Below are 40966 nucleotides of genomic sequence, written 5' to 3'. Positions count from 1 at the left end.
GTAAAACGTGCTTTTTTCATAGAAATCTCCCCGATTCAGATTACGAGAAATTCTACTTATAAACACACCGTTTTTTCGGGGGGATTACCGTGAAACCTTATTTCAGTTTTGATTTTCTACAAACGGCCCCTTCAGGCCACGCTGTTGCTGGGGTGTTGCGGTCAGGCCCGAACTGAAAAGAATGAAATAGATTTCAGGTTTTTACAGTCAAAAAAGAGTATCGAAGGATCTGATAAAATTTTTAACCAACAGATAATTAAAGGAAAAATGTGTTTTTCATGAGGCGGGAAGGATAGTAAGTAGTAATTAGCCCGATGAAGAAAATGTAGGGATAACCCAGAGCTGGAGCGGCTTAGCTTGGAAAAACCTGTTACGGCTATACTGAAAAATGTTGCCGTGCTGTAGTGTATTTCTGGTGTTGATTTTTTAAACGAAATTTGATTTAGCACTCTTTCCTGCCTGATGGTTGCGCGCGATTTTAAAGCCTCCTAAATGAATTTTAATGCATGTGTTGGTAGCCACTTGCTTTTTGAATTCATCTCTCCTAGTTAATTGTTTAAAAATCAATTCGTTGCGTGTGTGTGGGGGCGGTGATGTTTGCTGGGTTTTATCTGGAAAGATGGTTCTAGGGCATGATTTAACAACAAAATTTGACGAAATATGTCATAATCTGGACATTGACTGTTGCATGATGCCATTTTAGGGTGTTGTATACAGTATCACGGAGGTCACATGCTCATAGAATTCTCATTAAAAAATTACAGATCAGTTGCTGAAACCCAAACCTTGTCTTTAGTTGCATCTAAAATTAAAGAGTTACATGAAAATGTTATTCAGCTTGATGAACCTAACAAGATTGAATTGCTAAGGTCAGCAGCAATTTATGGTGCCAACGCGGCTGGAAAGTCCAATTTTATGGACGGTATCGATACTATGGCCGGGCTTATAATTCATTCTGCTACTGGTCTCAAGGCTGGAGGGGTTCTTCCTGTAAATTCTTTCCAGTTAGATAATGCGTTTAGGAATGAACCCTCCGAGTTTGAAATTAGCTTCATTGCAGAGGGGATTCGTTACCAGTATGGCTTTACTGCAAGCAAAGAAAGAATTCACGAAGAGTGGCTGTATGCCTTCCCAAAAGGTAGACAGCAAAGATGGTTCGTTCGTGTATGGAATTCTGAATCTAATGATTATGATTGGGATATGGGGCCTTCATTATTAGGTGAGAAATTGACTTGGCAGAAGTCTACAAGGCCTAATGCATTATTCTTGTCTACGGCAGTTCAGTTAAATAGTAGTCAGTTAAAACCAGTATATGACTGGTTTAATCTTAAATTAAGAATGACTAATGTAGCTGGGTGGAATGATATATACAGCGCCAAGTTATGTCTGGCAGACAAAAAAAATGATATTTTAAAGTTTCTAAAGGCCGCTGATATCGACATTGACGATATTCACGTAACAAAAGAGAAATTTAGTCCAAATGACATACCCGATGATATGCCTGAATCATTGAGGGAAGTAATGATTAAAAATCTAAAAGATGAAGAGAGATATGAAATAAAAACTCTTCATAAAAATTCAGATGGAGAATTAATTCCTTTTGATTTCGATTCTGAATCAGACGGTACACGCAAACTCTTCAGCTTTGCAGGTCCTTGGATTGACTCCTTAAATAAAGGGAATGTGCTAGTTATTGATGAATTGCATGATAACTTACATCCTAAGTTAGTTAGTTTTTTAGTCGGACTTTTCAATAACCACGAAACTAATCCAAATAATGCTCAGTTAATATTCTCAACACACGAAACATCCATACTAAATCAGAATGTGTTTCGAAGAGATCAGATTTGGTTCTGTTCCAAAGACTCTATGAAGTCGACACAACTTTATCCCCTGACTGATTTCAGCCCAAGGAAAGGTAGGGATAATCTTGAGAGTTCTTATCTTGAGGGACGCTACGGAGCGCTACCATTCATTGGGAAGGTGGGATTTTGATATGGCCAAAAAAAAGTTGGTGTTTGCTAGGGAAGCTAAAGGCTTATCAAAATATAAGCGCAAAGGTATAAGTAGGTCTCCTTATTTGAAGGTTCTTATAGTCTGTGAAGGAAGTAAAACGGAACCGAATTATTTTGAAGAGATTCGCAATCATTATGAGTTAAATACTGCGAATGTCGAAATAACTGGAGAATGCGGCTCAAACCCTATGAGTGTGGTTTCTTGCGCCAGAGAATTGTACAAGAAGCACAAGGACATGCAGGTACCTTTTGACAAGGTTTATTGTGTGATTGATAGAGATGCACACGTAGACTATAACACTGCTAAAGAAACGGTACGGCAATTAACCCCTCATAACGTATACGAATTGATTGATTCTACCCCAAGTTTTGAGTTTTGGTTGCTTTTGCATCATGAGTATACGACGCAGTCTTTTGAGGCGTTAAAGGGAAATAGTGCAGGTAATCAAGTACTGGAACGTCTAAAAGTTCACATGCCACAGTATGGTAAAGGTTCAAAGGACATTTTTACTCAACTGTTCGGGTTGCTTCCAGATGCTATAAGGCACGCAGAAAGACTTGAAGTGGCGGCAGAAGCAAGTGGTTCTGAGAACCCACTGACTAAAGTTCATCGGTTGGTTGTCGCGTTACAGACTCTTAAGAAACCAGTTCAGACGACCTAACTTACCATCTTCATGAACGCTATGTGGACACTGGGATATGAGAAATGGTGGCTTTCTCATACCCCTTTCTTGCATGGTTTTCATGGCGAAGATTGCCTGTATTAATTTTGAAGTCCCATCTGATAGTTCACTTCAAGTATGCAGCTGTGCGCTGTCGTCACTACTCCATGCGACACTTTTGTGACATTTAGCTGACGTATACAAAAAAGCCACTCTTTCGAGTGGCTTAATTATATAATTTTAAAGCTAAAATTTGGTGGCCCCTGTTGGGTTTGAACCAACGACCAAGCGATTATGAGTCGCCTGCTCTAACCACTGAGCTAAGGGGCCGTGGCGGGGAATTATAATGGAACTTGGGGTGCCAATCCAGTAAATGCGCTACGGGTGCTGTTTTTATAAACAATGGCTAATCAATCCCTTATACTTTCCCCACTATCCATTCAACTGAGTCATACAATGGTCAGCGACATTCTTCAACCTGGACTGCGAGTCGTGTTCTGTGGAATCAATCCGGGCAAGTCCTCCGCCCATCTTGGGTTGCCTTTTGCCCATCCCGCCAACCGTTTCTGGAAAATTCTCCATCTGGCCGGATTTACTGACCGACAATTGAAGCCTGAAGAGGCACAGCAACTGCTGGATTACGGCTGTGGCGTGACCAAACTGGTCGAGAGACCGACGGTACAGGCGAATGAGGTCGCACTGCACGAACTGCGAGAGGGCGGCCGGGGACTGATTACCAAGATGCAGGACTATCAGCCAAGGGTGCTGGCTATTCTGGGCAAGCAGGCTTTTGAACAGGCGTTCAGTCAGCGCGGGGCGAAATGGGGCAAGCAGGAGGTGACGGTGGGAGATACTGAGGTGTGGATCTTGCCTAACCCGAGTGGGCTAAGCCGCATTACCCTGGAAAAGCTGGTTGAGGCGTATCGTGAACTCGATGAGGCGTTGGTCGCGAGAGGACGGTGAGACTGGTGGATTCGCCAACCAGTCTCAATCGCTCAGATTACAGCTGACTCGCCTGCGCGACCATGGCCTGGCCTAAGGTGCTTTCAATTTTGTAGCACAGCGTTTTCATGCGGGAGTCATAGACGCTCATCACCAGCTCGTTAATTTTAGGGTTGAGATCGTCTCTCACGGTGAGAAATTGACTGGTTTTACTGATTAGCTCACTCATTTCACTGCTGTATTTATTCCAGCTACGTTGATCGTAGGATTGCAGAGCAGAGAGTTCTTTAGTGCAGGTTTCGTTTGCGGTCAGGCTGACGGTGTTTTCCACTGCGGCTGGCTGAGTAGCTTGTGGAGCGGCTGTTTCAGCGGGTAATGGGGTAACCAGCGATTTTTGCCCGGTCTGTGATTTGTTGACACATCCGGCCAACACGAGGCATAGCACCAAAAAGCCTGCTCTTTTCATTTGCATGGGGTCCCAGAAACGTTATGAATCAGTGTGATATTTATTTGTTCAGATCCCTGAAAAATACCTGTGAAACATACTCATGACAACCTTATTTTACCGGAAACATTTGTTCGGTAGATAATTAGGCTCAGAACGCGGAAAAAAAAGACCGCACCCTGGGGTGCGGTCCTTATATGGCGAGACGACTGCGACGAATTAATCGTCCAGGAAACTACGCAGCACTTCAGAACGGCTCGGGTGGCGCAGTTTGCGCAGGGCCTTCGCTTCAATCTGACGGATACGTTCGCGGGTAACGTCGAACTGTTTACCCACTTCTTCCAGAGTATGGTCGGTATTCATGTCGATACCGAAACGCATACGCAGTACTTTCGCTTCACGCGCGGTGAGACCGGCCAGCACGTCGTGCGTTGCCGCACGCAGGCTTTCGGTGGTTGCAGAATCCAGCGGCAGCTCGAGGGTGGTATCCTCGATGAAATCACCCAGATGCGAATCTTCATCGTCACCGATCGGTGTTTCCATGGAAATAGGCTCTTTGGCGATTTTCAGCACTTTACGGATTTTGTCTTCCGGCATCAGCATGCGCTCGGCCAGCTCTTCCGGCGTCGGTTCACGACCCATTTCCTGCAGCATCTGGCGGGAGATACGGTTGAGTTTGTTGATAGTCTCAATCATATGCACCGGAATACGGATGGTGCGCGCCTGATCCGCGATGGAGCGGGTGATAGCCTGACGGATCCACCAGGTTGCATAGGTGGAGAACTTGTAACCACGGCGGTATTCGAACTTATCAACGGCTTTCATCAGGCCGATGTTGCCTTCCTGAATCAGGTCGAGGAACTGCAGACCACGGTTGGTGTATTTCTTAGCGATAGAAATAACCAGACGTAAGTTCGCTTCAACCATCTCTTTCTTCGCACGGCGGGCTTTCGCTTCACCAATGGACATGCGACGGTTGATATCTTTAACCTGCTCAATGGTCAGGCCGGTTTCTTCTTCAATCTGTTGCAGTTTCTGCAGGCCGCGCTGTACGTCGTCTTTCACGTCGTTCAGTTTTTCAGACCACGGCTTGTTCATTGCGACGGCAGCGTTGAACCAGGTTTCGCTGGTTTCGTTGCCGGTGAACAGGGTGATGAAGTTTTTCTTAGGCATTTTGCACTGTTCAACACACAGCTTCATGATGATACGTTCCTGAACGCGAACGCGCTCCATCATGGTACGCATGCTGTTGACCAGATAATCGAACTGTTTTGGCACCAGGCGGAACTGTTTGAAGACTTCAGACAGTTTCTGGATCTCTTCCTGAGCAGCAGCGTGGCTACGGCCTTTGGCTTTGATGGTGTCACGCGCCAGTTCATACTGGGTGCGCAGTTCGCCGAATTTTTCGCGAGCCAGTTCCGGATCGATGCTGTTATCGTCGTCGCTGGAATCGTCGTCTTCTTCTTCGTCTTCCTCTTCGTCGTCGTCCATCTCTTCCTGAGAGAGTTCAGAACCGACGTGAGTGGCGGTTGGGGCCAGATCTTCTTCAGCGTTTGGATCAACGAAGCCGGTAATTAAATCGGACAGGCGAGCTTCCGCCGCTTCAACGCGATCGTACTGCTCAAGCAGATAGGTGATGGCTTCCGGGTATTCCGCAACGGAGCACTGAACCTGGTTGATGCCGTCTTCAATACGCTTAGCGATGTCGATTTCGCCTTCGCGAGTCAGCAGTTCAACGGTACCCATTTCGCGCATGTACATGCGCACCGGGTCGGTGGTACGCCCGATTTCAGATTCGACGCTGGACAGCACCTGTGCGGCAGCTTCTTCCGCATCTTCGTCGGTGTTGTTTGAGTTTTCAGCCAGCAGGAGATCATCGGCATCAGGTGCTTCTTCCATCACCTGAATGCCCATGTCATTGATCATTTGGATGATGTCTTCGATCTGATCGGAGTCGACGATATCTTCCGGCAGATGGTCATTGACCTCGGCATAGGTCAGATAGCCTTGCTCCTTGCCCTTGGTAACAAGAAGTTTGAGCTGTGACTGCGGGTTTTGCTCCATAAGACGGTATCCACACTTAATTCATTGATTGGTGTCGGTCGGCGAGAACAAGTTACCGACATTTAAAGCGAGGGCCTGCTTATATTATTGCCGCTGCGCCTCGGTGCGGCCTTCGGGATCGTCCCGATTGATATTCGGCACTTAAGCCGTTGAATTCATTTTTTTGCCAGTTCCTGGTTCAGTGTCCAGAGCTCCCGGCGTTCTTCACTGCTTAACCCGTGTGTGCGGTCGCGAGCTATCAACTCTTCTTGCCGCAGGACCAGCAGTGAATCAAACATATGGTTTAACGAGTCGGTGAACGTTTTCTCAGCGATTTCCTTATCTGCTATATCGTCCCACATCGACAGTTTTTCAAGGGTAGCGACTTCATTTGTGCCGCGATACTGCTCGAGCAGCTGGCCGGTTGTCAGTCCCGGCTGTGACAAACAAGTGTTGACCAGTTCAGAAAATAAGCCAAGTCCCGGCATTTTTTTCGGATCCAGCCCCGTTAGCGGCGGCACGATGGCGGCCAGCTCCGGGTTTTGCACCAGTAATCCTATCAGTATACGCATGGTCGTGCGTTTTAGCTGTGGAGCAGGGCGGGCTGTGCCACTTTCTGCCTGTTTTGGCATTAAGCGTTCAAGCTGGGCGTCTTCCAGAATCCCAAGCTTTTTCCCTAACTCCTGACGCAAATAAATGCGCAGCGTTTCACCCGGAACCTGTGTAATCAGCGGCAGCGCCAGCGTACTGAGCTGCGCGCGCCCGTCCGGGGTACTCAAATCTACCTGCGGCATCAGGCTGTTAAACAAAAACGTGGAGAGCGGCTGAGCCTGCTCCATCCGCGCTTCGAACGCCGCTTTACCCTCTTTACGCACCAGTGTATCCGGGTCTTCGCCATCAGGCAGAAACATAAAGCGCAGCTGGCGACCGTCGCTCATATACGGCAGCGCGGTTTCGAGCGCGCGCCATGCGGCTTCGCGTCCGGCGCGGTCGCCGTCATAACAGCAGATGACGTTATTGGTCACCCGAAACAGCAGCTGGATGTGATCGGCTGTGGTCGAGGTGCCGAGCGACGCCACGGCATAGTTAATGTCGTATTGCGCCAGCGCGACGACGTCCATATAGCCTTCGACCACTAACAGACGTTGCGGTTCAGACTCGGTTTGCTGCGCTTCATAAAGGCCATACAGCTGGCGGCCTTTATGGAAAATATCGGTTTCCGGGGAGTTGAGGTATTTCGGCAGGGCATCGCCCAGCACACGACCACCAAAACCAATCACCCGGCCACGTTTATCGCGGATTGGGAACATTACCCGTTCGCGGAAACGATCGTAACTGCGGCCCTTATCGTTGGTCACCAACATTCCGGCATCGGTCAGCGATTGCTGATTTTCACGATTATTGCCAAAACGTTTTAAGACGTTATCCCAGCCTGGCGGCGCATAGCCCATGCCAAATCGGGCGATGACTTCGCTGCTTAAACCGCGCTTCGTCAAATACTGACGCGCAGGCTCGGCGGTGGGTTGATTCAGGGATTGTTGATAAAACGCGCTCAGACCTTCCATTAACTGATAGAGACTTTGCCGCTGATGGCGTTCTATCTGGGTCGGGCCAGAGCCTGCTTCGTACGGGACTTCAAGGTTGTGCATAGCCGCCAGTTCTTCGACGGTTTCAACGAACTCGAGCTTGTCGTAGTTCATCAAAAAGTCGACGGCGTTTCCATGCGCACCACAGCCGAAGCAATGGTAAAACTGTTTCTCACCGTTGACGGTGAACGACGGCGTTTTTTCGTTATGGAAGGGACAGCACGCGTGAAAATTTTTGCCCTGCTTTTTTAGCTTTACCCGGGCATCGATCAAATCGACGATGTCGGTTCTCGCCAGCAGGTCATTGATAAAGACACGTGGGATACGTCCAGCCATAAGCCTCGCATTTCATACGCGTCATCCTTCATACAACTGAATGCTTTAGCGTATGCTGATGTATAAACGAAAATAAGCCGCGCATTCCTTCCGGAAGCACGGCCTTTACAGCTTGAACTCAGTCTGGATTGAGAGCGTGCGCTCTCAACAGATTAGTACAGACGAGTGCGGCGTGCGTTTTCGCGAGCCAGTTTCTTCGCGTGACGTTTCACAGCAGAAGCTTTAGCGCGCTTACGTTCGGTAGTCGGTTTTTCATAGAACTCACGACGACGAACTTCGGCCAGAACACCCGCTTTTTCACAGGAACGCTTGAAGCGACGCAGTGCTACGTCGAACGGCTCGTTTTCACGTACTTTAATTACCGGCATGTAACTCTCACCTTTGATAAATTCGGTTTGCCGCTGGCATCAACGCCAGCTTATTTCAAAATGGTGCGGAATTTTACTGCAACTACCGCTGCTTTGTAAAGCACCAATGCCGTTTTTGAACGGGACTTTTGTAAGGGGGGTGAGTATACACGAACTCGCCCCCCAGGGTATACATCGACCCGCATTCGCCCTACACTGCGCGGTATTGAAATGAGGTAAAACCAACCATGCGTGTACTGGGAATCGAAACATCCTGCGATGAAACCGGCATCGCCATTTATGACGATGTGCAAGGGCTGTTAGCCAACCAATTGTATAGTCAGGTGAAACTGCACGCTGACTACGGCGGCGTGGTGCCGGAGCTGGCCTCCCGCGATCACGTGCGTAAAACGGTGCCCCTGATTCAGGCGGCATTAAAAGAAGCTAGTCTGACGGCAAAAGATATTGATGCAGTGGCCTACACCGCCGGTCCCGGTCTTGTGGGCGCGCTGTTAGTCGGCGCGACCGTGGGACGTGCATTGGCATTTGCGTGGAACGTGCCGGCCATTCCGGTTCATCATATGGAAGGCCATCTGCTGGCACCGATGCTGGAAGATAATCCGCCGGAGTATCCGTTCGTGGCGCTGCTGGTGTCCGGTGGGCACACGCAGCTGATCAGCGTCACCGGTATCGGTGAGTATGAACTGCTCGGTGAATCGATTGACGATGCCGCCGGTGAAGCGTTCGACAAAACGGCCAAGCTGCTGGGGCTCGATTATCCCGGCGGGCCGATGCTGTCGAAAATGGCGGCACAGGGCACCGAAGGGCGCTTTGTGTTCCCGCGTCCGATGACCGACCGTCCGGGGCTGGATTTCAGCTTCTCGGGCCTGAAAACCTTCGCGGCCAACACCATTCGTTCTAACGGGGATGACGACCAGACTCGCGCCGATATCGCCCGCGCGTTCGAAGACGCGGTGGTGGATACGCTGATGATCAAATGCCGTCGGGCGCTGGACCAAACCGGCTTTAAGCGTCTGGTGATGGCTGGGGGCGTGAGCGCCAACCGCACGCTGCGCGCAAAGCTTGCCGAGATGATGCACAAGCGTAAAGGCGAAGTGTTCTACGCCCGTCCAGAGTTTTGTACCGATAACGGCGCGATGATTGCCTACGCTGGCATGGTGCGTCTGAAAACCGGTGAAAATGCGGGCCTCGGCGTGACCGTACGTCCTCGCTGGCCGCTGGCTGAACTGCCTGCCGCGTAATCGTAATGCCCGGTGGCAGCGACGCCTTACCGGGCAAAATTAAACCATTACGCCTTCAACATTCCTTTATCTTCCAAAAACGCAATAATCGTTGCCAGGCCGTCGCCCGCTTTCAGGTTGGTGAAGGTCCACGGACGTTCGCCGCGCATCCGGTTGGTATCGCGTGCCATCACCTCAAGCGACGCGCCGACGTACGGAGCGAGGTCGGTTTTGTTGATCACCAGGAAATCGGATTTGGTGATCCCGGGCCCGCCTTTACGGGGGATCTTTTCCCCTTCGGCCACGTCGATCACGTAAATCGTCAGATCGGCCAGCTCCGGGCTGAAGGTAGCACTCAGGTTATCCCCGCCGCTTTCGACGAAGATCACATCCAGATTGCCGAATTTCTCGCTTAATGCTTCCACCGCCGCAAGGTTCATCGACGCGTCTTCACGAATGGCGGTATGCGGGCAGCCGCCGGTTTCAACCCCAACGATGCGCTCCGGCTCCAGCGCGCCCGCTTCGGTCAGAATACGCTGATCTTCTTTGGTGTAGATATCGTTGGTGACAACCGCCAGATGGTAAGTGTCGCGCATTGCCTTACACAACGCTTCCAGCAGGGCGGTTTTGCCAGACCCGACCGGGCCGCCGACACCAACGCGCAGCGGATGTTTGTAACTTGCCATACCTTCTCCTCAGGAACGGAATAACCGGGAATATTGCGTTTCGTGCCGCGCCGAGGCGATAGCCGCCAGCGGCGTCGCGGAACCGATAAATTCATCGGGGCAGTTCAGCCCCCGTTCAACGCCTGCGGCGTACTGCTCGCACAGCGTCATGATTAACTTCTGCGCCGCCTGTTGACCAAACGGCACCAGCTTCACGCCCGCCATTACCGAACTTTCAATCCAGCTGTAGCCGAGCGTCAGCGCCAGTTCGTGCAGGTCGATGTGCCAGCGCACCCCAAGCCACGCCATACCGCACAGCTGGCTCTGGCTAAATAGCGGTCGCCATTCGTTCGGGCAGTCCGGCTGCCAGTCATACAGCAGGCGGGTAAACGCCAGGCCGCGATTGCGCTCTTCTTCCCGCAGCTCCCGCGTTTCACGACAGGCCAGTAGCCAGGCGCTCCAGCGCTGGGCAGCGGCATAATCCTCCTGCGCAAAAGCGTGATACAGCCGGGCGAACAGCGGCAGGTCGACGTGGAAAAAACTGTGCTCCATCTGCTGCGTTTGCCAGCGGGCGAAGGCGGCGGTGTCTTTGAGCCAGCCCGCTTCCACCGCCCATTCCAGCCCTTGCGACCAGCTGTAGCCGCCAACCGGCAGGTTGCTGCTGGCCAGTTGGAATAAACGTAATCGCTGGGTAATGTCACTCATCAGTGGCTGTGCGAATGTGAGTGGCCGTGATGATGATGCCCCTGTGCTTCACTGGTATAGGCCCCGGCTTCTGGCTCAAACGGCAGGCTGGCAAACGTCACTTGCAGGCCAAACTGGCGCAGCATATCGTCCAGCACGTGATCGTGGTGGTAGCGCAGTTCGCCGGGCATGATTTGCAGCGGCACATGGCGGTTGCCGAGGTGATAGCAGGCTTTAGCGAGCTGGAACGGATCGGCACAACGCACCACCGACACGCCCTCATCGGCGGCGATCACTGTAATACATTCGCTGCCATCTTCGTTCGCCAGGATATCGCCGCCGCGCAGCAGCAGGCCGCGAGGCAGCATCAGCCCGGCTTCGCGTCCGTCGCTCAGCAGCACTTTGGCGCGGCTTTTCACCCGCACGTCAATCGGTAGTGTGACGCTGGCGGTCGGTTGATGCGCGTGGTCAACGCGCTGAGTCAGGTACAGCATCGTGGCTCCTTAAAACAGAAAATAGCGTTGCGCCATCGGCAGGACGTCAGCCGGTTCGCTGGTGATCAGTTTGCCGTCGACCCGGACTTCATAAGTCTGGGCGTCGACGGTGATATTTGGCTGCAGGCTGTTGTGGATCATGTCGGCCTTTTTCACCGTTCGGCAGCCTTTCGCTACCGCGGTCTGGCTCTTTAAGCCCAGCACCTGTGGCACATTGTTATCGACTGCTGCCTGGGATAAAAATGTCAGGCGGCAGTGGTGGCGTGCCGCGCCAAGCGCGCCAAACATCGGCCGGTAATGCACCGGTTGCGGGGTCGGGATGGAAGCATTGATATCGCCCATCGGGGCCATGGCTATCATGCCGCCTTTGACGATCGCGGCAGGTTTCACACCAAAAAAGGCCGGTGACCACAGCACCAGGTCCGCCATTTTTCCCGCTTCGACAGAGCCAACCTCATGGGCGATGCCGTGGGTCAACGCCGGGTTGATGGTGTATTTGGCGATGTAACGCTTCACGCGGACGTTGTCGTTATCGCCCTGTTCCTCAGCCAGCGCGCCGCGCTGCACCTTCATGCGGTGCGCCACCTGCCAGGTGCGTACAATCACTTCACCGACGCGGCCCATGGCCTGCGAGTCCGACGAGGTCAGGGAAAATGCGCCGATATCATGCAGCACGTCTTCGGCGGCGATGGTTTCCCGGCGAATGCGCGACTCGGCAAACGCCACATCTTCGGCGATATCCGGCGACAGGTGATGGCAAACCATCAGCATATCGAGGTGTTCGTCGATGGTGTTCACGGTATAGGGCAACGTCGGATTGGTTGAAGAGGGCAGAATATTTGGGTGCGCACAGGCGGTGATGATATCCGGGGCATGGCCACCGCCCGCACCTTCGGTGTGGAAGGTGTGGATGGTGCGGTCACCGATCGCCGCCAGCGTGTCCTCAACAAAACCCGATTCGTTAAGGGTATCGCTGTGCAGCGCCACCTGAATGTCCATCTCTTCGGCGACGGTTAACGCGCAGTCGATTGCGGCGGGGGTCGCGCCCCAGTCTTCGTGAATTTTCAGGCCAATCACCCCGGCGGCCACCTGTTCGCGCAGGGTGTCGGGGTTGGAGCCGTTGCCTTTGCCCAGCAGGCCGATGTTCACCGGCAGGCTATCGATGGCCTGTAGCATCCGGCTGATGTACCACAGCCCCGGCGTACAGGTGGTCGCGTTGGTGCCTGCCGCCGGGCCAGTGCCCCCGCCAATCATGGTGGTGACGCCGGAGACCAGCGCTTCTTCCGCCTGCTGCGGGCAAATCCAGTGAATGTGAGTATCAACGCCGCCTGCGGTGACTATCTTACCTTCGGCGGCGATCACTTCGGTGCCGACGCCAATCGGGATCGTGACGTTAGGCTGAATATCCGGGTTACCGGCTTTACCGACCGCGAAGATCCGCCCGTCTTTCACGCCGATATCCGCTTTGACTATCCCCCAGTGATCGACGATCAGCGCGTTAGTCAGGACCAGATCTACGCAGTTGTCGCTCAGCATTTGCCCCTGGCCCATGCCGTCGCGGATAACCTTCCCGCCGCCGAATTTGACCTCTTCTCCGTAGGTGGTGAAATCGTCTTCCACTTCAATCCACAGCTCGGTGTCGGCGAGCCGCACTTTGTCGCCAGTGGTCGGGCCGAACATGTCGGCATAGGCCTGACGCGATATCTCACTCATGGTTTCGCCTCCAGCTCACCCATCACCTCTGCACGGAAACCGAAAATGCGTTTATCGCCCGCCACCGCCACCAGTTCGACTTCACGCTTTTGCCCTGGCTCGAAGCGCACGGCGGTGCCCGCCGCAATGTTCAGGCGAAAGCCTTTACACGGCTCTCTGTCGAATTTCAGTGCCGGGTTCACTTCATAAAAGTGATAGTGCGATCCGACCTGAATTGGGCGATCGCCATGATTTTCGACCACCGTTTTGCGCGTTTTGCGGCCCACGTTGAGGGCGATGTTACCGTTCTGGATTTTATATTCACCGGGGATCATGGTGGCGTCCTCAGAGTATCGGGTTATGCACGGTGACGAGTTTGGAGCCATCCGGGAAGGTAGCCTCGACCTGAATATCGGGGATCATCTCCGGCACGCCTTCCATCACCTGTTCGCGGGTCAGCACATGGCGACCGTCTTCCATCAGCGAGGCCACGCTTTTGCCGTCGCGCGCGCCCTCCATGATGAAGGCGCTGATTAAGGCCACCGATTCGGGATAATTGAGCTTCACCCCACGGGCGAGGCGGCGCTCTGCCACCAGGGCAGCGGTAAACAACAGCAGCTTGTCTTTTTCTCTGGGCGTCAGTTCCATAGCGTTCTCTCAGGTCAGCCAGATTCGGGGGAGCAAAGGGGATTTATTCAGCAGCTGCGGGCGCAGCGCCTGCCAGATGTCGCGCATCGCACGCTGGCAAATCAGGTTGTCGTGCGACAAAAAGCGCACCGTCAGCAGGCCGTCGGTCAGCGTCGCCCCGGCAAAGGTGTCGAGTGGGGTAAGTTGGTCGCGCACTGCGTCGAGCATCGTTTCATCCCCGGGATAAAACAGTAGGCTGCCGACCCACGGCTGTTCAGCCACGCCGCTCAGGTTGCCGTCGCGCAGATGCAGACGTTCAATCAGCAGCGGGGTGCCGTCTTTCCAGACCTCTAACCGATTGCTGATTTCGCCGTGGCTGAACGTTTCGCCCATTACTGGGCGGCCCAGACAAAAAAGCTCCCACGCCAGCAGGCGCGCGCCTTCCTGCAAATGGAATACGCTGTGCAATGCGGCGTTGGCGCCGGGAAAGAAGATGGTGTCCTGCGGCAGCCATTCGAGAATGGCGTTTGGCGCGAGGTCGAAACGCTGGCTCAGGCGCGCCTGCGGCCCGTGGCTGCGGTAAAATTTACTGGCACCGGGCATGGTAATCAGCGTGTGGCTGTCGGCGTCGAGGATAACGGAGATATCAAGTTCATCACCGCCGACAATACCGCCGGGCGGATGTAACAGGTACAGATGACAGGTGTCGCCTTCGGGGTAAAAGGGACGTTGAACGGTCAAGGGACCAGAATGGCGAGCGGAAGCCAGAACCGTTTTTACCGGCGTGCGGCGGAACAGCAGGGCCAGCGTGGCGTGCCAGCCTTTTTTTTCACTCTCCGGTTCTGCGCCAGACAACGCGGCACCTCTGCAATAGCGTGATTAATCAGACGCTAATGAGTATGGATCACTCTGCAAAGTTCGCGGTCATAGGAAAGGCTTATGATGCTATTCCTGCGGTTTTTTCTTTTTTCGCAGGCGCGACCAGATTTTGGTTTCCTGACGACGCCATAAGCGCTGGATATTATCGTGGTGGCGCAGCAGGATCAGACAGGAAAGCATCGACACCGGGAAGGTGTACTGCGGTTTGAACCACCAGACGTAAAACGGTGCCACCAGCGCGCTGACAATCGCGCCCAGCGACGAATAGCCGCTCAGCAGAATGGTTAGCAGCCAGGTGCCGGCCATCACGCCGGTGAGGTCGAGGCCAATCGGTGCAATCGCCCCGAATGCCGTCGCCACGCCTTTGCCGCCGCGAAAACCAAAGAAGACGGGCCAGATATGGCCGATGCAGGCGGCGATCCCGACGAGGCCGAGCCAGAAGGGAGTGAACCCCAACGCCCAGGCACCCCAGGTCGGCAACATGCCTTTAAGGATGTCGAAGATCAGTACAGCTACGGCTGCTCCCTTGCCGCCAATTCGTAAAACGTTGGTCGCTCCGGGGTTACCGGAACCGCTCATGCGTGGGTCAGGCAGACCCGCAATGCGGCAGACCAGAATGGCGCTGGAAATTGAGCCGCAAAGGTAGGCGAGGATAACCATTCCAGGCTCGATTGCACTCATAACGCTGTTCCGTTTTGAAAATGTATCGGTATTCTCTTCATCTGTGGATAATACGCATATTTTGCCGGAAGTGGTATCCGGCACGGGCAAAAAGCAGGCAGGTCGTGATGGATATTGTATTTATAGAGCAACTTTCGGTAATCACCACTATTGGTGTTTACGACTGGGAACAGACCATCGAGCAGAAGCTGGTGTTCGATATCGAAATGGCGTGGGACAACCGAAAATCCGCCGCCAGCGACAACGTTGAGGACTGCCTCAGCTATGCCGACATCAGCGAGGCGGTCATCGCCCACGTTGAAGGCGGGCGTTTTGCGCTGGTGGAGCGGGTAGCTGAAGAAGTCGCTGACATTTTGCTGGCGCGGTTTAACTCGCCGTGGGTGCGTATCAAACTCAGCAAACCGGGGGCGGTCGCGCGTGCAGCGAACGTTGGCGTCATCATCGAGCGTGGCGCTAATCCGAAAGCGTAAGAATAAATTCATTTTAGTTAAACAAAGTGCCGATAGTTATGTCTTAAAGCTGGATTCTTGTTACAGCTTCTTTTTTCTTGATTATTTAAGGGTTTATTGATGAGCGATATGCACTCGCTACTGGTAGCGGCCATTCTGGGTGTTGTCGAAGGACTGACTGAGTTTTTACCCGTTTCCAGTACCGGCCACATGATTATCGTCGGCCACCTGCTGGGTTTTGAAGGCGAAAAGGCCAATACCTTTGAGGTGGTTATCCAGTTAGGATCGATCCTCGCGGTGGTGGTGATGTTCTGGCGCCGTCTGTTTGGTCTGATCGGCATTCACTTTGGTCGGCCTCCGGTACATGAAGGTGAGGGCTCCGGTCGACTGACGCTGATCCACGTGCTGCTGGCCATGATCCCGGCGGTGGTGCTGGGGCTGGTGTTACACGATGCCATCAAAGCGCTGTTCAATCCGGTGAACGTGATGTACGCGCTGATTGTCGGCGGTGTGCTGCTGATTGCGGCTGAAGTCTTTAAACCGAAACAGCCGCGCACCGTGGGTCTGGACGATATGACCTACCGTCAGGCGTTTCTGGTTGGCTGTTTCCAGTGTCTGGCGTTGTGGCCAGGTTTTTCACGATCCGGTTCGACCATCGCGGGTGGAATGCTGCTCGGGATTAGTCGTTACGCTGCGGCAGAGTTTTCCTTCCTGCTGGCGGTGCCGATGATGATGGGGGCCACGGCGCTCGATATTTATAAGAGCATCGGATTCCTGACGACCTCGGATATTCCGATGTTTGCCGTCGGTTTCGTGACCGCGTTTATCGTGGCACTGATTGCAATTAAAACTTTCCTGCACATCATTAAGCGTATTACGTTTATTCCGTTTGCTATCTATCGCTTTATCGTGGCGGCAGCGGTTTATGCGGTGTTTATGTAACATATAAACTCTGATGATAAATAAAGAAAAGCTTCGTTTCGGCGAGGCTTTTTTATTTTATATATCATTCGTGTGAATGAATGAGCGGTAACACATAAATTTGAATACATTATTTTTTCTAACGTATACTAATTGAGTTATTAATTCGAATTATGTAATTAAGTTCTGAGCCTAACCCATAAATGATACCTTGGCGTGTGTTTTCTTTATGCACTCTTTGTTAACAATGAATTTATGGATAAATTCGGAGCCTTTTTATGCGCTTGAACAAATTAACCACGGCGATTCTTTTTTCCGCCGTCGGATTCCCTATGCTATCGTCAGCTGCGAACGTCACGGCAAACGATCAGACAAATAGCTTCTCAGGCCTCGATTACTCGATGATGATCACCAAAGATGGTGGACATACCTGGACCGCTTATACCGATGCATCACAAAATAACTTTCCGGGTACCGTTTTAGCCGAAATCGCGCCGAAGCAAGAACTGGCGATTATCTCCGAAGATTACGATCCGAACCGCACCTACCGTGGCGGTGAGACGGTGCGCTTCCTCGGCTATTACTGGACCGCGCAGTGGTGGGTTGATCAGGGCATCAGCCCGGGCACCGATCCGGTTTGGAAATCGGGTGATGCTATCAACATCAAACCTTATGCCACCTTCCAGTTCACGCCGTACACCGGCCAGGACGCCATCGATCTGCAGACCCGTGAAAAGGCCCGAGTGGCCGCGCAGCGTAAAGTCATTGGCTATTTCCCAGAATGGGGCGTGTATGAAGCGCATAACTTCTTTACCCCCGATAAAGTGGACTACGCTGGCCTGAGCCATCTGAACTACGGTTTTGCGGTAGTGAAAGACGGTGTCGTGACCATGCATGACACCGACAAAGCACCGGGTCTTATCAAAGATCTGGAAGTGCGCACCGATAAGGCCAACGTGGCGCATATGATTTCTGTCGGTGGCTGGAATAACTCTCAGGAAGGCGTCTTTGAAGCGGCAACCGCCACCGATGCAGGCCTCGAGCGACTGGCCAACAGCATGGTTAGCTACATGGCGAAGTGGCATTTTGATGGCCTCGATATTGACTGGGAATACCCGGATACCGAAGCTGAGAAAGCCCAGTTCACCAAGCTTATCCAGTCCCTGCGTACCAAGCTGGACGCGCAGGGCAAAAAAGATGATAAGTACTATCAGCTCTCTGCAGCAGTCACCACCAACCACAACAACATTCAGTTCATCAACCCGGCTGTAACTGCTCCGTTGCTGGATAGTGTGAACGTGATGGCGTATGACATCCACGGGGCATTCGATCCGTTAACCGGTCATAACGCACCGCTGTTCGAAAACAGCCATGATGAAGATAAAGATCTGAACGTGGCCGACACCATGACCGCCTACGTCGAAACCTGGAAAGTACCGAAAGCCAAACTGATGATGGGTATCCCCTATTACGGTCGCGGCTGGGGCCATGTTCCGGGAACAGAACTCATTCCTGGTTTGCCGGGCATGTTTAACACCGGTGCGGCAACAGTGAAAGGCGCATGGGATGATGCTCAAGACATGACTGGCACCAACCCGTGGTATGTGCTGAAAGATAAACTGAACAGCGGGGAATATACGCGCTACTGGGACTCTGAGTCACACGTTCCTTATCTCTACAGCAAAACCAAGCAAGAATTCCTGACCTATGACGATCCCCAGTCTATTCAGGAAAAAGTGGATTATATCAACGCACAAGGCTTTGGCGGCGCTATCCTCTGGGATATCAGCGGAGATACTCCTGAGCATGAACTGGGCCATATCGTTGATGATATTCTGACCACCCCAATGCCACAGCCTAATCCGGATCCTCAGCCCGATCCCGATCCGCAGCCACAGCCACAGCCACAGCCCGATCCAACCCCAGCTACTGGTGTTAAAGCCACGCTGTTCCAGAATACTGGATTTGCTGGTGATAGCCTGCAAGTCACTGAGGACATCGATTGCTTAGGCGGTATTAAGATGAATGGCGGTAAGAACGCCAATGACGAAGCCTCCTCTGTATCGCTTGAAGATGGTTCTTTGGGTATCAATTTATTCAAAGAATGTCATTTCGCTGGAGATAAGGTGACGTATCTCGCTGATGCAACGTCCCTGAGCAGCGGCTTTAACGATATGGTCTCTTCTGTTCAGATGATTAAAGCGATTGGCTATAAAGACACGGGTTACGCTAGCTCGTCATTAAACATTGTCGGCGATATGGAATGGCTCGGCGATGACCTTAGTTTCAATGATGTCATGTCCTCTATTAAAGTTGCTGAGGGTTATACCGTTCGACTGTATAGCGATCGTAACTTTGCAGGGTCATCTGTTGATGTGAAAGCCGGTCAAAATATTACCGATCTTAATTCACTGAGTTTTAATAACAAAGTTTCGTCATTAAAAATCATCACCAATGTTGAGCCAGAACCGCAGCCAGAGCCAGAGCCAGAACCAACGCCTGCTATCGATGCTAAAGCCACGCTGTTCCAGAACACGGGTTTTGCTGGTGATAGTCTGCAAGTGACTGAGGACATCGATTGCTTAAACGGTATGAAGATGATTGGCGGCAAGAACGCCAATGACGAAGCGTCCTCCGTATCGCTTGGAGAAGGTTCTTTGGGTATTAATTTATACAAAGAGTGTCATTTTGCCGGAGATATGGTGTCGTACACCGCTGATGCAACGTCCCTAAGCAGCGGTTTCAACGATAGAGTCTCTTCTGTTCAGATGATTAAAGCGATTGGTTATAAAGACAACGGTTATCGTAGCTCATTCTTAAACATTGTCGGTGATATGGAATGGCTCGGAGACGACCTTCATTTCAATGATGTCATGTCCTCGATCAAGGTGGCTGAAGGTTATACTGTCCGCCTGTATGCCGATAGTAAGTTTAAAGGGTCTTATGTTGATGTGACCGCGGGTCAAAATATTACCGACCTTAATTCAGTGAAATTTGATAACAAAGTCTCTTCATTAAAAGTTTTCGCCAATGATGAGCCAGAACCGCAGCCAGCCCCGCAACCGGAACCAACGCCGGTGAGCGGTATTAAAGCAGCCACACTGTTCCAGAGCTCTGGCGCTACTGGTGATAGCCTGGATATCACTGGGGACATCGATTGCTTAAAAGGTGTCAAGATGAAAAACGGTTTTGAAGCCGATAACGAAGTGTCGGCCGTAATAGTGCCAGAAAGTTCGTTGGGAATACGTTTATACAAAGACTGTCAGTTCAAAGGCGATTCGTACATCTATAAATATCATAAATCTCAACCTAAATATGATATGACCCGGTCAGGTATCGACATGAACAAAGCAGCATCATCTGTTCGGGTAGTTAAAGCGAGTGCATATGATGCAACCTATTATACTGGCACCTCGTTAGACATTATGGGTGATACGCCATGGCTCAATGGCGGTTATCAATATTGGGAATATATGCCTAGTTTCGACGGTAAGATGACCTCAATAAAGGTTGCTGAGGGTTATACCGCTCGCGTATATGCTGATCGAGACTATCAGGGGGCTTATATTGATGTGAAGTCAGGTGAACAGATTCCCGATCTTAAAAAACTGTCATTTGATAACAAAGCCTCTTCGATAAAATTCTTTATCGATCAAGCCAAGTAATCTTCCATGAACGGCTTTTGACCGCATCATATTAAGTCAAAGGTAGATCTTAAATCGCCTTTATCCCTGTGGGTAAAGGCGATTTTTTTATGCATTAACGTTCACGCTGCTGGTCGCCATTCAACCCTTTCTCCTGTTTCCAGGCATTCACGGCGGCAACACGTCGTCGCGTCAGCTCTTCCCGCACGTCAGGGCCTTTAAATCCGGCCTCAATCACCGGTTTGGTCGGTACGGATTTTGCCACTTCCCACGCTTCCCGCAATAAACGCCCCTGCAGATAATCGCAGGCTTCAAATCCTGTGCGCCCGCGCACGTCGGCTTCACTGGTTAACGCGATTTGCTCCACGCGCTGCGGTTTACGCCAGGCATCGATGCTGTCGAACAGCTTTACAATGGTGGCGGGTTTCAGCATCGGGAAGGTGTGGATGAGGTCATGGAACTCCGCCACCAGTTTCGCCAAATCCCGCATCTCGTTGGGCACGCGCAGTCGCGCGCAAAGCCCTTCCACCAATTTCACGCCCGCCAGTCCGTGTCCGTGATGGCGGGGCCACAGCGCTTTCGGCGTCAGGCCTTTACCTAAATCGTGGCACAGCGTGGCGAAACGCACGTCGATGGCAGGGGTTAACATTGCCGCCATGCTCAGGGTCATCAACGTATGTACGCCGGTGTCGATTTCAGGGTGCCATTTAGCCGGGGCTGGCACGCCGTACAGGGCGTCAATTTCCGGGAACAATACCTTCAGGGCACCGCAGTCACGCAGGGTCTGGAAGAAAACCTGTGGATTGCGGGTGCTGAGCGCACTTTCCGTTTCCTTCCACACACGCTCGGGCGTGAGGTGTTCCAGCTCGCCAGCGTCGGTCATCGCCCGCATCAGCGCCATCGTCTCATCGGCAATGCGGAAGCTTAAATGGGCATAGCGGGCGGCAAAGCGGGCGACGCGCAGCACGCGCAGCGGATCTTCGCTAAACGCGGGCGAGACGTGGCGCAGCACGCGATTTTTCACATCCTGCTGGCCGTGATACGGGTCGATAATCTGGCCGTTATCATCCTGCGCGAGGGCGTTAACCGTCAGGTCACGACGCAACAAATCTTGTTCAAGGGTGACGTCAGGAGCCGCATAACAGGTAAAGCCGGTGTAGCCCGAGCCGGATTTCCGTTCGGTGCGCGCGAGGGCATATTCTTCGTGGGTTTTGGGGTGGAGAAAAACAGGAAAATCGCGACCTACCTGCTGGTAGCCCGCGTCGAGCATTTGCTGCGGTGTGGCGCCGACAACGACCCAATCTTTGTCTTTGACCGGCAGGCCTAACAACGCATCGCGAACTGCACCACCGACCAGATATGTCTTCACGCCAACTCTCTCCTCACTCTGTTTATCTGATGATAATACGGAAGTGTAGAAGAGATGGCTAATCGGGCGGTGGTGAAGCCGTTAGTTCATCCAGCGATCGTTGCGTTTACGGCTCGGTACCAGACGTGGCAGAACCAGACCGAGGATCAAGCCCACGCCCAGCACGCCGCCGCCATACATAAACCACTGCATGATGATGGTACGCTGTTTGTCATCCAGCTGCAGATTGGCGGCACTCACCTTTTTCTGCGCCACGATGAGCTCGTTCTTCAGCTTCTGATTTTCATCTTTCAGACCGTTAATCACGCTGTCGCTCTGGGCGACTTTTTTCTGCATATCTGCAGTGCGCTGATTCCAGGTGGTATCAATATTGTTCAGCTTATCCGTCAGCGTTTTGACCTGATTTTCGAGGTCAGGCACGCGCGTTTTAAAGCTTGGCTCGCTTTTCAGCTCTTTCAACGGGATCCACGCGGTGCGGCCGTTACTGTCGCGAACTTGTCCGTACTGGGTGGCGTCGTTGGTCTGTAACAGGGTGACGGCTTCACCCGCGGTGACGGTACCTGCGAGGCGATAGTTATCGCCAGGACCGCTGCGTACCCAGGTGTTCAGCTCGTCAGAGACGTAACGTGTTTCTTCAGCGTGAACCACTGCTGAAGCGCTAAGTGCAAATAAAGTTAATCCAATCAAGCGTAATTTAGGCATCAGGTCATCGTTATTGTCATAAAGTGAATCGATAGTAATGGCATCAGTCTGACGATGCCAGGCATTCTGCCGCAATCAGAATCCTCCAGGAGGACGTTGCATGGCAAAGTAGCGCGAAATACACTCTACTGACAAAAAAGATGCGCGGAAGTTCGGCGTAACGTTCAATCCAGGCAACGCAACCATAAGAAATCAGTCATGGATCAGGAAATCGAATTGAAGTTCATCGTTGAGCAGCACGGCGTCGACACCCTGCGCCAGCAGCTTAACGCTCTCTCTGCGGAACATATTCCGGCCTCTCAACTGCTGAATATCTACTACGAAACCGCCGACAACTGGCTTCGTCGTCACGACATGGGCCTGCGTATTCGCGGCCACAACGGTCGCTTTGAAATGACGATGAAAATTGCCGGGAAAGTGGTGGGCGGGCTACATCAGCGCCCTGAATACAATATTGATATTGATAAAGCCGAACTGGCGCTGGAAAAACTGCCCGCCGAAGTCTGGCCGGAAGGCAAACTGCCGCCCGCGCTGGCCTCTGAGGTGCAACCGCTATTCAGCACCGATTTTTACCGGGAAAAGTGGCTGGTCAACCATAACCAGAGCCGGATCGAGCTGGCGCTGGATTTAGGTGAGGTCAAAGCCGGGGGGCATCAGGAGCCAATTTGCGAGCTGGAACTGGAACTGCTGCACGGCCAGGTTGACGATATTCTGGAATTGGCCGAACAGCTGCTGACGGCGGGCGTGCTGCGTCAGGGAAGTCTGAGTAAAGCGGCGCGTGGCTATCATCTGGCGGCGGGTAACGCAGAACGTAGCGTGAAAAAAGCGGCATTTACCGGCAACGATAACGCCAGTCTCGAAGCGGCGCTGGCGCACTGGCAGTATCACGAAGAGCTGTGGCTGCGCGGAAATGATGCCGCGAAAGCCGAAGTGCTGAAAGCGGTGGCCTTTATTCACACCAGCCTGCAACGCGAACACGAGATGGCAGCCGTTCAGATGGCGCAGATTGGCGAGGCGATTTCTGCGGCCACCCGCGCCAAAGAGGCGGCGTTCAAACCGCACATTGCGCAGGCAAAACTGATGCTGACGGCCTTTTTGGTCACCGGACGATAGAGAGCAGGAGAGGGCGTCATGACACCGTTTTCTTTGCAGTTACAACAGCACTGGCAGACGGTAGTCGACCGCCTGCCGCCCGATTTCCCGTCCGCATCGCTTAGCCCACAGGCGCAGGCGGCGATGACCTTCAGCGATTTCATTAGCCAAAGTCTGGCCGCGCATCCCGACTGGCTGAGCGAACTGGAAACGAACCCGCCTAAGGCCGATGAATGGCAGCATTACGCCGCCTGGTTGCAGGCGGCGCTGGCCGATGTCCGCGATGAAAATAGCCTGATGCGTGAATTACGCTTGTTCCGCCGCCGGGTAATGGTGCGCATTGCCTGGGCGCAGGCGCTGTCGCAGGTTTCCACCGAAAGCAGTTTGCAGCAGTTGAGCCATTTGGCGGAAACGCTGATTGTCGCCACTCGCGACTGGCTGTATGACGCCTGCTGTCGGGAATGGGGTACGCCATGCAACGCCGAGGGCAAACCGCAGCCGCTGCTGATTTTAGGCATGGGCAAACTCGGTGGCGGCGAGCTGAATTTCTCCTCTGATATCGATCTGATTTTTGCCTGGCCGGAACACGGTTCGACCCAGGGCGGCCGACGTGAACTCGACAACGCCCAGTTCTTCACCCGGATGGGGCAACGGCTGATCAAAGCGCTGGACCAGCCGACGATGGACGGTTTTGTCTATCGCGTCGACATGCGTCTGCGCCCGTTTGGCGAAAGCGGCCCGCTGGTACTGAGCTTCGCCGCGCTGGAAGATTATTACCAGGAGCAGGGCCGCGACTGGGAACGCTACGCGATGGTGAAGGCGCGGATCATGGGCGATCGCGAAGGCGTCTATGTCGACGAGCTACGCGCCACGCTGCGCCCGTTCGTGTTCCGTCGCTATATCGATTTCAGCGTGATCCAGTCGCTGCGTAACATGAAGGGCATGATTGCCCGCGAAGTACGTCGCCGGGGCCTGAAAGACAATATCAAGCTCGGGGCGGGCGGCATTCGTGAAATTGAATTTATCGTACAGGTCTTCCAGCTGATCCGCGGCGGGCGCGAGCCCACTTTGCAGGGGCGTTCGTTGCTGCCGACGCTGGACGCCATTGATGCGCTGCATCTGCTGCCGGAAGGCGAGGCGCAACAACTGCACGATGCCTATCTGTTTTTACGCCGTCTGGAAAACCTGCTGCAAAGCATCAACGATGAACAGACACAAACCCTGCCGCAGGACGATCTCAACCGCGCACGTTTAGCGTGGGGCATGGGTTTTGCCGAGTGGAACTCGTTGGCGCAGGCGCTGGAAGAACAGATGACCCGCGTGCGGCAGATTTTTAACGACCTGATTGGCGATGACGAAGAAACGTCAGCGGATGAACAGCTTTCTGAGCACTGGCGCGAGCTGTGGCAGGACGCGTTGCAGGAAGACGACACCCTGCCGGGGCTGGCGCATCTGAGCGACAGCGCCCGTCATCAGGTCCTGACGCTGGTGGCCGATTTCCGCAAAGAGCTCGACCGACGCACTATCGGGCCGCGTGGACGTCAGGTCCTGGATTCGTTAATGCCGCATTTGCTGAGCGATGTGTGCAGCCGGGAAGATGCCCCGGTGCCGCTGGCGCGCATTATTCCGCTACTGACCGGGATCGTGACGCGCACTACTTACCTTGAGCTGCTGAGTGAATTCCCCGGCGCGCTCAAGCATTTGATTCGCCTCTGCGCCGCCTCGCCGATGGTGGCCAACCAGCTGGCGCGCTATCCGCTGTTGCTGGATGAACTGCTCGACCCGAACACGCTGTACCAACCCACGGCGACCGACGCCTATCGCGACGAACTGCGCCAATATCTGTTGCGCGTGCCGGAAGAAGATGAAGAACAGCAGCTCGAAGCGCTGCGCCAGTTTAAGCAGGCACAGCTGCTGCGCGTCGCGGCGGCCGATATCGCCGGAACGCTACCGGTGATGAAAGTGAGCGATCACTTAACCTGGCTGGCGGAGGCGATGATCGACGCGGTGGTGCAGCAGGCGTGGACGCAAATGGTGGCCCGTTTTGGCCAGCCTCGCCATCTGGCGGAACGTCTGGGGCGCGGTTTCGCGGTGGTCGGTTATGGCAAACTCGGCGGTTGGGAGCTGGGCTACAGCTCTGACCTCGACCTCGTGTTCCTGCATGATTGTCCGCTCGACGTGATGACCGACGGCGAACGTGAAATTGATGGTCGCCAGTTCTATCTGCGCCTGGCACAGCGCATCATGCATCTGTTCAGCACCCGCACTTCTTCGGGCATTCTGTACGAAGTGGACGCTCGCTTACGTCCATCCGGCGCGGCGGGAATGCTCGTGACCACCACGGATTCGTTTGCCGATTATCAGCACAATGAAGCCTGGACCTGGGAGCATCAGGCCCTGGTGCGTGCCCGCGTGGTGTATGGCGATCCGCAGCTGCAGGCGCAGTTTGACGCTATCCGCCGCGATATTTTGACCACCTCCCGCGAAGGCGAGAAGCTGCAAACCGACGTGCGTGAAATGCGCGAGAAAATGCGCGCGCACCTCGGGGGGAAACACCGCGATCGCTTTGATATTAAAGCCGATGAGGGCGGTATTACCGATATCGAGTTTATTACGCAATATCTGGTGCTGCGCTTCGCCCACGACAAACCGAAGCTGACGCGCTGGTCGGATAACGTGCGTATCCTCGAACTGCTGGCGCAAAACGACATTATGGACGAACAGGAGGCGCTGGCGTTGAGTCGGGCCTACACCACGCTGCGCGATGCCTTGCATCACCTGGCGTTGCAGGAAGCGCCGGGCCACGTGGCACTGGAAGCTTTTGCGGCGGAACGTGAGCTGGTTACCGCCAGCTGGCGAAAGTGGCTGGTGCTGCCCTGAGATGGTATTATCGCGCGCAATTAATGAATCTTTCAGGAGTCTGGAATGAAAGTAACGCTGCCAGAGTTTGAACGTGCAGGTGTGATGGTTGTCGGTGATGTGATGCTGGACCGCTACTGGTACGGCCCAACGAGCCGCATCTCCCCGGAAGCCCCGGTCCCGGTGGTGAAAGTGGATACCATTGAAGAACGTCCTGGCGGCGCGGCTAACGTGGCAATGAACATTGCTTCTCTCGGCGCGCATTCGCGTCTGGTGGGCCTGACCGGCATCGACGATGCGGCGCGCGCGCTGAGCAAAGCGCTGGCCGATGTGAACGTCAAATGTGATTTCGTTTCCGTGCCGACGCATCCGACCATCACCAAGCTGCGCGTGCTGTCACGCAATCAGCAGCTGATCCGTCTGGACTTCGAAGAAGGCTTTGCCGGGGTTGATCCGCAGCCGATGCACGAGCGTATTCAGCAGGCGCTGGGCCACATTGGGGCGCTGGTGCTCTCTGATTACGCCAAGGGCGCGCTGGAAAGCGTGCAGGAGATGATTCAGCTGGCGCGTAAAGCGGGTGTTCCGGTGCTGATTGACCCGAAAGGCACCGAGTTTGAACGCTATCGCGGCGCGACGCTGCTGACGCCAAACCTGTCTGAATTTGAAGCCGTCGCCGGGAAGTGCAAAAGCGAAGCGGAAATCGTTGAGCGCGGCATGAAGGTGATTGCCGATTACGACCTGTCCGCGCTGCTGGTGACCCGTTCAGAACAGGGGATGACCCTGTTGCAACCGGGCAAAGCGCCGCTGCATATGCCAACCCAGGCGCAGGAAGTGTACGACGTGACCGGCGCCGGTGACACGGTGATTGGCGTGCTGGCGGCGACGCTCGCAGCGGGCAATTCACTTGAAGAAGCGTGCTTCTTTGCCAATGCCGCGGCGGGTGTCGTGGTCGGTAAACTCGGGACGTCGACCGTGTCGCCTATCGAGCTGGAAAACGCGGTACGCGGACGGGCAGATACCGGTTTCGGCGTGATGAGCGAAGCCGAGCTGAAGCAGGCGGTACTCGCGGCGCGTAAGCGGGGTGAGAAGGTGGTGATGACTAACGGGGTGTTCGACATTCTGCACGCGGGTCACGTCTCTTATCTGTCCAACGCGCGCAAGCTCGGCGATCGCCTGATTGTCGCGGTGAACAGCGATGCTTCGACAAAGCGCCTGAAAGGAGAAACCCGTCCGGTGAACCCGCTCGACCAGCGCATGATTGTGCTTGGTGCGCTGGAATCCGTCGACTGGGTGGTCTCGTTTGAAGAGGATACGCCGCAGCGTCTGATCGCCGGAATTCTGCCGGATCTGCTGGTAAAAGGTGGCGATTATAAGCCGGATCAAATTGCGGGTAGCGAGGAAGTCTGGGCCAACGGTGGGGAAGTGATGGTGCTGAACTTTGAAGATGGCTGTTCAACCACCAACATCATCAAGCGTATTCAGAAAGACAGCAGCAAGTAACGTAGCGACTGCCTGTTGTAAGCCCGGTACGCGCCAGCGCCACCGGGCAATTCTGTATTACTCGTCTACCGGCGGAATGGCAGGAGCAGGCGTGGCGGCAGTAGAGCGGCTTTCCAGGTCGCTGATTCGCTGTTCCAGCAGTGCCAGCTTTTCCCGGGTGCGCAGCAGCACCTGAGTCTGCACGTCGAACTCTTCGCGGCTGACCAGATCCAGACGCGTCAGCTGAGATTGCAGCACCTGGCGGATTTTCTTCTCAACGTCATCACCAAAATCACGCAGGCCTTTCGGCATTGACTCGTGAACCTGGCGGGCGATCTGTTCAATTTTCTTCGGATCAATCATTACGGTTTCCCTGATCTGGTCGGTTTTACAGCTTATTGTAGTGCCTTATGCCGGGCCTATAAACCAGAAATGTTTGAAGCTTATGCATTGCCGCCAATAATCATTAGCGTTATAGTTATCTCGCTTATTCTCAGGGCGGGGCGAAATTCCCCACCGGCGGTAAATCAACTCAGGTTGAAAGCCCGCGAGCGCTTCAGACGCCAGTCTGAAGGTCAGCAGATCCGGTGTAATTCCGGGGCCGACGGTTAGAGTCCGGATGGGAGAGAGTAACGATCCACGGGCACGGCCCGCTCACGTTATTTTTTTGCCGCTTTGTCGGTACTCCTAAGACTGCCCTGATTCTGGTAACCATAATTTTAATGAGGTCTTTTACCATGAATCAGACGCTACTTTCCTCTTTTGGTACTGCATTCGAACGCGTTGAACACGCGTTATCCGCGCTGCGCGAAGGTCGCGGAGTGATGGTGCTCGACGATGAAAACCGCGAAAACGAAGGCGATATGATCTTTGCCGCCGAAACCATGACCGTTGAGCAGATGGCACTGACCATTCGCCACGGCAGCGGCATCGTGTGCCTGTGCATCAACGAAGAACGCCGTAAGCAGCTCGACCTGCCGATGATGGTGGAAAACAACACCAGCGCCTTCGGCACCGGTTTTACCGTGACTATCGAAGCCGCACACGGCGTGACCACCGGCGTATCTGCCGCTGACCGCGTGACCACCGTCCGCGCCGCCATTGCCGATGGCGCGAAGCCGTCTGACCTGCATCGTCCGGGCCACGTGTTCCCACTGCGTGCGCAGGCGGGTGGCGTGCTGACGCGCGGCGGTCATACCGAAGCGACTATCGATCTGGTGACCCTGGCAGGCTTCAAACCTGCGGGCGTCCTGTGTGAGCTGACCAATGACGACGGCACCATGGCGCGTGCGCCGGAGTGCATCAAGTTTGCTCAGGAACACAACATGCCAGTCGTGACCATCGAAGACCTGGTGGAATACCGCCAAAAGCATGAGCGTAAGGCCAGCTAAGCTTGTCTGACGTGAAATGAACAACGCCGGGAGATTCCCGGCGTTTTGTTATCTGGCAGAGCGTAACCTCAAGCGAATCCCATCGACTGGAGCAGCACCAGGCTGAGCCCCATCACCGACATCCCGCACAGTACGCCGTAGCTTGGGTTGTTATGCGGATCGATCTCTTTTGCCAGCGGCATCAGTTCATCCACCGACAGCGCCACCATAATCCCGGCAACCGCCGCCATAATAGCCGCCATCACCACCGGGGACACCAGCGAGCCGAGAATTAGCCACGCCAGTACGCCACCAAGAATTTCGGCCATTCCGGAAATCCCGGCCCAGAAAATGGCTTTGCGTTTTGAGCCCGTCGCGGCATAGACCGGCCCGGCGACCGCCAGTCCTTCAGGAATATTGTGCAACGCCACCGCCAGCGCAATGCCAAACCCTAACTCCAGATTACTGCTGGCTGTCACGTAGGTGGCCACGCCTTCCGGGAAGTTGTGCAGGCTGATGCCGAGCGTCAGTAACATGGCGGTCCGGCGCAGGTTACGCGGCATCACCGCTTTATCACCCTGCATTAAATCTTGCGGGTGGGCGTGCGGTAACAGGCGATCGAGACCGAAATAGCCCAGCAGGCCGACCACAAACATGCCGTAGCCGAGAACCGGAGACATGCCTTCAGTGCCGAGGGCGGCAGGCAGCATCTCCATTAAGGAAATCAGCAGCATAATGCCCGCGGCAAAGCCCAGCGAGAACGCGAGCACGCGGTTGGAGGGCTTTTGGCCAATAACGCCGAGGACAGCCCCAATGAAGGTGGCCCCACCAGCGAGCAAGGTCAGGATCAAAGGTACTGACATGAAAACTCCTTCATGATAATGATTATCATTTATAGTAAAGATCTCTTTCCCCGAAAGCGAGAGGGGAAATCGCGCTTTTACGTGTCCTTACATTCAAATTTCCTGATGATCTTCATCACCGTTATCTGAGTTCTTCGGGTTCAGAAAGCGCGTAATGTAGAGCCATCAAATCGACTGTTCCTGTAAGGATATCACCATGTCTTCTTCCCGTATGCCAGCGCTGTTTTTAGGTCACGGTAGTCCGATGAACGTGCTGGAGGATAACGTGTACACCCGCGCCTGGCAGCAACTCGGGACCACGCTGCCGCGCCCGAAAGCGATCGTCGCGATTTCCGCGCACTGGTTTACTCGCGGGACGGGTGTGACGGCGATGGAAGCACCGAAAACGATCCACGACTTCGGTGGTTTTCCGCAGGCGTTGTACGACACGCATTATCCGGCGCCGGGTTCGCCTGAGCTGGCACAGCGTCTGGTTGAGCTGCTGGCCCCGGTGCCGGTTACGCTCGATAAAGAAGCCTGGGGTTTCGACCACGGCTCATGGGGCGTATTAATCAAGATGTACCCAGAGGCCGATATCCCGATGGTACAGCTCAGTATCGACAGCACCAAACCACCCGCCTGGCATATGGAAATGGGGCGCAAGCTGGCTTCGCTGCGTGATGAAGGCATCATGCTGGTGGCGAGCGGGAATGTGGTTCACAACCTGCGTACCGCGCGCTGGCATGGTGAAAATACGCCGTATCCGTGGGCGACATCATTCAACGAATTTGTGATAGAGAATCTTCGCTGGCAAGGGCCGACAGAGGATCACCCGCTGGTGAACTATCTTGATCACGAAGGCGGGGCGCTGTCTAACCCGACGGCGGATCACTATCTGCCGTTGTTGTATGTGTTAGGCGCATGGGATGGCAAAGAGCCGATTACGCTGCCGACCGATGGCATCGAAATGGGCAGTTTGAGCATGTTATCGGTACAGATAGGTTAAAACCTGGTGACGCTGACGCGTAGGCCCGGCGGAAAGGTGCCGCCGCCGGGCAAAAAATTACTCGACAAAGATATGCGGATAGAAACGTGACAGATCCTGGGTGATCAACGCCCGGTCTTCACGGATACCGATCCCGGCGGGTTGATCGTTGATCAACCAGCTGCCGATCAGCGTATAGCTGTCGCCAAACTTCGGCAGTTCATAGAACTGCTGGACGATCATCCCTTCTTCACCGTAAGGCCCTTCCACCGCTTCCAGCACTTTACCATTTTCAACGATCGACACATTGGCGCCTTCACGAGAGAAAATCGGCTTGATGACGTACTTATCCATTGGCGGATAGTTATCTTCGGCGAAATAAGCAGGCAGCAGATTCGGGTGATCCGGGAACATTTCCCACAGCATCGGCAGCAAGGCTTTGTTAGAGATAATGCTTTTCCACGCCGGTTCCAGCCAGCGCACGCCAGCATCTTCCAGCTTGGTGGAGAAAATCTCGCGCAGCATGTATTCCCACGGATACAGCTTGAACAGGTTGCCGATAACCTGATCCTGCAGATCGGTAAACTGTCCTTTTTCGCCAAGCCCGATATCTTCGATATACAAGAACTCGCTCGCCACACCCGCTTCATTGGCGCAGTCTTGCAGATACTGTACCGTGCCACGGTCTTCGGTTGTGTCGCGACAGCAGGCGAAATGCAGCAGGCCAAAACCGTGCTGTTCGCGCAGTTCAGCGAAGCGTTCAATCAGCTTTTCTTGCAGGCTGTTGAACTGATCGCTGCCTGCGGGCAGGTTGCCCGCGTTCTGCTGATCTTCGAGCCAGATCCACTGGAAAAACGCCGCTTCGTACAGTGAGGTTGGCGTATCGGCATTATTTTCCAGCAGCTTAGGGTCGCCTTTACCGTCCCACGCCAGATCGAGGCGCGAATAGAGCGAAGGCTGCTGAGTTTGCCATGACTGGCGCACGAAGCTCCAGGTGTGTTTTGGAATGCGGAATTTGGTCAACAGCTCATCGCTGGCGACCACGCGTTCAACCACCTTCAGGCACATCTGGTGCAGCTCAGCCGTCACCTCTTCCAGCTTTTCGACCTGGCCGAGGGTCAGTTTGTAATAGGCATCTTCACACCAGTACGGTTCGCCATACAGGGTGTGAAAATTGAAGCCATATTCAGTGGCTTTTTCGCGCCAGTCCGGGCGCTCAACGATACTGACTCTTTCCATGATAATCAGCCGCCCATAGAACGGGTTGACGTGCCAGCGGCACTGCGCTGCATGGTGGATTGTTTCGCGACCGATTCACCAAAGCCGCCGCGAGTCACGGTGCTGGTGGTGGCCGGTTTCGGTGCCATCGCGGTTTTCGGTACGGTGGTTGTACGGCCCGATTGGGCGGCGCCGTAACCTTTGCCGCTGGCGTCGGTGTATTGACCATACGCCGGGCTAGCTGGGTTTTTCGAGCTGAACAGCGGCTGCTGCTGGAAGCCCCCGCTCATCATACGGCCCATCATGTAGCCTGCCATCAACGGCATCCAGAAGCTGCCGCTGCTTTGCGCCTGCGCCTGGTTTTCCGGGGCCATGCCTGCCTGAGCAGGTGCCTGCTGGCACTGGCCTTCACCGAATTCGGCCACGCAGTCTTCACGGCTGGCGTATTTCGGCGCGGTGCGCTCGGCTTCTTTCAGAGCGTTGTTGTAGGAGGCGGTACATTCGGCGCTTTTGCCTGGGTTCGCGCTCGAACAGTCGTCGGCGTTTTGATACATCGACACCGTTTCGTCAGATTTTTCACAGCCGGAAAGCATAAATACGGCGGTGATCGCCAGCGCGACAGGCGTCAGATGGCGTGCGCCCCAGTTCTTGCGGAACGAAGCGTGATTAATTGTTTTTGTCCGTTTCATTATCTTTCATCCTGGACCCAGTGGTAGCGCTCAGGATAGTGGATGAGTGGTTGAAATTGAAGCGATGAGAGGCTTGTGAAGGGGATCTTTACGTTGCCTTACGTTAATTTGGCGGGGAAGAACGGGAAAGTGATTTAACCCCGGCGGAACGGTGCCGCCGGGGTTGCCCGAATCAGTTTTTGAACGGGTTGGAGCCGGTGCTGTTGGAGGTGGTACGCTGGCTGGCAGGCTGAGCCGCTGGAGCGGTGCTTGCGCTGTTACCGTTGTAGCCATCTGCGTTCGCATCCTGCTGGGCGTTCTCAGGGGCAACGGCTTCCGGAGAAGTGGAAACCCCTTTGCCGAGAGTGCCGTTCAGCGCCAGCAGATCGTTCTCGTTAAGCGTACCCAACGCTGATTTCACATTAAGCTGGTTAATCAGGTAGTTATAACGGGCGTTGGAGAGCTGCTGTTTGGCGTTATACAGCGTAGTGGTCGCATCCAACACATCAACGATGGTACGGGTACCGACCTGGTAGCCAGCTTCCATTGCGTCTAAAGAGCTCTGTGCAGAAACAACGGCCTGTTTGTAGGCGTTGATGCTGCTGATGGACGCATTGATGTTGTTAAAGGAAGAACGCACGGTCTGAACCACGTTGCGGTGCGCGCTTTCCAGCTGCTCGCTGGCGCCGACGAAGTTGTACTGCGCCTGTTTCACCTGCGAGGTCACTGAGCCACCGCTGTACAGCGGCAGATTGAAGTTCAGGCCAATCTGATTCTGACCGATATTACGATCGGTATACTGGCTACTGGTAGCGTTGCTGCCGTCATACTTCGTGTCAGACACGCCGGTAGACGCGGTCAGGCCCACGGTTGGCATGTGACCGGTTTGTGCATAACGGATTTGTTCACGCGCCAGGTCCTGGCTCAGACGTGCCTGTAACAGCGCCAGGTTGCGGCTTTCTGCTTCTTTCAGCAGCGCATTAACCGGCTGCGGCTTGTCCATTTTCAGACTGCTAACGTTCAGTGAAGCCAGTTCCGGATAGTAGTTACCGGTGACCTGACGCAGCTGTTCAACCGCGTTGTCGAGGTTGTTGCGGGCGGTCACTTCGTTCGCCAGCACGGTGTCGTACTGTGAACGGGCGTTTTGCACGTCAGTAATCGCCACCAGGCCCACATTGAAGCGCTGGGTGGTCTGATCTAACTGACGGTAAACCGCTTGTTTATTCGCTTCGGTGAAGGAGAGCGAGTCAATCGCGCTCAGAACATTAAAGTACGCCGTCGCGGTGTTCAGGATAAGCGTTTGCTGGTCAGTCTGATAAGTGACGTCCTGGATACCGGCGGTTTTTTCTTGCAGCGTCAGCGCGCGCCATTTTGACATATCAAAAATGGTCTGCGTTAAGGTTAACGCGGCGCTGGTCTCGTTAGAGTTGATACCGTTGTTATCACGGAAGCCGTTGTTGTAGGTATAATCTGCACCTAAACCGAGCTGTGGCAGTAATGGGCTGCGTGCTTCGTTAATTTTTTCGAATGCAGCATCACGATCGGCCGCGGACTTACGCAGGTCCGGGTTGCTCAAACGTGCCTGCTGATAAACCTGCAACAGGTTTTCCGCATGGCTTACTACGCTGAAGCCCGTCAGGCTCAAGCCGATAAGGATGGGGAGCAATTTCTTCATTTGCATTCCTTGTTGTGAAGCATTTAGCGCTGATCTAATTCAGAAAGATTCGTCGATTGTACCAGAGTCCGGACGCGTAAAAAGTTGGCGTATCGTGCCATCTGGCGTTAATTTGCACCAATCTACCACAGCGTAAGTAAAACAGTAGTCTCAGAGACCTGAAATCACTGTTTTCATCACCACGTAACACATCAGGACATCGACGATGACCCAAAAAAATCAATCTATCGTAACTTACGGCAAAAACGATGTAGAAATTATTGCACGGGAAACGCTTTACAGCGGTTTTTTTTCGATAGATCTGTACCGATTTCGTCACCGTTTATTCAACGGGGAAATGAGTGGAGAAGTCCGTCGTGAAATTTTTGAGCGCGGGCATGCAGCAGTCTTGCTACCCTTTGACCCAGTGCGTGATGAAGTGGTGCTGGTCGAACAGATTCGAATCGCCGCTTATGACGCAAGCGAAAGCCCGTGGCTGATGGAAATGGTCGCCGGGATGATAAAAGAAGGGGAAAGCCCGGAAGATGTCGCCCGTCGTGAAGCGGTGGAAGAAGCCGGTCTTGACGTTAGGCGCGTCAAACATATGCTGAGCTACCTGGCAAGCCCGGGCGGTACCAGCGAGCGTTTAACCATTCTGGTGGGCGAAGTGGACGCCTCGACCGCGCAAGGTATTCACGGTCTGGCGGATGAAAACGAAGACATTCGGGTTCATGTGGTAAGCAGGGAACAGGCATACCAGTGGGTAGAAGAGGGAAAAATCGATAACGCAGCCTCTGTCATCGCCCTGCAATGGCTGCAATTGCATTATCAGGCATTACGAAACGAGTGGACAAAATGAAGCGCTATACACCTGACTTCCCTGAAATGATGCGTCTGTGCGAAACCAATTTCGCGCAGCTGCGCCGACTGCTGCCAAAAACGGACGCACCCGGCGAAACGGTGAGCTATCAGGTGGCCAATGCGCAATACCGGTTAACGATAAGCGAATCAACCCGCTACACTACTCTGGTGGAAATTGAGCAGACCGTTCCGGCGGTGAGCTACTGGAGCCTGCCGTCAATGTCGGTGCGCCTTTACCATGATGCGATGGTAGCCGAAGTGTGTTCGACTCAGCAGATTTTCCGCTTCAAAGCACGGTATGATTATCCGAATAAAAAGTTGCATCAACGCGACGAAAAGCATCAAATTAACCAGTTTTTGGCCGATTGGCTAAGGTACTGTTTAGCACATGGAGCGATGGCGATTCCGGTTTACTAGCGTCGTGAAACCTAAGGACACCATTTGGAAAGCCTGTTAAATCTCTCTCTGGCTGGTGGGGCCAGGGTTAGAATCTTACAAATTACTGATACTCACCTGTTTGCTGAAAAACATGAGACGTTGTTAGGGGTGAACACCTGGGACAGCTACCAGGCCGTTCTGGCGGCCATCCGCGCCTCGCAGCGTGAGTGCGACCTTGTGGTCGCCACAGGGGATTTAGCACAGGATCATTCGTCTGCGGCCTATCAGCACTTTGCTGAAGGCATCGCGGGATTCGCCGCGCCCTGCGTCTGGTTACCCGGTAACCATGATTTCCAACCCGCCATGTACAGTGCCCTGCAAGACGCCGGCATTTCTCCCGCAAAACGTGTTTATGCGGGCGATCACTGGCAAATTCTGATGCTCGACAGCCAGGTATTCGGTGTTCCGCACGGTGAACTGAGCGATTTTCAGCTCGACTGGCTGGAGCAGCGCCTGACCGAATCCCCTGAGCGCAACACGTTATTGCTGTTGCATCATCATCCACATCCGTCGGGATGCAGCTGGCTGGATCAGCACAGTCTGCGAAACGCCGGGGCGCTCGATCGCGTTTTAATGCGTTTTCCACGGGTAAAAAATTTGCTCTGTGGCCATATCCACCAGGAAATGGACATCGAGTGGAACGGTCGCCGAATGATGGCCACGCCGTCTACCTGTGTGCAGTTCAAACCCCACAGTGCGAACTTTACACTTGATACCATTGCCCCAGGCTGGCGTTGGCTGGAACTGCATGCCGATGGCACGTTGACCACCGAGGTTTGCCGCCTGGATGGCGCGCAGTTCCGCCCGGACACTGCTTCAGAAGGATACTGATGTCTACGCTTCTCTATCTCCACGGGTTTAACAGCTCGCCGCGCTCGGCAAAAGCGACGACCATGAAGTCATGGCTCGCCGAGCACCATCCGGATATCGACATGGTGGTGCCACAGCTGCCTGCATTTCCGGCTGAGGCGGCTGAACTGCTGGAGAAACTGGTCCTGCAACACGGCGGGGAACCGCTCGGGATTGTGGGCTCGTCGCTGGGCGGTTACTACGCCACCTGGCTGTCACAATGCTTCATGCTGCCCGCTGTGGTTGTGAACCCGGCGGTGCGTCCGTTTGAGCTGCTCACGGGCTATCTGGGTCACAATGAGAATCCCTACACCGGGGAGCAATATGTGCTAGAGTCACGCCATATTTACGATCTGAAAGTGATGCAAATTGACCCGCTCGAAGCGCCGGATCTGCTCTGGCTGCTGCAACAGACGGGCGACGAAGTGCTTGATTATCGCCAGGCTGTGGACTACTACGCCTCCTGTCGTCAAACGGTCGAGGAGGGCGGCAATCATGCATTTACCGGCTTTGAAGATCATTTCACACAGATTATCGATTTTCTGGGGCTGCGTTAATCAGCCCTCAACACGCGTGAAAAAACCATGACCCAATCTTACAACGCTGATGCCATTGAGGTACTCACCGGGCTTGAGCCGGTTCGCCGCCGCCCGGGGATGTACACCGACACCACTCGTCCTAACCATTTAGGTCAGGAAGTTATTGATAACAGTGTGGATGAGGCACTGGCGGGCCACGCCAAGCGCGTGGAAGTTATCTTACATGCCGATCAGTCGTTAGAAGTTATCGACGACGGTCGCGGCATGCCGGTCGATATCCACCCGGAAGAGGGGGTTCCCGCCGTGGAACTGATCCTCTGCCGTCTGCATGCGGGCGGTAAATTTTCCAATAAAAACTACCAGTTCTCCGGCGGCCTGCACGGCGTGGGGATTTCGGTGGTCAACGCCCTGTCAAAACGCGTGGAAGTGAACGTCCGTCGTGACGGTCAGATTTACACCATCGCCTTTGAGAACGGCGATAAAGTGGAAGACCTGCACGTCACTGGCACCGTCGGGAAACGCAACACCGGCACCAGCGTCCACTTCTGGCCGGATGAAAGCTTCTTCGACAGCCCACGTTTCTCTGTTTCCCGCCTGATGCATTTGCTGAAAGCGAAAGCGGTGCTGTGCCCTGGCGTGGAAATCGTCTTTAAAGACAAAGTGAACAACAGCGAGCAGACCTGGTGCTACGCCGACGGTCTGAACGACTATCTGTGCGAAGCGGTGAATGGCCTGCCGCTGCTGCCAGAAAAACCGTTCGTCGGCAGCTTTGCCAGCGACACCGAAGCGGTTGACTGGGCGCTGCTGTGGCTGCCGGAAGGCGGGGAACTGCTGACCGAAAGCTACGTCAACCTGATCCCGACCATGCAGGGCGGGACGCACGTCAACGGCCTGCGTCAGGGTCTGTTGGATGCGATGCGTGAGTTCTGCGAATACCGCAACATCCTGCCGCGCGGCGTGAAGCTGTCGGCGGAAGATATCTGGGATCGCTGCGCCTACGTGCTGTCGGTGAAAATGCAGGATCCGCAGTTCGCCGGACAGACCAAAGAGCGTCTCTCGTCGCGCCAGTGTGCGGCCTTCGTCTCCGGCGTGGTGAAAGATGCGTTTAGCCTGTGGCTGAACCAGAACGTTCAGGCGGCAGAAATGCTGGCTGAAATGGCGATTTCCAGCGCCCAGCGCCGTCTACGTGCCGCCAAAAAAGTGGTGCGTAAGAAACTGACCAGCGGCCCTGCGCTGCCGGGTAAACTGGCCGACTGCACCGCCCAGGATTTAAACCGCACCGAGCTGTTCCTCGTGGAAGGTGACTCGGCGGGCGGGTCTGCCAAACAGGCGCGCGACCGTGAATATCAGGCGATCATGCCGCTGAAAGGTAAGATCCTCAACACCTGGGAAGTGTCCTCCGATGAAGTGCTGGCCTCACAGGAAGTGCACGACATCTCCGTCGCGATCGGCATCGATCCTGACAGTGACGATCTGAGCCAGCTGCGCTACGGTAAGATCTGTATTCTCGCGGATGCGGACTCCGATGGGCTGCACATTGCCACGCTGCTGTGTGCGCTGTTCGTGAAACATTTCCGCCACGTGGTGAAAGCCGGACACGTGTACGTCGCGATGCCGCCGCTGTACCGCATCGATTTGGGTAAAGAAGTCTATTACGCCCTCGACGAGCAGGAAAAAGAAGGTGTGCTGGATCAGCTCAAGCGTAAGAAAGGCAAGCCGAACGTCCAGCGCTTTAAAGGTCTGGGTGAAATGAACCCATTGCAGCTGCGTGAAACCACGCTCGATCCGAACACCCGCCGTCTGGTGCAGCTGTTCATCGACGACGATGCAGATAAGCAGACCGACGCGATGATGGACATGCTGCTAGCCAAGAAACGTTCCGAAGACCGCCGTAACTGGCTGCAGGAAAAAGGCGACATGGCGGATCTCGACGTCTGAGCCCGCTGCGTACGATAAAAAACCGGCGAATGCGCCGGTTTTTTTTATGCCTGGAGAACGGGCGTTCTGTACAGGCCCGGTAAGCGTTAGCGCTACCGGTCACGCCCGCTACCCATAATTGGCTAGCCGATAATCGCTATCCCAAGCCTGTCCATTATCAATGACACTTGGTAGCTATCCAATTTGACGCCTTGCAAATCAACACTCCGCACATCTAAATCACCCAATTCTGAGTTGGTCAGATCGCAATGCGTAACGTTGGCAGCACGCCAATCGAACGAGGAAAACTCACCACCTGAAAGGTCTGAGCCGCTAAACGTCGCACCCAGGATCTGGGTTCCAATCCAACGGTTTTCCCACAGTTCACACTTCTCAAGTACCGCCTTCGAAAAATTGGCATAGCTAAGGTTGGTGTTAGTGATATAGGCACTGCAAAACCAGGTGCGCGTCGTAATCATATTCATAAAGCTGGTGCCGCGAAAATCTGAGCCTTGCGCACGACAGCTACGAATTTCGATACCCAGTGCACTGGCATTTCTGAAGTCCGCCATCGACAAATCACAATCTTTGAAAATCGCATCCTTCAGGATAGCGCGGCTGAAATTACACCCTTTTTGACTTTCGCGGTCATAAAACTGACAGCCGATAAACTCAGTACCGGTAAGGTCTGCGCCGGAGAAATCACAGTTATGAAACGTGCTGTTTTCTACTTTCAGCCCAGTGAAGCGGTTTCTTTCAATTTTTTCGGCAGTCAGCGCGAGTGTCATAGGGATGGACCTGTTTTTTTATACAGTGAATAAGGTCATGGTAAACGAATTTAACGTCATGGGCTACCCCGGCTAACCGGGGGCCTCTTTATTACCGCCATTGCCCGGCGGCACTGCGTTTGCACGGGCCTACGGGGCTGCGCTTAGGTTGACCCGGTAAGCGTGAGCGCCACCGGGCGTTTGGTTTTAGTGCGCGACTTTATAAACTAATTCACATGGGGATTAGCATATTATCCACGAACATCAACGCCACCCTACACAATAATTCCTACAACGATTTTTTGTTTCAGTCAGGAATTCATTATGCCGCTCTGTGCATTCAGGCTAAGAATATCAGTGTCACCATTCATAACAAATGGATATTGCTTAGGGTCGTGTATAATTATAAATATCACTACTTCGGATGATTATATGACTATCTACAGTCCAGCTTAAGTGAAATTTTATATTTACCAACCTTAGCCAGAGGCCTATGATCCGTTTTTCAATATAATGGTTAAGGGATTATAAAATGGCTATTCCAGGTAATCTGTGGCTTCACGACGATGGCGGTGCGCTTATCAAGGGGGGTTGCGACGTTAAGAACCGTGAATCCAGTATCGAATTCAAAGGCTTTCATCATAATCTTTCTACACCTACCGATAATTTCACAGGGAAACCCACGGGTAAGCGTGTTCACTCACCTATGATGATTGTGAAGGAGTTTGACTATTCCAGCCCGTATCTCTACAAAGCAGTTGCCACGGGTCAAGCTCTGGAAAAAGCTGAACTGAAGTTCTACAAGATTAATGATGCAGGTCAGGAAGTTGAATATTTCAACATCCTGTTAGAAAACGTTCGGATTGTCTCTGTCTCCCCCGCAATGGCTTCGCCAGAAGACACTAATAACAGGGGTAATCCCCCCATTTTTAACGGAGGTGATAAGTAGAATCAGTTCATGCGCTGAATATGCTGCATCGGCGTGAAGCCATTCAGTGCCATAT

36 protein-coding genes, 1 tRNA gene, 2 pseudogenes and 1 riboswitch are annotated in these 40966 nt (G+C 53.8%); of the genes and pseudogenes, 18 read left to right on the top strand and 21 right to left on the bottom strand.

The annotated features are described in order from the left end of the window. The first annotated feature begins 732 nt into the window (after nt 1–732). Both ACG0Z5_RS20565 and ACG0Z5_RS20560 read left to right on the top strand, forming a co-directional pair. A complete protein-coding gene (locus ACG0Z5_RS20565) occupies nt 733–1995 on the top strand; it encodes an AAA family ATPase (protein WP_394450711.1) in 1263 nt (420 codons plus the stop codon). A gap of 1 nt (nt 1996) precedes the next feature. Continuing rightward, the gene (locus tag ACG0Z5_RS20560; RefSeq protein ID WP_394450709.1) at nt 1997–2677 is read left to right on the top strand and encodes an RloB family protein; all 681 of its coding nucleotides are present in this window, start codon (nt 1997–1999) and stop codon (nt 2675–2677) included. 254 nt (nt 2678–2931) lie between these two features. Here ACG0Z5_RS20560 and ACG0Z5_RS20555 read toward each other — a convergent pair. Further along, nucleotides 2932–3007, bottom strand: a tRNA-Ile gene (locus ACG0Z5_RS20555). A 126-nt stretch (nt 3008–3133) separates the two neighbouring features. On the opposite strand from ACG0Z5_RS20555, the gene mug reads away from it, so the two are divergent. Then, entirely contained in the window at nt 3134–3640 is a 507-nt protein-coding gene (gene mug, locus ACG0Z5_RS20550) for a G/U mismatch-specific DNA glycosylase (RefSeq protein WP_394450707.1), read from the top strand. A gap of 37 nt (nt 3641–3677) precedes the next feature. Here mug and ACG0Z5_RS20545 read toward each other — a convergent pair whose 3' ends face one another. From ACG0Z5_RS20545 to rpsU, 4 genes are all read right to left on the bottom strand, one after another. After that, entirely contained in the window at nt 3678–4091 is a 414-nt protein-coding gene (locus ACG0Z5_RS20545) for a hypothetical protein (protein WP_319628688.1), read from the bottom strand. Between the two features lie 192 nt (nt 4092–4283). Next, nucleotides 4284–6128 carry an RNA polymerase sigma factor RpoD gene (gene rpoD / locus ACG0Z5_RS20540; protein ID WP_319628687.1) on the bottom strand — a complete coding sequence of 615 codons (1845 nt, stop codon included), beginning with the start codon at nt 6126–6128 and terminating at the stop codon, nt 4284–4286. Nucleotides 6129–6283: 155 nt separating this feature from the next. Further along, on the bottom strand, nt 6284–8029 hold the full coding sequence (gene dnaG, locus ACG0Z5_RS20535) for a DNA primase (RefSeq protein ID WP_394450704.1): 1746 nt from the start codon (nt 8027–8029) through the stop codon (nt 6284–6286). A 152-nt stretch (nt 8030–8181) separates the two neighbouring features. Then, a complete protein-coding gene (gene rpsU / locus ACG0Z5_RS20530) occupies nt 8182–8397 on the bottom strand; it encodes a 30S ribosomal protein S21 (RefSeq protein WP_001144069.1) in 216 nt (71 codons plus the stop codon). Nucleotides 8398–8624: 227 nt separating this feature from the next. On the opposite strand from rpsU, the gene tsaD reads away from it, so the two are divergent. After that, nucleotides 8625–9638 (top strand): tRNA (adenosine(37)-N6)-threonylcarbamoyltransferase complex transferase subunit TsaD, encoded by a 1014-nt coding sequence (gene tsaD, locus ACG0Z5_RS20525; protein WP_394450702.1) that lies wholly within the window; start codon nt 8625–8627, stop codon nt 9636–9638. A gap of 47 nt (nt 9639–9685) precedes the next feature. Here tsaD and ureG read toward each other — a convergent pair whose 3' ends face one another. The 8 genes from ureG to plsY all read right to left on the bottom strand — a co-directional run bounded on the left by ureG (nt 9686) and on the right by plsY (nt 15339). Further along, entirely contained in the window at nt 9686–10303 is a 618-nt protein-coding gene (gene ureG / locus ACG0Z5_RS20520; protein WP_394450700.1) for an urease accessory protein UreG, read from the bottom strand. Nucleotides 10304–10312: 9 nt separating this feature from the next. Next, nucleotides 10313–10987: an urease accessory protein UreF gene (locus ACG0Z5_RS20515; RefSeq protein WP_394450698.1), complete on the bottom strand. Its 675-nt coding sequence runs from the start codon at nt 10985–10987 to the stop codon at nt 10313–10315. Next, nucleotides 10987–11460 carry an urease accessory protein UreE gene (gene ureE / locus ACG0Z5_RS20510; protein ID WP_394450696.1) on the bottom strand — a complete coding sequence of 158 codons (474 nt, stop codon included), beginning with the start codon at nt 11458–11460 and terminating at the stop codon, nt 10987–10989. Before ureE ends, ACG0Z5_RS20515 begins: the two co-directional genes overlap by 1 nt. 9 nt (nt 11461–11469) lie before the next feature. Continuing rightward, nucleotides 11470–13173, bottom strand: a complete 1704-nt coding sequence (gene ureC, locus ACG0Z5_RS20505; RefSeq protein WP_394450694.1) for an urease subunit alpha — start codon at nt 13171–13173, stop codon at nt 11470–11472. Continuing rightward, on the bottom strand, nt 13170–13487 hold the full coding sequence (locus ACG0Z5_RS20500) for an urease subunit beta (RefSeq protein ID WP_394450692.1): 318 nt from the start codon (nt 13485–13487) through the stop codon (nt 13170–13172). The genes ureC and ACG0Z5_RS20500 overlap by 4 nt, the downstream gene beginning before the upstream one ends. A 10-nt stretch (nt 13488–13497) precedes the next feature. Next, nucleotides 13498–13800, bottom strand: a complete 303-nt coding sequence (locus ACG0Z5_RS20495) for an urease subunit gamma (RefSeq protein ID WP_319628679.1) — start codon at nt 13798–13800, stop codon at nt 13498–13500. Nucleotides 13801–13809: 9 nt separating this feature from the next. Continuing rightward, nucleotides 13810–14634: an urease accessory protein UreD gene (locus ACG0Z5_RS20490; protein WP_394450688.1), complete on the bottom strand. Its 825-nt coding sequence runs from the start codon at nt 14632–14634 to the stop codon at nt 13810–13812. Nucleotides 14635–14724: 90 nt separating this feature from the next. Further along, entirely contained in the window at nt 14725–15339 is a 615-nt protein-coding gene (plsY, locus tag ACG0Z5_RS20485; RefSeq protein WP_394450685.1) for a glycerol-3-phosphate 1-O-acyltransferase PlsY, read from the bottom strand. Between the two features lie 107 nt (nt 15340–15446). Here plsY and folB point away from each other — a divergent pair, with 107 nt between their 5' ends. The 3 genes from folB (at nt 15447) to ACG0Z5_RS20470 (ending at nt 20374) form a co-directional block, all read left to right on the top strand. Then, the gene (gene folB, locus ACG0Z5_RS20480; protein ID WP_319628676.1) at nt 15447–15809 is read left to right on the top strand and encodes a bifunctional dihydroneopterin aldolase/7,8-dihydroneopterin epimerase; all 363 of its coding nucleotides are present in this window, start codon (nt 15447–15449) and stop codon (nt 15807–15809) included. Nucleotides 15810–15908: 99 nt separating this feature from the next. Beyond that, nucleotides 15909–16730, top strand: coding sequence for an undecaprenyl-diphosphate phosphatase (gene bacA, locus ACG0Z5_RS20475; protein ID WP_394450683.1), 822 nt, complete (start codon nt 15909–15911; stop codon nt 16728–16730). Nucleotides 16731–16987: 257 nt separating this feature from the next. Continuing rightward, nucleotides 16988–20374: a glycosyl hydrolase family 18 protein gene (locus tag ACG0Z5_RS20470; protein WP_394450681.1), complete on the top strand. Its 3387-nt coding sequence runs from the start codon at nt 16988–16990 to the stop codon at nt 20372–20374. A gap of 94 nt (nt 20375–20468) precedes the next feature. Here ACG0Z5_RS20470 and ACG0Z5_RS20465 read toward each other — a convergent pair whose 3' ends face one another. Further along, nucleotides 20469–21722, bottom strand: a complete 1254-nt coding sequence (locus ACG0Z5_RS20465; protein ID WP_394450678.1) for a multifunctional CCA addition/repair protein — start codon at nt 21720–21722, stop codon at nt 20469–20471. 81 nt (nt 21723–21803) lie between these two features. Then, nucleotides 21804–22424 (bottom strand): TIGR04211 family SH3 domain-containing protein, encoded by a 621-nt coding sequence (locus tag ACG0Z5_RS20460; protein WP_319628768.1) that lies wholly within the window; start codon nt 22422–22424, stop codon nt 21804–21806. Between the two features lie 198 nt (nt 22425–22622). On the opposite strand from ACG0Z5_RS20460, the pseudogene ACG0Z5_RS20455 reads away from it, so the two are divergent. The 3 genes and pseudogenes from ACG0Z5_RS20455 to hldE form a co-directional block, all read left to right on the top strand. After that, a pseudogene (locus ACG0Z5_RS20455) lies at nt 22623–23373 on the top strand (inorganic triphosphatase); the annotation flags it as partial. A 182-nt stretch (nt 23374–23555) separates the two neighbouring features. Beyond that, nucleotides 23556–26396, top strand: coding sequence for a bifunctional [glutamate--ammonia ligase]-adenylyl-L-tyrosine phosphorylase/[glutamate--ammonia-ligase] adenylyltransferase (gene glnE / locus ACG0Z5_RS20450; protein WP_394450675.1), 2841 nt, complete (start codon nt 23556–23558; stop codon nt 26394–26396). 45 nt (nt 26397–26441) lie between these two features. After that, entirely contained in the window at nt 26442–27875 is a 1434-nt protein-coding gene (gene hldE / locus ACG0Z5_RS20445) for a bifunctional D-glycero-beta-D-manno-heptose-7-phosphate kinase/D-glycero-beta-D-manno-heptose 1-phosphate adenylyltransferase HldE (protein ID WP_394450672.1), read from the top strand. Nucleotides 27876–27932: 57 nt separating this feature from the next. On the opposite strand, the gene ubiK is transcribed toward hldE, so the two are convergent. Beyond that, nucleotides 27933–28217, bottom strand: coding sequence for a ubiquinone biosynthesis accessory factor UbiK (ubiK, locus tag ACG0Z5_RS20440; protein WP_394450670.1), 285 nt, complete (start codon nt 28215–28217; stop codon nt 27933–27935). 122 nt (nt 28218–28339) lie between these two features. Then, nucleotides 28340–28489: riboswitch (FMN riboswitch) on the top strand. A 102-nt stretch (nt 28490–28591) separates the two neighbouring features. Here ubiK and ribB point away from each other — a divergent pair. After that, nucleotides 28592–29245 (top strand): 3,4-dihydroxy-2-butanone-4-phosphate synthase, encoded by a 654-nt coding sequence (ribB, locus tag ACG0Z5_RS20435; protein ID WP_394450668.1) that lies wholly within the window; start codon nt 28592–28594, stop codon nt 29243–29245. Nucleotides 29246–29313: 68 nt separating this feature from the next. Here the strand turns inward: ribB and zupT are convergent, their stop codons facing one another. Further along, complete coding sequence (zupT, locus tag ACG0Z5_RS20430; protein WP_394450666.1) at nt 29314–30087, bottom strand: zinc transporter ZupT; 774 nt, start codon at nt 30085–30087, stop codon at nt 29314–29316. Nucleotides 30088–30283: 196 nt separating this feature from the next. On the opposite strand from zupT, the gene ygiD reads away from it, so the two are divergent. Further along, nucleotides 30284–31072 carry a 4,5-DOPA dioxygenase extradiol gene (ygiD, locus tag ACG0Z5_RS20425; protein WP_394450664.1) on the top strand — a complete coding sequence of 263 codons (789 nt, stop codon included), beginning with the start codon at nt 30284–30286 and terminating at the stop codon, nt 31070–31072. 57 nt (nt 31073–31129) lie between these two features. Here the strand turns inward: ygiD and ACG0Z5_RS20420 are convergent, their stop codons facing one another. From ACG0Z5_RS20420 to tolC, 3 genes are all read right to left on the bottom strand, one after another. Continuing rightward, a complete protein-coding gene (locus tag ACG0Z5_RS20420; RefSeq protein ID WP_394450661.1) occupies nt 31130–32290 on the bottom strand; it encodes a glutathionylspermidine synthase family protein in 1161 nt (386 codons plus the stop codon). Between the two features lie 5 nt (nt 32291–32295). Beyond that, nucleotides 32296–32958, bottom strand: a complete 663-nt coding sequence (locus tag ACG0Z5_RS20415; protein ID WP_319628665.1) for a DUF1190 family protein — start codon at nt 32956–32958, stop codon at nt 32296–32298. A 172-nt stretch (nt 32959–33130) separates the two neighbouring features. Continuing rightward, the gene (gene tolC / locus ACG0Z5_RS20410) at nt 33131–34612 is read right to left on the bottom strand and encodes an outer membrane channel protein TolC (RefSeq protein WP_394450658.1); all 1482 of its coding nucleotides are present in this window, start codon (nt 34610–34612) and stop codon (nt 33131–33133) included. A 205-nt stretch (nt 34613–34817) separates the two neighbouring features. Between tolC and nudF the strand changes: the two genes are divergently transcribed. The 5 genes from nudF to parE are packed head-to-tail and all read left to right on the top strand — an operon-like array spanning nt 34818 to nt 39216. Beyond that, nucleotides 34818–35450: an ADP-ribose diphosphatase gene (gene nudF / locus ACG0Z5_RS20405; protein WP_394450656.1), complete on the top strand. Its 633-nt coding sequence runs from the start codon at nt 34818–34820 to the stop codon at nt 35448–35450. Further along, nucleotides 35447–35869, top strand: a complete 423-nt coding sequence (locus tag ACG0Z5_RS20400) for a DUF1249 family protein (protein ID WP_319628662.1) — start codon at nt 35447–35449, stop codon at nt 35867–35869. The genes nudF and ACG0Z5_RS20400 overlap by 4 nt, the downstream gene beginning before the upstream one ends. A 24-nt stretch (nt 35870–35893) precedes the next feature. Beyond that, on the top strand, nt 35894–36721 hold the full coding sequence (gene cpdA, locus ACG0Z5_RS20395; RefSeq protein WP_394450652.1) for a 3',5'-cyclic-AMP phosphodiesterase: 828 nt from the start codon (nt 35894–35896) through the stop codon (nt 36719–36721). Next, nucleotides 36721–37296, top strand: a complete 576-nt coding sequence (gene yqiA, locus ACG0Z5_RS20390; protein WP_394450650.1) for an esterase YqiA — start codon at nt 36721–36723, stop codon at nt 37294–37296. The genes cpdA and yqiA overlap by 1 nt, the downstream gene beginning before the upstream one ends. Before the next feature lie 27 nt (nt 37297–37323). After that, nucleotides 37324–39216, top strand: a complete 1893-nt coding sequence (parE, locus tag ACG0Z5_RS20385) for a DNA topoisomerase IV subunit B (RefSeq protein ID WP_394450648.1) — start codon at nt 37324–37326, stop codon at nt 39214–39216. Between the two features lie 122 nt (nt 39217–39338). Here the strand turns inward: parE and ACG0Z5_RS20380 are convergent, their stop codons facing one another. Further along, on the bottom strand, nt 39339–39983 hold the full coding sequence (locus ACG0Z5_RS20380; protein ID WP_394450646.1) for a QnrB family quinolone resistance pentapeptide repeat protein: 645 nt from the start codon (nt 39981–39983) through the stop codon (nt 39339–39341). Nucleotides 39984–40494: 511 nt separating this feature from the next. Here ACG0Z5_RS20380 and ACG0Z5_RS20375 point away from each other — a divergent pair. Next, nucleotides 40495–40872: pseudogene (locus ACG0Z5_RS20375) on the top strand (Hcp family type VI secretion system effector); the annotation flags it as partial. Nucleotides 40873–40966: the final 94 nt, after the last annotated feature.

It is taken from the genome of Scandinavium sp. M-37, from assembly GCF_043558715.1.
Classification (GTDB): domain Bacteria; phylum Pseudomonadota; class Gammaproteobacteria; order Enterobacterales; family Enterobacteriaceae; genus Scandinavium; species Scandinavium vulneris_A.
This window is presented reverse-complemented; position numbering and strand designations above follow the sequence as displayed.

Excerpts from the sequence above, each read along its gene's own strand:
- ACG0Z5_RS20565 (WP_394450711.1), top strand. The coding sequence starts at position 733 with ATGCTCATAGAATTCTCATTAAAAAATTACAGATCAGTTGCTGAAACC.
- ACG0Z5_RS20560 (WP_394450709.1), top strand. The coding sequence starts at position 1,997 with ATGGCCAAAAAAAAGTTGGTGTTTGCTAGGGAAGCTAAAGGCTTATCA.
- mug (WP_394450707.1), top strand. The coding sequence starts at position 3,134 with ATGGTCAGCGACATTCTTCAACCTGGACTGCGAGTCGTGTTCTGTGGA.
- ACG0Z5_RS20545 (WP_319628688.1), bottom strand. The coding sequence starts at position 4,091 with ATGCAAATGAAAAGAGCAGGCTTTTTGGTGCTATGCCTCGTGTTGGCC.
- rpoD (WP_319628687.1), bottom strand. The coding sequence starts at position 6,128 with ATGGAGCAAAACCCGCAGTCACAGCTCAAACTTCTTGTTACCAAGGGC.
- dnaG (WP_394450704.1), bottom strand. The coding sequence starts at position 8,029 with ATGGCTGGACGTATCCCACGTGTCTTTATCAATGACCTGCTGGCGAGA.
- rpsU (WP_001144069.1), bottom strand. The coding sequence starts at position 8,397 with ATGCCGGTAATTAAAGTACGTGAAAACGAGCCGTTCGACGTAGCACTG.
- tsaD (WP_394450702.1), top strand. The coding sequence starts at position 8,625 with ATGCGTGTACTGGGAATCGAAACATCCTGCGATGAAACCGGCATCGCC.
- ureG (WP_394450700.1), bottom strand. The coding sequence starts at position 10,303 with ATGGCAAGTTACAAACATCCGCTGCGCGTTGGTGTCGGCGGCCCGGTC.
- ACG0Z5_RS20515 (WP_394450698.1), bottom strand. The coding sequence starts at position 10,987 with ATGAGTGACATTACCCAGCGATTACGTTTATTCCAACTGGCCAGCAGC.
- ureE (WP_394450696.1), bottom strand. The coding sequence starts at position 11,460 with ATGCTGTACCTGACTCAGCGCGTTGACCACGCGCATCAACCGACCGCC.
- ureC (WP_394450694.1), bottom strand. The coding sequence starts at position 13,173 with ATGAGTGAGATATCGCGTCAGGCCTATGCCGACATGTTCGGCCCGACC.
- ACG0Z5_RS20500 (WP_394450692.1), bottom strand. The coding sequence starts at position 13,487 with ATGATCCCCGGTGAATATAAAATCCAGAACGGTAACATCGCCCTCAAC.
- ACG0Z5_RS20495 (WP_319628679.1), bottom strand. The coding sequence starts at position 13,800 with ATGGAACTGACGCCCAGAGAAAAAGACAAGCTGCTGTTGTTTACCGCT.
- plsY (WP_394450685.1), bottom strand. The coding sequence starts at position 15,339 with ATGAGTGCAATCGAGCCTGGAATGGTTATCCTCGCCTACCTTTGCGGC.
- folB (WP_319628676.1), top strand. The coding sequence starts at position 15,447 with ATGGATATTGTATTTATAGAGCAACTTTCGGTAATCACCACTATTGGT.
- bacA (WP_394450683.1), top strand. The coding sequence starts at position 15,909 with ATGAGCGATATGCACTCGCTACTGGTAGCGGCCATTCTGGGTGTTGTC.
- ACG0Z5_RS20470 (WP_394450681.1), top strand. The coding sequence starts at position 16,988 with ATGCGCTTGAACAAATTAACCACGGCGATTCTTTTTTCCGCCGTCGGA.
- ACG0Z5_RS20460 (WP_319628768.1), bottom strand. The coding sequence starts at position 22,424 with ATGCCTAAATTACGCTTGATTGGATTAACTTTATTTGCACTTAGCGCT.
- glnE (WP_394450675.1), top strand. The coding sequence starts at position 23,556 with ATGACACCGTTTTCTTTGCAGTTACAACAGCACTGGCAGACGGTAGTC.
- hldE (WP_394450672.1), top strand. The coding sequence starts at position 26,442 with ATGAAAGTAACGCTGCCAGAGTTTGAACGTGCAGGTGTGATGGTTGTC.
- ubiK (WP_394450670.1), bottom strand. The coding sequence starts at position 28,217 with ATGATTGATCCGAAGAAAATTGAACAGATCGCCCGCCAGGTTCACGAG.
- ribB (WP_394450668.1), top strand. The coding sequence starts at position 28,592 with ATGAATCAGACGCTACTTTCCTCTTTTGGTACTGCATTCGAACGCGTT.
- zupT (WP_394450666.1), bottom strand. The coding sequence starts at position 30,087 with ATGTCAGTACCTTTGATCCTGACCTTGCTCGCTGGTGGGGCCACCTTC.
- ygiD (WP_394450664.1), top strand. The coding sequence starts at position 30,284 with ATGTCTTCTTCCCGTATGCCAGCGCTGTTTTTAGGTCACGGTAGTCCG.
- ACG0Z5_RS20420 (WP_394450661.1), bottom strand. The coding sequence starts at position 32,290 with ATGGAAAGAGTCAGTATCGTTGAGCGCCCGGACTGGCGCGAAAAAGCC.
- ACG0Z5_RS20415 (WP_319628665.1), bottom strand. The coding sequence starts at position 32,958 with ATGAAACGGACAAAAACAATTAATCACGCTTCGTTCCGCAAGAACTGG.
- tolC (WP_394450658.1), bottom strand. The coding sequence starts at position 34,612 with ATGAAGAAATTGCTCCCCATCCTTATCGGCTTGAGCCTGACGGGCTTC.
- nudF (WP_394450656.1), top strand. The coding sequence starts at position 34,818 with ATGACCCAAAAAAATCAATCTATCGTAACTTACGGCAAAAACGATGTA.
- ACG0Z5_RS20400 (WP_319628662.1), top strand. The coding sequence starts at position 35,447 with ATGAAGCGCTATACACCTGACTTCCCTGAAATGATGCGTCTGTGCGAA.
- yqiA (WP_394450650.1), top strand. The coding sequence starts at position 36,721 with ATGTCTACGCTTCTCTATCTCCACGGGTTTAACAGCTCGCCGCGCTCG.
- parE (WP_394450648.1), top strand. The coding sequence starts at position 37,324 with ATGACCCAATCTTACAACGCTGATGCCATTGAGGTACTCACCGGGCTT.
- ACG0Z5_RS20380 (WP_394450646.1), bottom strand. The coding sequence starts at position 39,983 with ATGACACTCGCGCTGACTGCCGAAAAAATTGAAAGAAACCGCTTCACT.